This is a genomic window from Paenibacillus sp. Soil787 (assembly GCF_001429545.1).
Taxonomy (GTDB): Bacteria; Bacillota; Bacilli; order Paenibacillales; family NBRC-103111; genus Paenibacillus_E.
Genome location: NZ_LMSP01000045.1, coordinates 1 through 57,671 on the forward strand (window position 1 = coordinate 1; position 57,671 = coordinate 57,671).

49 protein-coding genes, 1 riboswitch and 1 other annotated feature (1 of these 51 running past the window's edge) are annotated in these 57,671 nt (G+C 45.5%); of the genes, 36 read left to right on the forward strand and 13 right to left on the reverse strand.

From position 1 onward, the window contains the following. Positions 1 to 89: 89 nt before the first annotated feature. Together ASG93_RS28680 and ASG93_RS28685 are read left to right on the forward strand one after the other, a co-directional pair. The gene (locus tag ASG93_RS28680; protein WP_056837732.1) at positions 90 to 1,586 is read left to right on the forward strand and encodes an IS1182 family transposase; all 1,497 of its coding nucleotides are present in this window, start codon (positions 90 to 92) and stop codon (positions 1,584 to 1,586) included. Between the two features lie 748 nt (positions 1,587 to 2,334). Beyond that, positions 2,335 to 3,117 carry an SDR family NAD(P)-dependent oxidoreductase gene (locus ASG93_RS28685; protein WP_056837734.1) on the forward strand — a complete coding sequence of 261 codons (783 nt, stop codon included), beginning with the start codon at positions 2,335 to 2,337 and terminating at the stop codon, positions 3,115 to 3,117. Positions 3,118 to 3,557: 440 nt separating this feature from the next. Here the strand turns inward: ASG93_RS28685 and ASG93_RS34605 are convergent, their stop codons facing one another. Both ASG93_RS34605 and ASG93_RS36680 read right to left on the reverse strand, forming a co-directional pair. After that, on the reverse strand, positions 3,558 to 3,665 hold the full coding sequence (locus tag ASG93_RS34605; RefSeq protein ID WP_082615168.1) for a YjcZ family sporulation protein: 108 nt from the start codon (positions 3,663 to 3,665) through the stop codon (positions 3,558 to 3,560). A 157-nt stretch (positions 3,666 to 3,822) separates the two neighbouring features. Next, positions 3,823 to 3,933 (reverse strand): sporulation protein YjcZ, encoded by a 111-nt coding sequence (locus ASG93_RS36680; RefSeq protein WP_156411089.1) that lies wholly within the window; start codon positions 3,931 to 3,933, stop codon positions 3,823 to 3,825. A gap of 227 nt (positions 3,934 to 4,160) precedes the next feature. Between ASG93_RS36680 and ASG93_RS28690 the strand changes: the two genes are divergently transcribed. From ASG93_RS28690 to ald, 6 genes are all read left to right on the forward strand, one after another. Further along, entirely contained in the window at positions 4,161 to 5,507 is a 1,347-nt protein-coding gene (locus tag ASG93_RS28690; RefSeq protein WP_056837735.1) for an ABC transporter substrate-binding protein, read from the forward strand. Between the two features lie 255 nt (positions 5,508 to 5,762). Continuing rightward, positions 5,763 to 6,791 (forward strand): LacI family DNA-binding transcriptional regulator, encoded by a 1,029-nt coding sequence (locus tag ASG93_RS28695; RefSeq protein WP_056837739.1) that lies wholly within the window; start codon positions 5,763 to 5,765, stop codon positions 6,789 to 6,791. Positions 6,792 to 6,798: 7 nt separating this feature from the next. Beyond that, entirely contained in the window at positions 6,799 to 7,920 is a 1,122-nt protein-coding gene (locus tag ASG93_RS28700; RefSeq protein ID WP_056837741.1) for a glycoside hydrolase family 88 protein, read from the forward strand. Then, positions 7,913 to 9,064 carry a DUF2264 domain-containing protein gene (locus tag ASG93_RS28705; RefSeq protein WP_056837743.1) on the forward strand — a complete coding sequence of 384 codons (1,152 nt, stop codon included), beginning with the start codon at positions 7,913 to 7,915 and terminating at the stop codon, positions 9,062 to 9,064. Before ASG93_RS28700 ends, ASG93_RS28705 begins: the two co-directional genes overlap by 8 nt. 184 nt (positions 9,065 to 9,248) lie before the next feature. Next, positions 9,249 to 10,904, forward strand: a complete 1,656-nt coding sequence (locus ASG93_RS28710; protein WP_056837745.1) for a PucR family transcriptional regulator — start codon at positions 9,249 to 9,251, stop codon at positions 10,902 to 10,904. Between the two features lie 122 nt (positions 10,905 to 11,026). Further along, positions 11,027 to 12,142 (forward strand): alanine dehydrogenase, encoded by a 1,116-nt coding sequence (gene ald, locus ASG93_RS28715; RefSeq protein ID WP_056837746.1) that lies wholly within the window; start codon positions 11,027 to 11,029, stop codon positions 12,140 to 12,142. 780 nt (positions 12,143 to 12,922) lie between these two features. Here the strand turns inward: ald and ASG93_RS28720 are convergent. Genes ASG93_RS28720 through ASG93_RS28730 form a run of 3 tightly spaced genes read right to left on the reverse strand, consistent with a single transcriptional unit; the run spans position 12,923 to position 15,484 of the window. Continuing rightward, entirely contained in the window at positions 12,923 to 13,771 is an 849-nt protein-coding gene (locus ASG93_RS28720; protein ID WP_056837749.1) for a MetQ/NlpA family ABC transporter substrate-binding protein, read from the reverse strand. 28 nt (positions 13,772 to 13,799) lie between these two features. Continuing rightward, the gene (locus ASG93_RS28725) at positions 13,800 to 14,462 is read right to left on the reverse strand and encodes a methionine ABC transporter permease (protein WP_414858898.1); all 663 of its coding nucleotides are present in this window, start codon (positions 14,460 to 14,462) and stop codon (positions 13,800 to 13,802) included. Beyond that, the gene (locus ASG93_RS28730) at positions 14,459 to 15,484 is read right to left on the reverse strand and encodes a methionine ABC transporter ATP-binding protein (RefSeq protein WP_056837751.1); all 1,026 of its coding nucleotides are present in this window, start codon (positions 15,482 to 15,484) and stop codon (positions 14,459 to 14,461) included. The genes ASG93_RS28725 and ASG93_RS28730 overlap by 4 nt, the downstream gene beginning before the upstream one ends. Before the next feature lie 241 nt (positions 15,485 to 15,725). On the opposite strand from ASG93_RS28730, the gene ASG93_RS28735 reads away from it, so the two are divergent. Further along, positions 15,726 to 17,390 (forward strand): hypothetical protein, encoded by a 1,665-nt coding sequence (locus ASG93_RS28735; protein ID WP_156411090.1) that lies wholly within the window; start codon positions 15,726 to 15,728, stop codon positions 17,388 to 17,390. A gap of 25 nt (positions 17,391 to 17,415) precedes the next feature. Beyond that, complete coding sequence (locus tag ASG93_RS28740; RefSeq protein WP_056837754.1) at positions 17,416 to 18,375, forward strand: acetylxylan esterase; 960 nt, start codon at positions 17,416 to 17,418, stop codon at positions 18,373 to 18,375. A gap of 131 nt (positions 18,376 to 18,506) precedes the next feature. Here the strand turns inward: ASG93_RS28740 and ASG93_RS28745 are convergent, their stop codons facing one another. After that, a complete protein-coding gene (locus tag ASG93_RS28745) occupies positions 18,507 to 19,391 on the reverse strand; it encodes a helix-turn-helix domain-containing protein (RefSeq protein WP_056837756.1) in 885 nt (294 codons plus the stop codon). A 130-nt stretch (positions 19,392 to 19,521) separates the two neighbouring features. Between ASG93_RS28745 and ASG93_RS28750 the strand changes: the two genes are divergently transcribed. Further along, positions 19,522 to 22,521: a family 78 glycoside hydrolase catalytic domain gene (locus ASG93_RS28750; protein WP_056837758.1), complete on the forward strand. Its 3,000-nt coding sequence runs from the start codon at positions 19,522 to 19,524 to the stop codon at positions 22,519 to 22,521. A gap of 1,115 nt (positions 22,522 to 23,636) precedes the next feature. On the opposite strand, the gene ASG93_RS28755 is transcribed toward ASG93_RS28750, so the two are convergent. Both ASG93_RS28755 and ASG93_RS28760 read right to left on the reverse strand, forming a co-directional pair. Next, complete coding sequence (locus ASG93_RS28755) at positions 23,637 to 24,362, reverse strand: response regulator (protein WP_056837760.1); 726 nt, start codon at positions 24,360 to 24,362, stop codon at positions 23,637 to 23,639. Continuing rightward, positions 24,325 to 25,968, reverse strand: coding sequence for a sensor histidine kinase (locus ASG93_RS28760; RefSeq protein ID WP_056837762.1), 1,644 nt, complete (start codon positions 25,966 to 25,968; stop codon positions 24,325 to 24,327). Before ASG93_RS28760 ends, ASG93_RS28755 begins: the two co-directional genes overlap by 38 nt. A 224-nt stretch (positions 25,969 to 26,192) precedes the next feature. Here ASG93_RS28760 and ASG93_RS28765 point away from each other — a divergent pair, with 224 nt between their 5' ends. The 5 genes from ASG93_RS28765 (at position 26,193) to ASG93_RS28785 (ending at position 29,939) form a co-directional block, all read left to right on the forward strand. Beyond that, complete coding sequence (locus tag ASG93_RS28765; RefSeq protein WP_056837764.1) at positions 26,193 to 27,260, forward strand: Bug family tripartite tricarboxylate transporter substrate binding protein; 1,068 nt, start codon at positions 26,193 to 26,195, stop codon at positions 27,258 to 27,260. A 75-nt stretch (positions 27,261 to 27,335) separates the two neighbouring features. Beyond that, positions 27,336 to 27,794, forward strand: a complete 459-nt coding sequence (locus tag ASG93_RS28770) for a tripartite tricarboxylate transporter TctB family protein (protein WP_056837766.1) — start codon at positions 27,336 to 27,338, stop codon at positions 27,792 to 27,794. A gap of 55 nt (positions 27,795 to 27,849) precedes the next feature. Further along, positions 27,850 to 29,376: a tripartite tricarboxylate transporter permease gene (locus tag ASG93_RS28775; protein ID WP_056837769.1), complete on the forward strand. Its 1,527-nt coding sequence runs from the start codon at positions 27,850 to 27,852 to the stop codon at positions 29,374 to 29,376. A gap of 94 nt (positions 29,377 to 29,470) precedes the next feature. Continuing rightward, a complete protein-coding gene (locus ASG93_RS28780; RefSeq protein ID WP_056837771.1) occupies positions 29,471 to 29,716 on the forward strand; it encodes an HPr family phosphocarrier protein in 246 nt (81 codons plus the stop codon). Positions 29,717 to 29,726: 10 nt separating this feature from the next. After that, positions 29,727 to 29,939, forward strand: a complete 213-nt coding sequence (locus tag ASG93_RS28785) for a hypothetical protein (protein WP_056837774.1) — start codon at positions 29,727 to 29,729, stop codon at positions 29,937 to 29,939. Between the two features lie 510 nt (positions 29,940 to 30,449). Here ASG93_RS28785 and ASG93_RS28790 read toward each other — a convergent pair. After that, entirely contained in the window at positions 30,450 to 30,656 is a 207-nt protein-coding gene (locus tag ASG93_RS28790; protein WP_056837775.1) for a YrzA family protein, read from the reverse strand. Positions 30,657 to 30,840: 184 nt separating this feature from the next. On the opposite strand from ASG93_RS28790, the gene ASG93_RS28795 reads away from it, so the two are divergent. The 10 genes from ASG93_RS28795 (at position 30,841) to ASG93_RS28830 (ending at position 45,094) form a co-directional block, all read left to right on the forward strand. Further along, positions 30,841 to 32,595 (forward strand): ABC transporter ATP-binding protein, encoded by a 1,755-nt coding sequence (locus ASG93_RS28795; RefSeq protein ID WP_056837777.1) that lies wholly within the window; start codon positions 30,841 to 30,843, stop codon positions 32,593 to 32,595. Further along, positions 32,579 to 34,381 (forward strand): ABC transporter ATP-binding protein, encoded by a 1,803-nt coding sequence (locus tag ASG93_RS28800; protein WP_056837778.1) that lies wholly within the window; start codon positions 32,579 to 32,581, stop codon positions 34,379 to 34,381. Before ASG93_RS28795 ends, ASG93_RS28800 begins: the two co-directional genes overlap by 17 nt. A 351-nt stretch (positions 34,382 to 34,732) precedes the next feature. Beyond that, positions 34,733 to 34,818, forward strand: a riboswitch (cyclic di-GMP riboswitch). 92 nt (positions 34,819 to 34,910) lie between these two features. Further along, positions 34,911 to 36,581 (forward strand): pyridoxal phosphate-dependent decarboxylase family protein, encoded by a 1,671-nt coding sequence (locus tag ASG93_RS28805; RefSeq protein WP_056837779.1) that lies wholly within the window; start codon positions 34,911 to 34,913, stop codon positions 36,579 to 36,581. Positions 36,582 to 36,587: 6 nt separating this feature from the next. Further along, positions 36,588 to 38,324: a methyl-accepting chemotaxis protein gene (locus ASG93_RS28810; protein WP_056837780.1), complete on the forward strand. Its 1,737-nt coding sequence runs from the start codon at positions 36,588 to 36,590 to the stop codon at positions 38,322 to 38,324. Positions 38,325 to 38,494: 170 nt separating this feature from the next. Continuing rightward, complete coding sequence (locus tag ASG93_RS28815; RefSeq protein WP_056837781.1) at positions 38,495 to 40,732, forward strand: GDYXXLXY domain-containing protein; 2,238 nt, start codon at positions 38,495 to 38,497, stop codon at positions 40,730 to 40,732. Positions 40,733 to 40,789: 57 nt separating this feature from the next. Then, entirely contained in the window at positions 40,790 to 41,656 is an 867-nt protein-coding gene (locus ASG93_RS28820) for an EamA family transporter (protein WP_056837783.1), read from the forward strand. A gap of 48 nt (positions 41,657 to 41,704) precedes the next feature. Continuing rightward, positions 41,705 to 41,925 (forward strand) — a binding site (T-box leader). Between the two features lie 45 nt (positions 41,926 to 41,970). Beyond that, positions 41,971 to 43,857 (forward strand): arginine--tRNA ligase, encoded by a 1,887-nt coding sequence (locus tag ASG93_RS28825; RefSeq protein WP_056837785.1) that lies wholly within the window; start codon positions 41,971 to 41,973, stop codon positions 43,855 to 43,857. A 115-nt stretch (positions 43,858 to 43,972) separates the two neighbouring features. Then, positions 43,973 to 44,134, forward strand: coding sequence for a hypothetical protein (locus ASG93_RS36010; protein WP_200984544.1), 162 nt, complete (start codon positions 43,973 to 43,975; stop codon positions 44,132 to 44,134). Between the two features lie 60 nt (positions 44,135 to 44,194). Then, complete coding sequence (locus ASG93_RS36015; protein WP_200984545.1) at positions 44,195 to 44,344, forward strand: hypothetical protein; 150 nt, start codon at positions 44,195 to 44,197, stop codon at positions 44,342 to 44,344. Between the two features lie 90 nt (positions 44,345 to 44,434). Beyond that, a complete protein-coding gene (locus ASG93_RS28830; RefSeq protein ID WP_156411091.1) occupies positions 44,435 to 45,094 on the forward strand; it encodes a hypothetical protein in 660 nt (219 codons plus the stop codon). An 82-nt stretch (positions 45,095 to 45,176) separates the two neighbouring features. On the opposite strand, the gene ASG93_RS28835 is transcribed toward ASG93_RS28830, so the two are convergent. The 3 genes from ASG93_RS28835 to panD all read right to left on the reverse strand — a co-directional run bounded on the left by ASG93_RS28835 (position 45,177) and on the right by panD (position 47,692). After that, the gene (locus tag ASG93_RS28835; protein ID WP_056837788.1) at positions 45,177 to 46,382 is read right to left on the reverse strand and encodes a threonine synthase; all 1,206 of its coding nucleotides are present in this window, start codon (positions 46,380 to 46,382) and stop codon (positions 45,177 to 45,179) included. A 142-nt stretch (positions 46,383 to 46,524) separates the two neighbouring features. Further along, positions 46,525 to 47,298, reverse strand: a complete 774-nt coding sequence (locus tag ASG93_RS28840; RefSeq protein ID WP_056837790.1) for a YheC/YheD family protein — start codon at positions 47,296 to 47,298, stop codon at positions 46,525 to 46,527. Then, positions 47,276 to 47,692 (reverse strand): aspartate 1-decarboxylase, encoded by a 417-nt coding sequence (gene panD, locus ASG93_RS28845; RefSeq protein ID WP_056837791.1) that lies wholly within the window; start codon positions 47,690 to 47,692, stop codon positions 47,276 to 47,278. Before panD ends, ASG93_RS28840 begins: the two co-directional genes overlap by 23 nt. Positions 47,693 to 47,804: 112 nt before the next feature. Here panD and ASG93_RS28850 point away from each other — a divergent pair, with 112 nt between their 5' ends. Further along, positions 47,805 to 48,233 (forward strand): ATP-binding cassette domain-containing protein, encoded by a 429-nt coding sequence (locus ASG93_RS28850; RefSeq protein WP_082615169.1) that lies wholly within the window; start codon positions 47,805 to 47,807, stop codon positions 48,231 to 48,233. After that, on the forward strand, positions 48,221 to 48,958 hold the full coding sequence (locus ASG93_RS28855) for an ABC transporter permease (RefSeq protein ID WP_056837795.1): 738 nt from the start codon (positions 48,221 to 48,223) through the stop codon (positions 48,956 to 48,958). The genes ASG93_RS28850 and ASG93_RS28855 overlap by 13 nt, the downstream gene beginning before the upstream one ends. On the opposite strand, the gene ASG93_RS28860 is transcribed toward ASG93_RS28855, so the two are convergent. Continuing rightward, entirely contained in the window at positions 48,942 to 49,709 is a 768-nt protein-coding gene (locus ASG93_RS28860) for a sulfite exporter TauE/SafE family protein (RefSeq protein WP_056837797.1), read from the reverse strand. The genes ASG93_RS28855 and ASG93_RS28860 overlap by 17 nt on opposite strands. A 192-nt stretch (positions 49,710 to 49,901) precedes the next feature. Between ASG93_RS28860 and ASG93_RS28865 the strand changes: the two genes are divergently transcribed. From ASG93_RS28865 to ASG93_RS28900, 8 genes are all read left to right on the forward strand, one after another. Next, positions 49,902 to 51,227, forward strand: a complete 1,326-nt coding sequence (locus ASG93_RS28865) for an MFS transporter (protein WP_056837799.1) — start codon at positions 49,902 to 49,904, stop codon at positions 51,225 to 51,227. After that, complete coding sequence (locus ASG93_RS28870; RefSeq protein WP_056837801.1) at positions 51,224 to 51,874, forward strand: HAD family hydrolase; 651 nt, start codon at positions 51,224 to 51,226, stop codon at positions 51,872 to 51,874. Before ASG93_RS28865 ends, ASG93_RS28870 begins: the two co-directional genes overlap by 4 nt. A 10-nt stretch (positions 51,875 to 51,884) precedes the next feature. After that, positions 51,885 to 52,340: a GNAT family N-acetyltransferase gene (locus ASG93_RS28875; protein WP_235551008.1), complete on the forward strand. Its 456-nt coding sequence runs from the start codon at positions 51,885 to 51,887 to the stop codon at positions 52,338 to 52,340. Positions 52,341 to 52,882: 542 nt separating this feature from the next. Continuing rightward, positions 52,883 to 53,719: an electron transfer flavoprotein subunit beta/FixA family protein gene (locus ASG93_RS28880; RefSeq protein WP_056837803.1), complete on the forward strand. Its 837-nt coding sequence runs from the start codon at positions 52,883 to 52,885 to the stop codon at positions 53,717 to 53,719. Positions 53,720 to 53,779: 60 nt separating this feature from the next. Further along, entirely contained in the window at positions 53,780 to 54,922 is a 1,143-nt protein-coding gene (locus ASG93_RS28885) for an electron transfer flavoprotein subunit alpha/FixB family protein (protein WP_082615171.1), read from the forward strand. Further along, the gene (locus ASG93_RS28890; RefSeq protein ID WP_056837805.1) at positions 54,919 to 56,229 is read left to right on the forward strand and encodes an FAD-dependent oxidoreductase; all 1,311 of its coding nucleotides are present in this window, start codon (positions 54,919 to 54,921) and stop codon (positions 56,227 to 56,229) included. The genes ASG93_RS28885 and ASG93_RS28890 overlap by 4 nt, the downstream gene beginning before the upstream one ends. Beyond that, positions 56,226 to 56,513, forward strand: coding sequence for a ferredoxin family protein (locus ASG93_RS28895; protein WP_036634482.1), 288 nt, complete (start codon positions 56,226 to 56,228; stop codon positions 56,511 to 56,513). Before ASG93_RS28890 ends, ASG93_RS28895 begins: the two co-directional genes overlap by 4 nt. A gap of 148 nt (positions 56,514 to 56,661) precedes the next feature. Then, positions 56,662 to 57,671, forward strand: the start of a protein-coding gene (locus ASG93_RS28900) for an alpha-galactosidase (RefSeq protein ID WP_056837807.1). The gene runs 1,186 nt beyond the window's last position; the window shows 1,010 of its 2,196 coding nt (coding positions 1-1,010); it begins with the start codon at positions 56,662 to 56,664; its stop codon lies beyond the right edge, outside the window.

Consider the following 57,671-nt stretch of genomic DNA (forward strand, 5'->3'; position numbering starts at 1 on the left):
GAGTCTGTCCGACGAAAACAGGAGTTCACCCATGCTGTCACGAAATTTTTAAGTAATGGATAAATGAACGTGTAAAGGAAGTGCGAGGCATGGCAAAATTCAGACCGTATTCCACGGAACAAGGAGAGCTCATTCCGACGTATCTGAGCGAATGGGTACCCGAGGAACACTTGGCGCGCCTAATTAGCGATATCGTCGATCAGTTAGACCTTTCAGTCCTAACGGAGGGTTACTCTAACCGTGGAGAAGAAGCCTATCATCCTGCCATGCTGTTGAAATTGTGGTTCTATGGTTATACGACGGGTGTATTCACGTCACGTAAAATTCGTACAGCCCTCGATGAGAACATTCCGTTTCGCTGGTTGTGCGGTGGAGATCGCCCGGATTTCCGAACGATCAGTGACTTCCGTAAAAACAACGTAGATCGGTTTGCTGAATTATTCAAACAAATTGTTCAAATCGCGATGGATTTGGGTTACATTTCACTCGGGCATGTCAGCATCGATGGGTCTAAGCTGAAAGCGAACGCATCGAAACACAAGGCAATGTCGCGTGAACGCATGAAACAAGAGATTGTACGCCTCGACACCGAAATTCACGAAGCTCTTGAAAAAGCGAAACAGGCCGATGAACAAGACAAAGGCCAGTTATCGCTGTTTCCTGAAACCTTACATACGGCAGTGCGCGATCGACAAGCGCGGTTAGCGAAAATCAGAGCGGCTCTTCAAACGCTGGAGGAACGAAAACCGGAAGCCGAATCGAGAACACCTGAAAAAGACCAAATCAATTTCACGGATGAGGGATCCCGTATCATGGATACCAGGACCAAAGGCGTCCTCCAAGGCTATAACCCACAGATTGCGGTTGATGCTGGGCATCATTTCATTGTAGGATGCACGATGAGCAATAATACCAACGATCACAATCAATTTGAGGGAGTACTGGATTCGATTCAAGAAAACACAGGCAGGATGCCAAAAAAAGCAACTGCGGATAATGGCTATTTCAGCGCCGAAAATATTCGGTCAGCATCAAAAGCGAAAGTCGATGCATATATCGCTCCGTCCAGAGAAGGAAAAGAGCCGGGCAATGCTTACGACAAAAACAACTTCACTTATGTTCCAGAAAGTGATGCCTACATTTGCCCCGCCGGTCACACCTTGATGTTGAAGCAAACGGGCTATGCCACGAATCCTGAAAAAGAAACAACTTGGATTTATAGTACCGATGCATGCTTAACCTGCCCTTTTCAGAAGGATTGCGTGAAAAGCAAAACCGGTAAACGCACAGTCAAGCGTACAGAAAGCGATCCGATCCGTGAGGCCATGCGAACCAAAGTGCAAAGTGACGAAGGTAAAGCAGTCTACAGTAAGCGCAAAACGATCGTTGAACCTGCTTGGGGTGTAATGAAAGAGATCCAAGGATTCCGCCAGTTCCACCTTCGCGGCGTAGATAAAGTAAAAGGTGAATTTATCCTACTATCCTTAAGCTATAATCTTCGCAAGCTCCATTCTATGAAATATCCCAAAGAAGCTACGATATATAAACGGCAGAAGTCTGCCCAAAAACGACAAATCGCAGCGTAAAGAGAAAAATATGAGCGAACATCAGGCTCAAATAGCCTGAAATATCACTCGTCGATATGAAAAATTACTTAATTTGGAAATGACATAAATCTGTCGCCAGGCAGTGACCTGCAAAACTCAATTCGTCGGACAGACTCCTAGCGNTCACGATCTGGAAGATGAGCGAACATCAGGCTCAAATAGCCTGAAATATCACTCGTCGATATGAAAAATTACTTAATTTGGAAATGACATAAATCTGTCGCCAGGCAGTGACCTGCAAAACTCAATTCGTCGGACAGACTCCTAGCGCACAAAAATTGTGCGCAAGGGCGGCAGATCCGTCGCCACCGGGGGCTAGCGCACAAAAATTGTGCGCAAGGACGGCAGATCCGTCCCCACCGGGCGCTAGCGCACAAAAATTGTGCTCAAAGGACGGCATATCCGTCGCCACCGGAATCCGCACAAAAATTGTGCTCAAAGGACGGCAGATCCGTCAGCCGTGCAAGTTAGTGCTCAAGGTAGTGCTTCTTTCAAGAAATCCTAATGTAATTTTGCTTCACATAAAGTAAATCACCCATTATCAGGTCGTGAAGTACACGCCGCTTGCTCCGGAAATTCATTTCAGGAGCAAGTGGCAATTTTGGTAGATAAGAAACGGAGTCGTTTATCCTTGATCCATTGAAATTTGAAAAAATGAGTGGAATAGGAGTATGCTAGAATTATGGAGATACCCAACTAAGAATTATAGGAAAGGAAGCGAGATGCGATGGATTTGGGATTGCAGGGTAAGGTAGCCTTGATTACTGGGGGAAGTAAAGGAATTGGATTGGCAACAGCCATTTCCTTGTCGCGAGAGGGAGCCAAAGTAGCGATACTCGCGCGTGATGAGGAGCAGCTTCGAGAAGCCGCTGTCCATATTGCCAATATGACAGAAGGTGAGGTGCTTACGATTCAAGCGGATGTGACCTCGGAGGCCGACTGTCAACGGGCGGTGGAACAAACCGTTCAGCGATTTGGAAGTTTACATATTCTGGTGAACAATGCAGGTACGTCTGCAGCCCAGCCATTTGAACAGGTTGGCACGGAGCTGTGGAGGCAAGATCTGGAGTTGAAATTATTTGGAGCCATTCATTGCTCCCGTTATGCAATCCCTTACATGCGTCAAGCAGGAGGCGGCTCTATCGTGAACATAACGACTTCCGCAGCCAAAACACCGCCTGCTTCTTCGCTGCCGACTTCGGTCAGTCGTGCCGCAGGTCTTGCATTAACGAATGCAATGAGCAAAGACTTGGCGTCAGCCCAGATTCGTGTGAACACCGTATGCATTGGGAAAATTCGCAGCAGCCAGATTGAGAGAGGTTGGAAGCAAGAGGCGCCAGAGCAGACTTGGGAGGAGTATGCATCGGATCCGAAGCATGACATTCCGCTCGGCCGGATAGGGAACGCGGAGGAAGCAGCTAATGTGATTACCTTCTTATCCTCGGATGCAGCTTCCTATGTGACAGGCACTTCCGTCAATATAGATGGCGGTAAGGGTGCGGCACTTTAATTTGAAAAGTCAAACGAAGGGTTCTAACCCATAAACACTAATTCCTTACTAACAGTAAAAAGGCTGCGCCTCTAGAATTCTTCAGAGGAGCAGCCTTTTTCCAATCAAACTCGACAAATGCTGGCGTCCTGTTGGACGTCATAGGCGTTTATCCAGATTTACTTTTTCATGGGAAACGAGTATGTTACGCTCTTCGCTTCTTTCGTAGATACCAGACCAACATAGAAATTGCGTCACGGATCGAAGCGGTTTGGTGAAAAGCGAGTGTCGTTGTCATAAGCAAGAAACCTCCCTAACCCTGAAAGAATGTCATGCATAAAAAGTATTACGTAAGAAAAGTGTAAAGGTTTTATTTTTTTTTTTTTTATGTATTTGATGATAGAAAGAGACCCACAGCGTGTGCTGTGGGTCTGAATTTTATTTTAAGCGAATACGTCGTATTAGAAGCAAAAAGTCATTGTAATAATAACCAATAAAATAAAGAGAACCAATACTGCTGCTGAACTAGTGCCGTAGCCTGCTGTTGCTGCTGCTGCTGGATATCCCATATTTAGTCACTCCTTTCATTATTTTTTGAGGACTCCTCATTAGCCAATAAATTATTAATTAAAAGACAAGTGGAGAGATTGGGGTGAAGAATGGGTTGAATGGTATCTAATCTATACTTCCTTCAAATGTTGCATCCTATTTAAGGTGTGTGACGAATTAGACTACAAATGCGCTTGTAATTATCACCAATAGAATGAAGAGAACCAAGACTACACCTGTACTTGTACCCAAACCACCGCCATAACAACCTCCTGCAGCATAACCCATTTCATATCGCTCCCTTCTGCATTAAGATAGACTATTGTATTTCAATGGCATATAAAACGTATGGACGAATGCCAGTTAAGGGAGCCCGTTTTGAGATTGGAATCAAGGATCACTGTTTTTTGAACAAAAACCACTATTATCTGCATTAATCTTTCCTTCCTAAAGTTAGATAATAAGCATGTAAGCGTTACCCGAAATTCGATTGACTCATTAGGGGAGGAATAGAGATGAAAAAAGTTTTCACCTTAGCTCTGTCCATATCGATGATGTTCACGGCAGCGGCTTGTTCCACAGGCAACAAAACATCGGCGCCATCAGCAAGCAGCGAACCTGCCAAAGCGGCAACGGCAGCACCGAGCACCGCGCCAAGTAAAGATCCCGTTAAGCTTCGCATTGCTTGGTGGGGAGGGCAAGCTCGTCACGATTACACGTTGAAAGTTATCGAGCTTTATGAGAAACAGCACCCGAATGTCAAAATTGAAGCGGAATACGCACCATTTGACGACTATTGGAAAAAGCTTGCACCTCAGGCTTCGGCAAACCAACTACCTGATGTTATCCAGATGGATATCTCTTACCTCTCTCAATATGGTGGAAAAAATCAGTTGGCTGATCTCACGCCATATACGAAAAATGGCCTTCTCGATGTTTCATCGATCAGCCCTAATGCGCTATCCGGCGGTGAAGTCGGAGGTAAGCTTATGGCGATGAACTTGGGGGTTAATGCGCTAAATACGACGATAGATGTGAATACGTTCAAAAGCCTTGGAATCACAGTCCCAGGAAAAGATTGGACTTGGGAAGATTATGATGCGATTGCAGCCAAAGCTAAAGCAGCCGGCAAACAGATAGGCGGTTTCGGTGTCCGTCATGAAGTGTTTTTTCCGTATTATCTCAGAACGATCGATCAAAAAATGTATAATGCGGATGGAACAGCTCTCGGTTTCTCAGATGACAAGCCACTCGTCGACTACTTCAAGCGATATCAAAAATGGTACGATGCGGGTTATATCCTTTCACTAGACAAAGAGTCACAGAAGAAAGGTGTAGCGGAAGAAGATGAAATCTTGCTGGGCAACGCAATTGCTGGAAACGGTTGGTCCAATCAATTCCTAGCAGTCGCCAACTTAGTCAAAGATCGACCACTTGAATTATTTCCGCTTCCTGGCCGTAACGGTAATAAAGGTCTATTCCTGAAGCCAAGTATGTATTTCTCAATAACGAATAACTCGAAGCAAAAAGAAGAAGCAGCGAAATTCATCAGCTTTTTCGTGAATGATATTGAAGCGAACAAATTGATCAAAGGTGACCGCGGTGTTCCTGTTTCTTCCAAAGTGAAGGATGCGCTGAAGCCGCTCTTATCTCCAAATGAAGTCAAGATCTTTGACTATGTGGCATGGGCTGAACAAAACAGCAGTCAAATGGATCCTCCAAATCCAGTGGGTTCCATCGAAATTGAGAAGCTGTTAAAAGCGACAAGCGAGCAGATCTTGTATAAGAAAACAACGGTTGAAGAAGCGGCAGCCAAATTCCGCAAAGATGCGAATGCCATTTTGGAGAAAAACAAAAAGTAAGGCGGTAAAAGAAGATCGAACTACCTTCGAGAGAGAAGGTGTTCGGTCTATTTTTTTTGGAGTAGATAAGAAAGTATAAGTTTTATTACACTTCGCGTCATCAGTCTTGACAAACGCGCTCGTCCCTGAAGGACGACGGATCGTTTATTCTTGAGAAAGTATTAAATCATTTATTTTATCTCTTGACAGGTTAAACGTTTCAAATTAAGCTAATAGAGGATGTTAAACGTTTAACAAAACGGAGTTGAAACAAGTATGAGCAAGCCCAAACAAGTCACAATTGTAGAAGTGGCAGCAGCAGCAGGAGTATCCATTGCCACAGTCTCCAATGTGCTGAATCGAGGTGGTATTCGTTCGTCCAAAGAGACGATTCGCAAGGTCGAATTGGCTGCTGAGCAATTAGGTTATCGACGAAATACGATGGCAGCGGGGTTAAGCCGCAGTAAAACGTATGAGATCGGTCTGATCTTACCGGGGTTAACGAATTACTATGGACAGCTCGCTGAACGTTTGCAGATTGAAGCACATAATGCGGGTTATCACTTATCTGTGTTTTCCTCTGGGGGGTTCGATCCGGATATTGAGCGGAGAAATCTCGAAGTTTTGCTGCAGCGTAGAGTAGACGGATTGATTTGTCATGGTTTAGCCATGGGCTTCGAATCTACACGGTCAATCGTAAACAGCGGGACGCCATTAGTCCTAATCAATGGCTGGAATTGGCCGGAGGATATTGCGTTAGGCGCAGTGAATTTAGGCTTTGCCGAGGCTTGCAAACAATCCACTAAATTGTTGGTGGATCGTGGTTGTAGAGCGCTTTGTTACGTAGGCAGCAAAGGTTCAAAAGTCATCGACGAACAGCGTCGCAACGGATTCAATGCCGGGGTCCAGCAATATGCAAGCGATGTCAAGAATGAGATCGTGGACACGAAGGATTTGGATATTGAAGCTTTTCTCAAAAGCGTATTGCAGCGCCATGCAATGCCCATAGGTATTGTTGCTTTTGATGACCATGTTGCCTTACGACTCTTATCAGCGGCCAATAAGCTGCGTATTGATATCCCAAACCAGCTTCAGATTATTGGAATTAATAACGATTATATAGCTAAAAACAGTTATCCGGGTATATCAAGCTGGGACATTCCTTATAACTATCAAGCCCAAGCGGCCATTAACAAGCTGCTACATAAATTTGGCAATAGGGCTGAATCCGGTGAGGAACGAGAGATCGAGGTCCCGCTTACTTTTATAGAACGAGAATCAACCAAACCATTGAAAACGGAGTGAATCAATTATGTGGAAACAAGCCATTGAAGATGCTTTGCAAAAAACGAAAGTGAATATCGAACGATTTGGGGATTTATTTCCTCATGTAAGCGAGAATGATGTGTATCATTTGAATCCGAATACGGATTGGACGGATGGCTTTTGGTCGGGTATTTTGTGGTTAGGCTATCAATATAGCGGCGACAAAGCGTTCCAGCAAGCTGCTCAGAAAACGGTTGCAAGCTTTAAACAAAGACTAGAAAACAATGTTGAATTGGACCACCACGATATAGGTTTCTTATATTCTTTGTCCTCTAAAGCACAATGGATCATTGAGAAAGATGATGCTGCGAAACAGCTTACACTGCAAGCTGCCGATGTGCTGATGAAGCGCTGGAGACCGAAGGGTCAATATATTCAAGCTTGGGGTCCAGAAGGGGATAAAGAAAATGGAGGACGCATCATCATTGATTGCATGATGAACCTGCCGCTTTTGTACTGGGCTTACGAGCAAACTGGCGATGCCAAATACAAGGAGGTTGCCGTGATTCATGCAGATTTGAGCCGCCGCTATTTGGTTCGTGGCGATGACTCTTCCTATCATACGTTCTACTTTGATCAAGAGAATGGTGAACCTCTTCATGGTGGGACTGCACAAGGTTATAGCGACGGTTCGACGTGGACTCGTGGCCAAGCTTGGGGAATTTATGGATTCGCGCTTTCCTACCGCTATACGAAAAACCCGCTTTACTTAGAAACATCTAAGCGTTTAGCGCGCTATTTCTTTGATCGCTTGCCGCAGGATGATGTGGTTTATTGGGATTTCAATGCGCCAGTGAATACAGAAACGAAGCGTGACAGCTCAGCTTCAGCGATTGCTTCAGCGGGAGCCATAGAGTTATTGGAACACTTGGCTGCTGATGATGCTGACCGTGCTTATTTGGAAAATGCGATTCAGCGCTCCATGACGGGCCTAGTTAAATCCTACGCAACCATTGGCAAGCCTGATGCTCAAGGCTTCATCGAACGCGGTTCCTATAGTGTTCGCGGTGGAAGTGCTCCGGATGATTACATGATCTGGGGTGACTATTACTATTTAGAAGCTCTCGTACGGATGGAAAAAGGAATCAAAGGCTACTGGTATGAGTAATCAAGCTGCAGCCGGCAATGATCGAGCATATTGGTTGACTACGATGCAACGCATCGCAGATCCTGTTATTAAGGCTTTGGCATCCAAAAGGCTGCACGCAACCATGCCAGTTGAGAATAAAAAAGAAGAACAGCTCCAGTTCTCGCATCTAGAAGCATTTGCGCGGACACTGGTAGGTATGGCACCGTGGTTAGACAATCCAGCTCAAGATGCAGAGGAAGAGAAGCTTCGCGTTCACTACGGTGAGCTGGTCCGAGCTGGTCTGGACGCGGCGACGGATCCGGAGTCGCCTGATTTTTTGAACTTTTCCAAAGGCATGCAGCCCATTGTAGATACGGCATTTCTGGCTAATGCTATCCTAAGAGCCCCTAACACGCTTTGGCATCGTTTGGACAGCCGTGTTCAGGGCAATCTGGTGAAAGCCATGAAGGCAACAAGAACGCGCAAACCGGGCTTCAACAACTGGCTTTTGTTCGCAGCTATGACCGAAACGGCTTTAGGTGTTATGGGCGAGGATTGGGATACCATGCGCGTTGACTTTGCCCTTAAGCAGCATGAGCAGTGGTACCTTGGGGATGGGATGTATGGCGATGGTCCGCACTATCATGCCGATTATTACAACAGCTTCGTCATTCAACCCATGTTGGTTGATATCATTGAGCAGGTTCATGGGTATTACGAAGATTGGGAGCGAATGCGCGAGAATATTTTGATTAGAGCACAGCGTTATGCGGCCGTGCAGGAACGATCGATTTCACCTGAGGGGACGTTTCCTGTTACTGGTCGGTCGCTTGCTTATCGCTTTGGCGCCTTTCAATCACTTGCACACATTTCGCTGCGACGTGAACTGCCGGGTGGTGTTGCGCCAGCTCAAGTAAGATGCGCACTAAGTGCGGTCATTCACAGGCTAATTGAAGCCCCAAATACTTTTGATGAGGCAGGTTGGCTGAAGATTGGACTTTGCGGACACCAGCCTGAGCTTGGCGAAACGTATATCTCCACAGGCAGTCTATACTTATGTTCTGCTGTTTTCCTTCCTTTAGGATTGCCAGCAGATGACGAATTTTGGCTGGGGGCAGATACCCCTTGGACGTCTCGGAAGGTATGGTCAGGGCAAACCGTTGCCATTGATAAAGCGTTATAATCGATTGCCATCATAAAAAGCGTTCTGTTTCCTAATGAAACAGGCGCTTTTTTCGTGTAAACTTAGAGGGTAAGATAGATACATAAGACAATTAGCTTTAAAATAATCTTTATCCACAAGTAGCCACATAGGACGGTTGTGGATAACTTTTATTTATGAGTGGTAAGAAAGTGGAGTGACTCTTTTGAATCAAGACTATCAATTAACGCTGCAGGAAGTGCTGGGACGACCCTCTTTTGAGCATGCTTATATTGCGGCAGGTAAACATGGATTACAGCGTCTTGTACGCTGGGTACATATCATTGAAGTGATACAGTTTGAACAATTACTGCAGGGCGGAGAAATGATCCTTACGACAGGGGCAGCCTTTAAGAGCGATACGGAATTGTTCATGACATATCTAGAGCAGTTGATCAATAAAAACGTATCGTGCCTTTGCATTGAAATGGGACACTATTTGAGTTCAGTTCCACAGGAATGGATACATGCGGCGGAATCCTATGATTTCCCGCTCATTATTTTTCCGCAAGCTGTGCGGTTCATTGACATTACGCAGGATATTCATGCCCATATTATCAATCAACACCATAGAGCACTTCAGGATTTGGAGAAAATATCGCGTGAATTCCATCGAATGACGTTATCTTCACAAGGTGTTTCCCATGTACTGGGTCTGCTGCAAAGCAGTACTAAAGCCCAAGTTATTTATGTACCTCTGAATGGACAGTCGAAGTTTATCCCGCATTTAGGAAGCCGGGAGTCAGGACAGTGGCTGAATTTTCTAGAGAGTCGACTGGTCGAAAGCCCGAACAATGGAAATACAGCGGCTCCTTCTATGATGGAAGTTGAGGGTCAAACCGTAATCGTACAACCCGTTGGGGCTATGGGCAAAACATGGGCGCATATCATCCTGGTGTTCAGCCGAAAGCCGCAGGAATATGAGTACTTAATTCTGGACTCCGCCTCATTGTCTATCGCACAGGATTTGCTGCGTAAACGTTATATCGAAGAGCGGAAATTGTATTCACAAACGCTTTGGGTAGATGATCTTCTGCACCTGCGGATTCGTGACGAAGAGCAAATAAAAGTATTGATTGGGACTGAATTTAAGCGGCTTAATGAGCTTCCCTATCACGTTATCTTGATCGAATTTGAGCATGAACAAGCGGAGGGGGATAACACGGAGGAGGAGGGTGTAGAGTCTTCGGGTATTCATCTTTCACTTGCCGTAAGATCTGTTTTTGAACAGCATTCCTTCCATCCATTGATTACGTTGAAAAATAATAGACTCGTCGTCGTAGCCTTCGATAAAGCAACGAAAAAACGATCGTCAAAAGAACGCCTTCAGCAGGTTTTCCAATCCATTCAATACCTAAAGGCCGAGGATGAGATCCGGTTAACCATTGGTGTTGGACAAAGCAATCGAAGCTTTATGCAAGCTCACTTAAGCTATCAGGAGGCGCTTCAAGCGATTTCGCTCGCTCCAACACTGCAAGGGAAGGTACAGTTTTTTGATGAGCTCGGCGTATTCCAATTATTATTTCACATCCCAGATAAACAGATTTTACAATCCTTCGTGCGGACGTATTTGGGACCGATCATCGATCATGATCAGATGAAAGGCAGCGAGCTCCTGCGAACGCTCAAGGTGTACCTCGACACGGATGGCTCCAAACAAATCGCTGCCCAGCAGCTTTTTATCGTCCGACAATCGCTTTATTACCGCTTGGAAAAAATAGAAGAGCTGCTTGGTGCCGACTACATGCTGCCGGAAAAGCGCTTGGCGCTTCAGGTGGGGGTACGGGCTTACCAGTTGTTGAATCCGGAAATGAAAATGTGAAAAGAAATTGTAAACATTTTTTACAATTTGTCTAATGGAACGTCCATGGATCGGTCTTATACTTGGAGACAAGTAAAGATTGATCCATTTTTTATGGGATCGTCAAGAGAGGCTGATGCTAAATGATTATTGGGGTTCCTAAAGAAATAAAAAATAATGAATTTCGTGTGGGTATGACGCCTAGTTCCGTTCTTTCATACAAAAAAGCAGGGCATGATATTATCGTCGAAACCTTAGCGGGTCAAAGCATTGGATTCACGGATGAAGATTACACAGGGGCAGGTGCAACCATCGTTACCTCAGCAGCTGAAGTATGGTCGGCAGATATGGTCGTTAAAGTGAAAGAACCACTCCCTGAAGAGTATGGTTACTTCCACGAGGGTTTGATTTTATACACGTATTTACACCTTGCACCTGAGGCCGAATTGACACACGCCTTAGCTCGTAATAAAGTAACAGCAATCGCCTATGAGACCATTCAATTGGACAATGGCAGCCTTCCGCTGCTAACGCCAATGAGTGAAGTAGCGGGACGCATGTCCGTTCAGATCGGTGCTCATTTCTTGGAGAAAGCGCATGGCGGCAAAGGCATTCTGCTAGGCGGTGTACCGGGAGTAGAGCCTGGTAAGGTAGCAGTAATTGGTGGGGGGATTGTTGGTGCAAATGCAGCGAAAATGGCTATCGGGCTTGGTGCCGATGTCAGTATTGTTGATTTGAATCCGGATCGCCTGCGTCAATTGGATGATCAGTTCCAAGGTCGCGTGAAGACGATTATGTCCAATCCCTATAACATCGCCGAGGTCGTTCGCCGCGCTGATTTGGTCATTGGGGCTGTCCTTATTCCAGGAGCTCGGGCACCGCGTCTCGTGACCGAAGACATGGTCAAAATGATGAGCCCTGGCAGCGTAATCGTTGACGTAGCGATTGACCAAGGCGGGTCCATCGAGACGATTGACCGCATTACGACGCATGATCAACCGACCTATGTGAAGCATGGAGTCATTCATTACGCGGTGGCTAACATGCCAGGAGCTGTTGCACGTACGTCCACGCTGGCATTGACGAATGTGACAACTCCATATGGCTTGCAAATTGCAAGCAAAGGCTATGCGCGTGCAGCTTTGGACAACAAAGCGATTGCAAAGGGCATCAACGTGGTCGCGGGACATGTTTCTTTCCAAGCTGTTGCAGAGGCACATGGCTACACGTATACCGATATTTACTCGCTGTTAACGTAGACGGTTTAGTGATTGAACTTCCGGGACTTCCGCAACGTAGGCGGGAGTCTTTTTTTATAGAATTAATATGTATTGTACTAAGGGTTTGGGCAGGAATGAACTCTAACAAGAAGGCGTGACTGTGGTTTTGGAGAAACCATGCAATTGTACATGCTTTTTTTCTTTACATAGCTCTTATTCGTAAATTCCTGCAATCGTGCAGGCTTTTTCAGTCTATTTTTAAATTTCAGAGGAAATGCTGAAAATTCCTGCATTTTAGCAGGCTTTTCCACTTCTGAAACTAGATTTAGCAAAATACGTGCACTTTCGCAGTTATTTTAGGCTGTTGCCATATTAGTTCTCCTCGAACATTGGGGAAGCCTTAGGAATTCAGCTGCATTATATGTTTAAACTGTAACATTTGACCGAGAAGCAAGAAGAAAACAAAAAGAAGATACCATAGTTTTCGTAAGGAACGGCTTTCTGATTGATTCAGGGGATTCAACTACTGGTTGGTATTAAGAATATCTCGCGCATTGGACTGGAATGAAGCCGAAAGAACGTGGGATTGCCCCTGTCACGGGTCCCGCTATCCCTACTAGGGTGGAGTCATTGAAGGATCGGCCAACTGGCAGAAGGGGGGATTACCGGCCTTGCTCTTTTGCTCAAATATGTGCTCGGATGGAATCCGGCATGGACGAAGTGATGCGCGGGAAGTGGTTGGGAAAGGGTTCGCTACACATGATTAACAAAAAACAGCCCGCCCCTGCAAAAGGGACGGGCTGTTTTTTGTTAGTTTACTTAGAACGCAGGCACGATCGCACCTTTGTATTTATCTTCAATGAACTTTTTCGTGTCAGCGGAATTCAGTTCCTTAGCAAGCTTTTGCATCGCTTCGGAATCTTTGTTGTCCGGACGGGAAACGACGATGTTCACGTAAGGTGAGTTTTTGTCTTCGATGAACAATGCGTCTTTCGTCGGATTTAGATTCGCTTGAAGTGCGTAGTTCGTATTGATCAGAGCCAAATCAAACTCACCGATCGTACGTGGCAGCATAGCAGGGTCTAATTCTTTGATTTGAAGTTTCTTTTTGTTTTCTACGATATCTTGCACAGTACCTTTAATGCCAACGCCGTCTTTCAGTTTAATCAAACCGTTTTTCTCCATCAGAGCAAGCGCACGGCCGGCATTAGAAGGATCGTTAGGAATAGCGACCGAAGCGCCGTCTTTCAATTCAGCAGCGGATTTCACCTTCTGGGAATAAGCGCCGAACGGTTCGATGTGCACGCCAACTACTTTTACGAGGTTTTGTTTTTTATCTAGGTTATATTGATCCAGGTAAGGCTGATGTTGGAAGAAGTTAGCGTCCAATTGCTTTTCAAACACTTGTACGTTCGGTTGCACATAATCGTTAAACTCAATAACTTCAAGCTTCACGCCTTGTGCTTTCATTTTGTCTTTAAGGCTATTCAAAATTTCGGCATGAGGGACGGAAGATGCACCGATTTTCAGTGTAACTTCTTTGGCAGCAGCCGGAGTAGCAGAGGCAGCAGGTGCCGAGCTTGCAGGCTTTTCAGCGGCTTTCTGTCCGCATGCTGCAAGAGCAAGTACAACGAATACAGCCATTAATGCTAGCGTAAGTTTCTTCATGATGAGATTACCTCCGATATAATGTGTTTTATTTGCGGTTGAATTTAGCGACCATTCGGTCTCCTAGCATTTGCAGGAGCTGAACGAATAGAACGAGAATGACGACGGTCACGATCATGATATCGGTACGGAACCGCATGTAGCCGTAGCGAAGCGAGAGATCGCCAAGCCCGCCGCCGCCGACGACGCCTGACATGGCGGAGTAGGAAAGCAGGGCAACAGCCGTCACGGTGACGGCTGAAATCAGACCCGGGCGCGCTTCCGGCATTAGGACGCGCCAGACGATTTGCCACGGCGTAGCGCCCATCGACTGCGCGGCTTCAATGACGCCGCTGTCGATCTCGCGCAGCGCGGTTTCAACCAGCCGCGCGAGGAACGGCGCGGCTGCAATAACGAGAGGCGGGATTGCGCCCTGTACGCCGATGGTTGTATGCACGATGGCCTTCGTGATCGGAAAAACCGAGATCATCAGAATCACGAAAGGCACAGAGCGCAGGATGTTCACAATCAGCGAGAGCACTCCGTAAAGCGGTAAATTTTGCAGCAGCTGCCCTTTGGAAGTAAGAAATAAAATGATGCCCAGTGCCATGCCGATGATGACAGTGAATAAGAGCGACCACCCCAGCATAACGAGTGTATCGCCAGTTGCTTTCGTAATTTCGGACCAGTTAATGTCCCAGGTCATATTCATGCGTTGAGCACCTCCACATCGATTCCTTCTTGCTCAAGTTTGGCAATCACAGAATCGATTTCTTCTTGGTGTCCGCCTGTTAATTGGGCTACTAATTGACCGTAAGGGACACTTTTCATGGAAGAAATAGTACCCTGGAGGATGGCAAAGGACACATTCGTCGACTTGACAGTTTCGAACAAGATCGGCTCGTATGTTTTGGCACCGATGTAGGTAATCCGGATTACCGTTCCTTGCTTTTCTCCCTGCTTCACTATCGGATCCCGATCTGAACTTTGTGCGAAATCCGAAACTTGTCCAACAAATTCCTTCGTAACCGCATGCTGAGGCTTTAGAAATACGTCAAGCACTTTCCCGGTTTCAACAATCAAGCCTTTCTCCATAACCGCAACGCGGTCACAGATCGCACGAATGACCTGCATTTCATGTGTGATAAGCAGGATCGTAATGCCAAGCTTTCGATTGATATCGAGCAGCAGCGCAAGAATGGCATTCGTTGTCTGAGGATCGAGCGCTGAGGTCGCTTCGTCGCAAAGTAGAATATCCGGATGATTGGCCAAAGCTCTAGCAATTCCGACACGCTGCTTCTGTCCGCCTGAGAGCTGGCTTGGATACTTATGCGCATGTTCCTGCAGACCGACTAAATCGAGCAGCTCCTTAATTCGCGCTTGAATCGCCGCTTGCCCCATCCCGGCCAATTTCAGCGGAAAGGCAATATTTTCGGCAACGGTCGATGAAGAAAGGAGATTGAAATGTTGGAAAATCATCCCGATTTTGCGGCGTTTCGTTTGCAGCTGGCGAGAATCCAACTTTGTCATTTCTTCACCATCAATGTGAATGCTGCCAGAGGATGGTCGCTCCAGTAGATTTACACAACGCAGTAATGTACTCTTCCCTGCACCGGAGTGTCCGATGATGCCGAATATTTCTCCGCGATCGATATGTAAATGGATCTGCTGGATGGCCGGTACACGTCCCGGAATGTCCTCATATACTTTTTGTAAATTTTCGATATGAATCAGGATGAATACCTCCTATTCCATGCAAATATTGGTGATGATATATTTTGACCAACGGTAAATCATTTTATAAGAAATTGCAAGAGGATGCAACATCTAGAATATGGAAAACGAATGTTCACTTTGCATTGACGCTCCAATTAATTACATATAAACTGAGGTTAACCGTTTCAATTCATTAAAATAGCGCTTAAATAACGTGAAAAACGTATTTTTTAAGTTTTAGTTAAGGAGAATGACAAAATTGACAAATTTGCAACAACGCCAAAATGAGATCAAGTCCAGAATTGCTGAAGCGGCATTCAAGCAGCCTATTTTAAACAACGGATTATTATTTCAACACGATATCCGAGATAATTTTTACTATGCTTCTTATTTATTTGCAGCTTCTCAGGAAGAAGCTATCCCTTTTGACGGAGATCGCGTACAAGCTAAGATCATGGCTGAAGGCATCCTGCTTCATGTGTTGGAACTTCAGGACCAGAATGAAGAGAGTGTAACCTATGGACACTTCCCCTTACATCTGAGACCTACTCCACATGAAGCACCGAAAAATACACTTCCTGTTGAATTAATGGGGAGTTTGATGGTTTATTTCTATCAACGCTATTCAGACAATTTTAGTGAATCCTTGCGAAACTTATTTGCTATAGCGCTGCTGCATATTTATAGAAGTAACTTCTATCGTAAGCCATTAGAGCATTACAACCATCATGAAGCGAAATATACAGCAGCTAAGCTTATTTTCGGACAGCTTTATGAGAATACGGCATTGCTTGAGGATGGCTTACAAAGTTTGCGCAGTACGCTGAATCGGGTTACTTCCAAAGGCATGTCGGAGTATGGGGGATTACCTTGGTTCTGGCACTGGATGCAGGCTTTTACGTGCGCTTGGGAGCTTATGAAGGATGTAGAAATCAAAGCTGAATTGGCTCGTCTATTGGACTACCTCTGGGAGGTTCGCTCGACGTACTATCTGGGAGGGGCATGGGTGGGCCCGCATTCACGGATTTGGCCGCATGATATGCCGAAGGACACCAATGTGCTGCATGATTATGTCCAGTTTGGTGATTTCACATTGCCTGATCACATGCCTCGAACGGAATATGCAGGTTTTATTGCCTATGAAGCTTCGGCAGATATTCATCGTTCAGCCTTACAACGTACGGCTCCTGTTGAAATTATTCGCAAAGTTCCCAAACAAGCAGCTCTGGCTGTTAGCGATAACGATGTGCTGCACAGTTATGTATATATCACAGAAAACTTTGCAATAGGCGGAATGTGGGAACGCGTACAGGAGTTTGATAATGAACAACATCGCTGGGATGTCGCCCTTCCGTTAGATGCAGTCCAAGGTGTAAATCATTTGTATTTTTTTCACCCAGGTCAAGGCTATGCTGAAGGAGATTTACGTCATCAAAGTGAATTTTCAGAAGTGCTGTTTCATCAAAATACATTGGTCGCATCCTATCAAATTCCAGAAGGTCAGCCTGAATTTATCATGGGATGTCTGCCTGTAGGAGATTGGGTGGAGGAACCAAACGGACTGTTTGGATTATGTGGTCATGTTTACATGGCTGTTTATGTGCAGCAGTCCTTTCAAAGGGAAGTACGCGAAGATCGATCCGTTGTCACAAGCAAAGGAAGGACGAATTCCGTCGTTGTCGAGTGTATCGACCAGCGAACAGCAGCAGAAACTCTCCAGATAAGGGATATACTGCAATTTGCGAATGTGATGAAGCAGAAGCAACCCGCTTATACCTTGTCCAGCGAGGACGATTTGCAAATCACCTATACGAATTTGAAGGATGAAACGATGGTTTTATGCAGTGGCTTACTTAGTCACAGGAAGATCATCAGACTTGTGAATGGCGAAGCTGTTGATTTCTCTACCTATACGGTAGGTTGAAAATAATAGAAAAGAGGATTTGACCATGCCATTATTTGATTTTCCATTAGACAAGCTAATTACTTATGAAGGACGCAATCCCCGCCCTGAAGATTTCGATTCTTATTGGGAGCGGGCCATTGCTGAAATGAAGGCTGTCGATCCTCAAATCGAACTTCGCCCGAGTGAATTTCAAGTGCCGTACGCCGAATGTTTTGATCTCTATTTTACAGGGGTCAAAGGAGCTCGTATTTATGCCAAATATGTTCGTCCTAAAAACGCAAATAAGCCGCATCCGGCTATCGTTGAATTCCATGGTTACTCTGGAAACTCCGGCGATTGGTCAGGTAAATTACCGTATGCCGCTCTAGGCTTCTCGTTCTTTTCCATGGATTGCCGTGGTCAAGGCGGTTTATCGGAAGATGCAGGCGGTGTAAAGGGGACGACACTTCGCGGGCATATTGTTCGCGGCTTAGATGATCACCCGGATCAATTGTTGTATCGGGATATTTTCTTAGATACGGCTCAACTCGCCGGCATTGCGATGAACATGCCAGAGGTTGATCCCGAGCGTGTAGGCGCATTGGGTGGCTCTCAAGGGGGTGCCTTGACGATCGCATGTGCGGCACTCGAGCCTCGCGTTAAGCGGTTAGCGCCAGTTTATCCATTCCTTAGCGATTATAAGCGCGTATGGGAAATGGATTTGGCGAAGGATGCCTATCAGGAGCTGAAGGACTTCTTCCGCCGTCATGATCCACAGCACAAACGCGAAGATGAAATATTCACGAAGCTGGGCTATATCGACATTCAGAATCTGGCTGATCGTATCCAAGGTGAAGTACTGATGGCCGTTGGTCTTAGCGACACCGTATGCCCGCCTTCCACGCAATTTGCTGCTTATAACAAAATCAAGTCGAAAAAGCAGTTTGAGTTGTACCCGGATTATGGTCATGAAGGTTTACCTGGCTTCAGCGATAAAACCTTGCAATTTATGTTGGGCCTTTAAAATGAAATGCCTCTCACATCTTCGTGATGGAGGGGCATTTTTGGTTAGTAGATAAGAAAGTATAAGTTTTATACTCTTGCTTCGCATCTACCTTGACTAACGCGCTCGTCCCTGAAGGGCGGCGGAATCGTTTATCCTTGTCTATGCTGCTGTCGGAACTGGCTGGGAGTGACACCTGTCATCTTTTTAAACAGATGATTAAAAAATTTCATATCCTGATAGCCGACATTTGCAGCGACATCGCTAATCTTATGATCGTTCGCTCTTAATTGCTGACAACAGGCTTCAATTCGCGCGTGCTGCACGTACTCCATGAAGGACATGCCCGTATGCTTTCTAAGCTGCCGATGAAGCTGACGCTCACTGATTGACAATCTGGCGGCGGCTTCCTTGAGCGAGATTGGGCTGCTGCAATGCCCGCGAATATGGGCGAGTAGACTATCCAAGTCCTGAAGATTAGCTTTGGACACTTCCGGTGTGAAATCCATTTTGGAGCGATACATGTAAACAAGAAGCTGTGCCACACATGTTTGTAAAATTGTCATAAAACCGCTGCGATGGGCGTTATATTCGAAATGCAATCGTTCAAAAAGAGGCTGGAATTCCCCATTGCGTTCTTTAAACGAAAGCCAAGTAGCGTGTTTGGTTGCCTGCATGAATAGGACGTTGAAGTCATCTTTATTGCCACTCAATTGCAAATGAAATAACTGGTTCAACCATTCCTGTGTGAAAATGCAATTGTAAACCACAAGGTTTTTTTTCTGAGCCACAGATGATGGGCGGAACACATGGGAGACTCCAACAGGAATGAAAAAGAGATCTCCTTTGGATACGGGTAACGAGGAATTGTCGATGTAGTGTGCACCGCTGCCCTCAGCTACATAGCTAATTTCAATGAAATCGTGCGTATGCTGCAGCATTTCAAATGATTCGTGAACTCGATTGACGAAAAGCGGAAGTTCCGGAAGGAAAAATTGATCGCCGGGCGTTTCGATAATGCTTCGTTTAATGGTCATTTCGTTTTACTCCTGTTATGTCAATTAAGACCCTAATGAATGTCGGAATTAACCCTGAAAATAAGTTCGCTATCATCATAAAATAAAGGCATTGAAGTAACAATCATTATTTTTGGTGGAGGCAACTGACATGAGACATTTAGAAATCGACTGGCAAGCTCAATGGGTTTGGGGGAATGGTGAAGCAAGTCCGCGAAATGAGTGGCGGTGTTTCAGAAGGACATTCGATGTGGACGCTAAAGGCTGGGGAGCAGCAAAGTTATCTATAACTGCAGATTCACGATATGCTTTATATCTGAATGGAACCAAAGTAGGACGAGGTCCTGTTCGTTCATGGCCTTTTGAGCAGTCCTATGATACTTATGAAATTGGACATTTGCTGCACAAAGGACGGCCTAATGTAATTGGGGTCATGGTGCTGCATTTCGGTGTGTCCAATTTCTACTATTTGCGCGGACGAGGCGGTTTGTTAGTGCAGATGGAGAGTGAGAATGAGGGTCATTCAGTCGTAGAGTTGGTGACGGATAATAGCTGGAAAACTTCACTGCATCTTGGGTATGATAGCCGCTCTGGGCGGATGTCGTGTCAGCAAGGCTTTGCAGAGCGGATGGATGCGAGAGTTTGGCGGGCGGATTGGTATTTGCCAGATTACGATGATTCTGCGTGGGATCAAGTCGCTATTGTTGGGGCTGTTGGTATTGAGCCTTGGAGCAAGCTTGTACCGAGAGATATTCCATTCCTTACAGAGGAAATCTTGTGGCCGGTTCGGATCGAATCCCTCCATCGCGTAAAGCCTGTAGCATGGACGGCATCGATTGATGTCCGCAATCAAATGGTGCCTGAGAGTGTGAATCATGCTAATCCAGTGGGATTTGCCGGGTATATAGCAACGGTAGTGAGAACCGAGAAGGCAGTAAAAGCTGTGTTAGGAATCGTTCAACCCAGCACAGTGAAGGGATGCAGTGTGAATGGAGAGTGGCTGGATCCAGAGCGTTATACAGGTGTATTGCCGGAAAGGCATGTCGAAATAGAGCTGAAGGCGGGTGACAATCTCATCTTGTTGGAAACTACTGGCGTTGATCATGGCCGAACGCTGCAATTGGGCATTGATTGCGATGCTAATTTTGAGGTTGTTTCTCCGTTAGGGGAGACAGGTGGGGAACATGCACCATTTATTTCAATTGGTCCTTTTACATCTTTTGAATGCATTGATCACCAGGAACGTAATGATTCTTTGCACCCATATGATGGATATGGCGCTTCTTCTACGGCGGGAGAACTGAAGGATGAATTGAATGATGAATTTAATGATGAATTAGATGCGGATGCCATTCCTGCTTTTAACACGTATGTGGAGATTCGCAGCATTGCTAGTGCAATGGATTTGAACCGCTTTATTGACTGGATTCGCCCGTTCCCACTGGAATTGGTGAGTAGGGACTCAATCTTTGCACTCAGTGTCTGGAAAAAAGAAGCACAATCACAAGCTGTGCCTTACTCTTTGCAGCAGGCAGTTATCCCTAGTGTGAATCCGGCAATATTGCCGGGATATGAGGGTGCGGATACGGAAATCATTCTTGATTTTGGCCGTGAGTTTTCTGGCTTTATACAGTTTGAAGTAGATGCAGCTGAAGGAACCATACTTGATTTCTATGGCTACGAATACATGCGCGACGGGTGGCGTCAAGATACGTTTGATTTAGATAATACGCTGCGTTACACGTGCTTAGAAGGGCGTCAATCGTATACTTCTTATGTGCGGAGAGGATTCCGCTATTTGATGGTTACGGTAAGGAATGCTGCAAGAGCTGTCAAAATGTACGGTGTACAGGTGCAGCAAAGTAATTATCCTATAGCAGAGATAGGCAAGTTCCAGAGTTCTGACGCGCTTTTGAACGATATATGGCAGATTAGTAAACACACAACCCGACTTTGTATGGAAGATACGTTCGTTGATTGTCCCGCTTATGAGCAAGTTTTCTGGGTTGGGGACAGCCGGAACGAGGCTTTAGTTAATTATTACGTGTTCGGAGCTACGGACATTGTTGAGCGTTGTTTGCGGTTAGTGCCTGGTTCCAGAACACAAACAGCGTTATATGTGGATCAGGTTCCTAGTGGTTGGAGCAGCGTTATTCCGAACTGGACGTTTTTCTGGGCGCTGGCTAGCTGTGAATATTACGAGCATACAGGAGATGAGGTTTTTGCGAAAGACTTATGGCCGCATATTCGTTATACCCTTGAGCATTATGAACAAAAGCTTGATGATCGTGGATTGCTGTTCATAAAAGGCTGGAACTTGCTGGACTGGGCACCGATTGATCAGCCGAATAATGGGGTAGTCACCCACCAGAATATGATTCTGGTCAAAACGCTGCGAAGCGCGGCTGAGTTGGCGAAAGCCGTAGGCGATGTGGGTGAAGCAGCTGAGTATGAAGGGAAAGCGCATCGGCTGAGCCAAGCCATTAACAAGCATTTATGGAGTGAGGAGCACGAGGCATACTTAGATTGTATCCATGCGAATGGCCGCGTTTCGACTGTTTTCAGTATGCAGACGCAGGTTATTGCGTACTTGTGTGGTGTCGCTGAGGGCGAACGTGCAGAGCAGATGAAGGCCTATTTGTTCGCTCCGCCGACGGATTTTGTTCAAATCGGCAGTCCGTTTATGTCATTCTTTTACTATGAGGCTCTCGCAAAATTGGGCAGCATCGGAATTGATCGGATGATTACAGATATGCGGCAGCATTTTGGGCAAATGATTACATATGACGCGACGAGCTGCTGGGAAATGTACCCGAATTTCGCGGAAAATAGAGCGAACCCTGACATGCTGACTCGCAGTCACTGTCATGCGTGGTCGGCGGCGCCTGGCTATTTCTTAGGCGCGCATGTGCTTGGAGTTACGCCCGCCGACAAAGGCTGGCGGAAGGTTGTTGTTGCCCCGCAGCCAGCGGATTTGCAGTGGGCAAGGGGCACTGTTCCGCTGCCGCAGGAAGGACGCATCGATGTCGCTTGGCGACTCGAGGAGGACGGACGCGTGATGCGGCTGCAGGTTTGGGCGCCGCGCAGCGTGGATGTGGAGATCTGCATCCCGGACGGCAAGGACGGGATCGTGGAGCGTCACGAGGTTTGACGTTGTTGACGCCGGCTGGTGTGGCCGGCGCTCAACCGTCCATTTCGTGTCGACTATCCAATATAGCCGCTCCTTCAGCCAAGTAGCCAAATATGCAATGTTCACCCTCCCGTGAGCATATTCTTGATAATTTACACGCCCTCGCACTCAACTTTTTACTGTATACTACAACAAAAGAGCACATCCATCTGTTGGCTCAATCAAAGGCAAGCCGCACCCATAGTTTTTCTATCTGTATCCCACACTCAACCCGCGGGTTAGTGGGATGAGAAAGTGAATTTAGCCCGCTAATTAGCCTAGCTAGCATGGTTTTAGCCTGAGTGGAAGGTGATATGTGAATAATCATTCCGTATATAATTATGTTTTCCGTTTTTGACTTCTGGTTTGTGGGAGAAATGGTGAAGTGGATTATGGAGAAGTGGGGTCAAAAGGAAGGCAAGTTGTACAGCGTACAACAATTTCCTTGATTTCTTTTGAAAAAGCTTAGGAAGTTGCATTTTGTACAACAATTTAGCCTATTTTCATACAATTGAGCAATTATTGGCTAGAATTGTTGCATTTTTAACAACATTTGTGAGAAAAACGTGTATTTACGAGCTTAATGTTGTACAACGTACAACATTATCCGGATGAGACTATTAACTTACGGCTGGGGGCATAACCAGCTTTGCTTCTCCTCTGGCAAACACTCCATTAAAGGGCGGATTAAGTCTTTTTTAGATATACATCATTGAGAGGACCAAAATAATCTTCTCAGAGGAAAGAAAACAGCTAAATCCGGCTGAGAAGACCAAAATGGACGTCACAGATCCAGTAAGAGGAGTATTGAACTGGAATTTGGGCTGAGAGGACCAAAAAAGTCTTCTCAGGGAGGAGAAAACAGATAAATCCAGCTGAGAAGACCCAAATGGACGTCTCAGATCCAGTGAGAGGAGTATTGGACTGGAATTAGGGCTGAGAGGACCAAAAAAGTCCTCTCATAAGTGAAGAAGCAGTTAAATCCAGCTGAGAAGGCCGAAAAGGACGTCACAGATCCTCGATCGAGGTATTAACCTGCGGTTTTCGGATGTTAACGCTAGCTTTTGGCGTTACATCCAAGGGCTTATACTTATGAATCAAGCATTTTTCCTCCGGTACACCCTCTCCGGTCGGCCGACTACACCGTAAGACAGATCGGCGTATAAATCGCCTGAGCTGACTAAGTGCTCGAGGTAGCGGCGGCCAGTGGAGCGGCTGACACCGATTTCTTTGGCGATTTGATCAGCGGTCAAGCCGTCGGATGCGCTCGAAATCGCTTGTACGATTTTTACCAACGTGAGCTTATCAATCCCTTTGGGCAGGAAGGAGGTATCCAAGTTGGTTTCTTTCTTGGAAGTTCCAGACATAAGGCGATCAACATCGCTCTGATTGATCATGCCGCTTTCGTTCATCCGACTCAGTTCACGATGGAAATTCAGATAGCGCATTAGTGTTTCTTGGAGCCGATTAAAGACTAATGGTTTAATGATATAATCAAACGCACCGCTCCGTATAGCGTCACGAATGGCGTCTATTTCTTTGGCAGCTGTGATCATAATGACGTCTGTTTCCCGGTAATGCTGCCGAATAAAGGAAAGCATCTCTAAGCCGTTGGCGCCAGGTAAATAGACATCGAGTAGGACAAGATGCGGAGTCAGAATTTCCAACTGTTCCTTAGCTTGCCCCACATCCGTGGCGATACCGACAACGTGGAATCCATCTACTTTTTCGATGAATCGTCTGTTAATCTCAGCAATCTTGACATCATCTTCAACGATTAACACTTCAACGGTTTGATTCTGGTTTTCCTTCTGGTGTTCCATGGGGCAGACTCCTTTCTTTGAGATCAGGGATCTTGGGAATTGCAACGGTGAAAATGGTGCCGCCTGCGGGGTTTTTATGAAATGTAATGTACCCACTCAACTTTCCGACAGCATGCTGGACCAAAGCGAGACCAATGCCGCGGTGCTCCCCCTCTTTGGTCGAAAAGCCTTTTTCAAATACAGCCATACTTGTTTCCTCAGGAATGCCTACGCCTCGATCCTCGCATTCGATAATTAAATCCTCACCAAGGTCGGTTAGAAATAATTTCACATACGGCTCCGTCTGATCGCCACCAGCAAGTACCGCATCCATAGCATTGTCAACAAGGTTACCAATGATGGTGACGAGCAGATTTCGATCAATCTGAGCCGGGATGTCGCTGAATGAGCTTTCGTGGTCAATTTCGAACGTTATCTTTAATTCCTGCGCATGATTAAATTTGCCAATGAGCAGCCCGCCAATCATGGGATCCGGGATTTCTCGCATAATGAACTGTACCCAATTCTGATGCACATCTGCCTCCCGTGAGATAAGCTCGACAGCTTCTTGATACGATTCGAGTTGGATTAATCCAGATATAACGTACAGCTTGTTCGAAAATTCATGCGTTTGCGCGCGAAGTGCTTCTGCAAAGCGTTTGACTTGAGACAGTTCTTCGGCCAATCGATACAGCTCTGATTTGCTGCGAAAGCTCGAAACTGCACCTGTCACGCCTAGTTTACGCTCAATGATCGGTACTCGATTCACAATAACCTCATGGTCGCCAATGAGCATTTCATGGTCAAATTCGGCTTTACCCGAACGAACGACTTCATACAATCTCGTATTTGGTATAACGTCCTCAATTTGTCTTCCAGTAATTTTTGCCGTGACAGGCAGCTGCAGAAGCTGAAGCGCATAGCGGTTTGCCATCGTTATGACACCCTCACGATTAACGGCAATAATGCCTTCGCGAATGGACTCAAGAATCGCCTTCTTTTCGGTATATAAGGCGCCGATTTCCTTGGGCTCCAAGCCATGAATGGAACGCCGGACGTTATTGGCGATGAGGACAGAGCCGACAAGACCGATGAGGAGAACGATCAAAGAGATCATCTCGATTCGTGTTTGATACGTTGTGGTAATTAATGCAATATCCTCTGTGAGGAAGCCAACCGATACGATACCAATAACTTGGCCATTATCGCCAAATACCGGAGCTTTCCCGCGGAGTGAGGGACCCAGAGACCCAATAGCCTTAGAAATAATGGATTTCCCCTCAAGCACGGGGCCGTTATCTCCTCCAACCATTTCTTTGCCTATTCGTTCAGGCAGGGGATGTGAATAACGGATCCCTTCGCGGTTACCAACAACGATGTATTCCGCATCTATTTTCTCTCGTATGGTTTCCGCAATGGGTTGAATGACGGCCGAGGGATCATTTAATTGAAAGGCATGCCTGATTTCAGGCATACTAGCCACTGTTTCGGCTACCTTCAAGGCACGTGTACCAATCTGATCCTCAAGTGCGGATGTCATCAGGTAATAGAAAATACCGCCTAGACTTAGGATGATAAAGACAAGCAGTGAACAAATAATCAATATCAGCTTGGTTTGTAGCTTCATTCCCGGATAAAGCCCCCCGTTTTTGCTTGTATTGTATCATAAAGCGCTCTCATTTTGAGGGAAAACGTATTGGAGCTGCCGTGAACAATATGAACAAAATGCCCAAAACGACGTTATTATAATTAATCTTGTTAAACTTTTCAATTTTCTATTCAGGTGATATTCTGAAAGCGCTTCAAAGAAAGCGGATACACATATAAAACCAAAAAGTGGAGGGGTTTCTTTTGATAAAAAATGTATTGGCAGCATCTTGGAAAGTAACATCGATCAGTTTATTAGCAATCTCCTTGGCAGCATGCGGTAATGGGGCAGCCAAACCAACAGATGCAGCGGCTGACAAGACCAAAGAAACAACAGCACCAGCACAAGCGGCATCCAAATATCCGGAGAAAGCGTTAAGCATCGTTGCACCATCCGGCGCAGGCGGCGGTTGGGATATGACAGCTCGTACGATTGCTAAAGTGTTGACGGAAACGAAAGCACTTGATAAGCCAGTTTCGGTAGAAAATAAACCAGGCGGAGGCGGAGCAGTCTTCTTAGCAGAATATGCGACAAAAGATGTGAAGGATAATTACAAATTGTTCGTAAGCTCACCGCCGATTCTAATTAACCATCTGAAAAAAGAAGGTAACACGCCTTATGGTTATGCTGATACAACACCGCTTGCTCAATTGACGAAGGATTATGGCGCGGTTGCGGTTGCGGCAAACTCGAAATATAAAGATTTGAAATCACTTTTGGATGATATGAAAGCGGATCCTACGAAACTGACGGTTGCTGGCGGTTCTGCACCTGGCTCCATGGATCATCTGGTTTCCATTCTTCCTGCCTTTAAATACGGTATCGACCCGAAAAAGGTGAAATACGTATCCTATGATGGCGGCGGGGAAGCTGTAACAGCTTTGCTCGGCGGTAATGCGGATGTGCTTGGTACCGATGCATCTTCCTTGGACCAATACGTGAAAGCTGGCAAGATCAGAATACTGGCGGTGGCATCACCAGGGCGGCTTGGTGGCAGCATGAAAGATGTTCCAACGATGAAAGAACAAGGTGTTGACGCTGAATTCTTAATCTGGCGCGGCTTCTTCGGACCTAAGAATATGGATGCTGGGGCGAAAAAGTTCTGGGAAGATACGATCAAGAAAATGGTTGAATCCGATACATGGAAAAAAGAAATGACTGCGAACAATTGGGAATCAGACTATAAAAAAGCGGATGATTTCAAAACTTTCCTAGGTCAGCAAGAAACGCAATTGAAAGATATGTTGACAGCTTTGGGTATGCAGAAATAAGAGAGCCTTAGGATGCTGGGGAGAAGCGAATTTGACTTCTTCCCATGCACGAAGGGCGGGAGGTTGAAAAGGCAGATGAATACTATGTTTGACCGTTATGCAGGCATCGTTTTTTTCGCTATCGGCACCACATTTGTGACTGGCAGCAGAAGCATTTCAACAAGTGCTTACGGCAGTAATGTAGGCGCGAACATATTCCCAATGATGCTGGGAGCTTTCTTAGCATTAATGAGCATTCGTCTCATTTATGATACGTTCCGCAAGCAGCAAGCGAAAAGACATAAAGAAAATTTGGACTACAAAAGATTTGGCATCATTTTCGTTGCAGCAGTCCTTTATGCGTTATTTCTTGAAGATGTCGGATTCGTCATCTCCACATTTCTCTTTTTAATGATTGGTTTCCAAACGATGCAAAAAGGTAGAGTTTGGGTTTCGCTTCTGATCTCAGCTGCATTCTCCTATGGGGTGTATACGCTGTATGTGAATGGATTGGATGGGTCACTTCCTGGATTCCCGACTTGGTTAGGCTTCTAAGATATCGCTTACGCAGTGGGTTTGCTAGAAAGCAAGCTCTAAGGAGGTTATTGAAATGGGCACGATTGATTATGTGCTTCATGGCTTGGGTACTGCAATGCAGTGGCACAATGTCGTGTTTGTTTTTCTAGGCGTATTAATTGGTACAGTGGTAGGTGTCCTACCCGGGATTGGACCTATGAGCGGCGTAGCTCTGTTAATCCCGATTACAGCGACTATGACCGCAGGATTAGGTCCTGAAGAAGCCGCGACGAGTTCCATTATTCTGCTCGCTGGTGTCTATTATGGAGCGATGTACGGAGGTTCGACGACTTCTATCCTGCTGAATACACCGGGAGAATCTTCTTCCGTAGTAACAACCCTAGATGGTTATCAAATGGCTAAACAAGGCAGAGCCGGAGCGGCACTTGCAATTTCGGCGATTGGTTCCTTTGCGGCCGGCATTATCTCCCTAATAGGCCTAATCTTCCTAGCTAGGCCCTTGTCGGCTGTTGCCATCAAGTTTGGTCCAGCCGAATATTTCTCGCTCATGGTTCTCGGCTTACTCGCAATCAGCGGTCTAGCTGGCAAATCCATGGTCAAAGCCTTAATGATGACAGCATTCGGTCTGCTGCTTGCAACGATCGGGATTGATAATGTATCCGGCGTCGAACGATTTACATTTAATATCCCTGAGCTTTATCAGGGCTTGGAATTCCTTACCGTGGCTGTCGGTACTTTCGCTGTCGGCGAAGTGTTCAAGACCATTCTGCAGCGAGAAGGAAACGATGGCGAATTGGCTAAAATCAATCGAATCCTACCGACTAAGCAGGATTTGAAAGATAGCGCGGCGCCTATCGCTCGGGGCTCAGTGCTTGGATTTTTCATCGGGCTTCTGCCTGGTGCCGGTGCCATTCTTGCTTCCTTTTTCGCTTACATTGTAGAAAAGAAAATCAGTAAACATCCCGAGAAATTCGGGAAGGGCGCTATTGAGGGTGTAGCCTCTCCGGAAGCTGCGAATAATGCGGCGTCAGGCGGCGCCATGATCCCTCTTTTGACACTCGGCATCCCTTCATCCGGTACGACTGCTATTCTGATGGGTGCTTTCATTATGTACAATGTGCAGCCGGGTCCTTTGCTATTCCAAGATCATCCGCAGCTTGCATGGGGCGTTATTGCCAGTATGTTTGTGGGCAACCTGATGCTGCTTATTCTGAATATGCCGCTCGTCAAAGTGTTTGCCAAAGTTATTGAGACACCAACGAAATATTTGATTCCATTAATTATCGTATTTTCCGTATTCGGTGTATACGCAGTTCAATATTCGACGTTTGATTTGCTCTTAATTATGGGCTGCGGTCTTGTCGGGTACTTCTTATCGAAAAACGATTACCCGTTAGCGCCACTGGTACTTGGTCTTATTCTTGGGCCGATGCTGGAAAATAACATGCGCAGAGCATTGACCATTTCGAATGGAGATTTCATGATTTTCCTTCAAAAACCTGTTTCCCTCGCTTTCTTGATCATTGGCTTCTTATGGTTGACGATCCCTTTAATCCTGAAGATGAGAGGCAAAAATGTTCTTGTAAACGAAGAAGCATAAGCTGGACGAAACCCCCTATGAAGCCGGGTGGGGCAGCAATAAGAACCGGAGTGGCTCGGAGAATGCCGCGCGAATTCAGGTCGGGGGGATCCATATGAGTGGTTTGGGGACAAGAGCGATTGTTGAAATCAATCAATTGGCTAATCAATTCAAATCGAGCATTGTTATCAAAGTGGGCAAGCGTTACATCGACGTTAAAAGTATTCTTGGTCTAAGCATTACTCTCTTCAGCAACGAAGTGTACCACTTAGAAATACATGGGCCAGACGAAGCTGAGGCTAAGCATACAATGGAGGAGCTATTTATTAAACATGGTCTTCCGCTAACGGAGTTTGAATAGGAGAGAAGGGTTGTCACTAGAGGGCAGCACCAAGAGTAACGCTAAGAGTAACGAAGAGCAACACGAAGAGCAACACGAAGAGCAACACGAAGAACAACACCAAAAGCAAAACCAAGAGCAACACCCAAGAGCAACACCAAGAGCAACACCAAGAGCAACACCAAACGAGCAATCACAAAATCTGAGCAAAAAGCCTTCAACACTACTTTTAAAGTGGTGTTGAAGGCTTTTTTATCGCGATATTACTGTACACAGTAGGGGAGAGGGTCACAAGTTGTACATCGTACAATAATTTCCTTGATTTCTTCTTGATATACGGACGATGCTGTATGTTGTGCAACAATTTAGCCTTCATTCCTGCTATTGAGGATTCACTTACCTAATGTTGTAGGAAATACAACTTCACAAGTTTCAAAAGGAACTACGATGCGTTATTTAACAAAAAAACCACCTTTTTGAGCGTAAAGGGAATATGGATGCGTTATTTTGCCATTTACGGCTGAAATACGGCATTAAAACGGAAATAAGTGATTGACGTTCCGTTTCGATAGCCTAATAGCGACTTTCTAGCGCAATAACGCATCGACGTTCCCTTTCATGAAGCTTCGGGATGATTGAAAGGCTGCGCATGAAGGTTGTTCAAGCCGCATGGGCTTTTTGACATTCCGCCATACAGTGTACAACGTGCGCCCAGAGCCCGATGGACCAAAGGCAGTTGCTTTGGTTATTTAATTTATTTCACCTTGAAATGCACAACCGCACTATACAGCATTTTACCAGCATTCGGATCGAACACGATGTGATGCTGAATCGCGAACACGTCCAGCAATAAAGCTTTGTTGTTATCGATTTGCTCGTTGATTTGGCGTTCCAGCGTCTTCATATCATGAGCTTGAAAAAACTCGATTTTATTATCTATGCGATCCAAAATAAAGTCCATGATCTTACTCCTCTCTAGGCTAAGTTGCAAACTTAAGACAACTTCTCTTATTATAACGTCAATATCTGATATAGGAAGTACATAGGAATAGGCGTATACTGTAAGGGAATACACGACCGTATGTTGCAATGAATCGGGAATACCTCATTAGCTAGACAAACTTGTAGTAGGAAGTGATGTCGTTTTGAAGTCTACACGGTTATTGGTTGATTTCTTCAAAGAGAAATGGCCGTTGTACGTTGTAGCCGCATTGTCCATTTCTTTAGGAAACATTGTTCAATCGTATTACCCCAAACTTCTGGGAATGTTTACAGATCAGCTGCAGCGAGAAAGTTTGAATAAAACGCTTATTATTGACTATAGTCTAAAGCTGCTGATGATCGGCGTTACATTCGGTGTTTTAACAGCCATTGGACAGTATATGATCATGCGTAATGGAAGACGCTTCGAGTTTGTTTCAAGAAACCGCTTGTTTAACCATTTCACACAGTTGGGCGCAACATTTTACTCAAAGAACGGCGTTGGTAAGCTGCTGAGCTACGTGATGAATGACGTGACTGTCATTCGAGAATCGATATCCATGGGGATTAACCAGGTGGTAAACTCCGCGATTTTGATCACGGCTGTCATTCTTATGATGCTGTTCAGTTCGATCCCGCTCTATTTAATTCTCATCTGCATATTGCCCTTATTGCTTATTCCTGTTCTAACTGTTCGATTTCAGCCTATTATTAAAAAGCATTCCTTACAGGTACAAGAAGCATTAGGCAAAATGACAGAGTCGGCCGAGGAGCAATTCGGAGGTATCCGAGTAGCCAAGAAATTTGCGGTGGAACCGATCATGGTTCGTAGGTTTAGCGATACCGTAGATCGGATTCGTGACAACCAATTGAGGCTTGTTCGGCTTTCTTCCTTATTTGAAGCACTTATTCCGTTTCTGGGCGCAATATCGCTGATCATCGCGATTGCTTTTGGGGGCTATTTGACCATTCAAGGGCGGATTACGATTGGTAATTTCGTTGAATTAACGCTATATATACGGATGATGGTAAACCCTTTACAGCAAATTGGCCGCGTCATTAATGCCATGCAGCGCTCTCGAGCTTCGCTTGAAAGAATGAATGAGCTGCTCGATTTGAAGTCCGAAATTGTGCAAAAGGAGCTTGCGCAAATATCCGATCTCGATCATGAGGGAATTCGGATTGAACACTTATCCTTTGCCTATCCAGATGACGAAGAGGAAGTGCTTCATGACATAACGTTAACGATTGAACCTGGCAAATCCATTGGCATTATCGGGAAAACAGGCAGCGGCAAATCGACCTTGGTGAAGCTGATGCTTAGGATATATGATCCACCGGAGGGGACGGTATGGATCGGGGATACAGATATTCGCGATGTGACATTAGAAAGCCTGCGTAATCAAATCGCTTACGTGCCACAAGAGGGGTTCTTGTTTAGCACGACCATCCGGGATAACATCGCCTTTTATAAAAGAGAATCACCCTTAGAACAGGTTGAGCGTGCTGCCAAGAAAGCGCAAATCCTCTCCAGCATTACGTCATTTCCGGAAAAGTTTGAGACGAAGCTCGGTGAACGCGGTGTCACCTTATCGGGTGGGCAGCGTCAACGAACGAGCTTAGCCAGAGGGATCATTAAGGATTCTCCTTTGATGATTCTAGACGATAGTGTAAGTGCTGTAGACTCTGTGACGGAGAGGCATATTATCGATACGATCCGCAAAGAAAGATCGAACAAAACGACCATTTGGATCGCTCATCGGATCTCCGCTCTGAAGCATACGGATGAAATTATTGTGCTTCATGAAGGCAGGATTGTTCAGCGCGGCACACACGAAGAGCTAATTACGCAAGAAGGCTTGTACGCCGAGCTTCATGCGATTCAAGAGGGAGGCAGCGACGATGCCCAAACGGAGTAACAAAAGCAATGAGGAGCAGCAGAAGACGCGATCTTCCTTTCGTTCTTTATCCGCTTATGCCAAACCGCACAGATTCACCTTTGCAGCTGTTTTATTCTGCGCGTTACTTGGGATAGCTGCCGATTTACTTCAGCCGTATCTGGTTAAGATCGCGATTGATGATAATTTGATGATCGGGAAAAATGACTATCGCTCATTGCTGCTCATTTGCTTGTTCTTTGCAGGTCTATCTATCAGCAGTTTATTTTTCAGTTATTTGCAGAACAATTTATTACAGTTTGCCGGGCAAAGCATCGTCGCCAAAATACGCAAGGATTTGTTCGAGCACATCTTTAAGCAGTCGATGTCTTATTATGACCGGACGCCAAGCGGCAGCCTGATTACGCATGTTTCTAGCGACACGGAAACGCTGAATCAGTTTTTTACGCAGGTTCTGCTTAGTCTGGTACGCGATGGCATGACGCTCGTATTCATCATCGTACTGATGTATCATCTGGACCCCCAGCTAACGCTGTACAGCATGATCGTGATCCCTATCATTGTGCTAATAGCGGTTAGTTTTCGCAGATATATGCGCAAAACCTATCAGCTCTCAAGGACGCAGCTGTCTCAAATGGTTGCTTTTGCCGCTGAGAATTTATCCGGGATGCATCTCATTCAAGCTTTTCATCAAGAGAAGGAACAGATGAATCGCTTCATGGAGAAGAATCTTGGGTATTTTCGTGCTAATTTGAGAGAAGTTCGTACTAATGTTTTGTTCAATCGCTCCTTTGATATTTTGGGGAATTTATCGGTAGCCTTTATCACTTGGATTGGCGGTATGGCCGTTTTTGATAAAACGATTGAATTCGGTGTATTATATGCTTTTATTACGTATATTCGGCAGTTTTTTCAACCGATTAATAACATTACGCAGCAGTGGAATACTCTACAATCTACGACGGTGTCTGTCAATCGAATTTGGAATATCTTCTCTATTCAACCGGAAGTAAAGGATAAGGAAGGCGTGTCGCCGCTCTCGTTGTCAGATGTGTTAGGGGACATTCATTTCAATCATGTGCATTTTGGTTATTTGAAAGATACAACAGTTATCGAGGATTTAGAGCTCCATATTGAGCCGGGCGAAATGATCGGTATTGTTGGGACGACGGGCGCAGGTAAAAGCTCGCTGATTAGTCTGCTTTGCCGCTTTTATGATGTGCAGGAGGGAAGTATCCGCATTGACGGCACGGATCTTCGGGATATCCCGCAGTCTGATCTACACCGTATGGTTGGACTTGTACAGCAGGAGCCGTACTTATACGCAGGCAGCATTATGGACAATGTTCGGATGTTCGATGAAAGCATAACGCGTGAGGAAGTCATTGAGGCATGCCGTATGGTTGGGGCAGATAATCTCATTTCACGAATGAAGGATGGTTATGAGACACGCATATCCGAGAGAGGAAGCGGGCTTTCCGCAGGAGAGAGACAGCTGATCTCGTTCGCGCGAATTATCGTATTCCAGCCGAAAGTATTGATTCTTGATGAAGCAACAGCGAATTTGGATTCCCAAACGGAGCAGTTGATTCAATCCGCGCTACAGGTCGTTGCTGAGGGAAGAACGACTCTTGTCATCGCGCATCGCATCTCGACCATAATGCATGCTAACCGCATCATTGTGATGAGTCAGGGGCAAATTGTTGAAGAAGGGAACCACGCTCAATTACTTGCTCTCCGTGGCTATTACGAGCAGTTATATCTGCATTCACAAGGGAATATGGATGCGGCACAAATCATTTCTTAGCATGAATGCGCAGCAATTGAGGGTTGAAATAAGCTTTGTCGGACTTCTTGTTAGGAGTCGCGACGAAGCTTTTTTTGTATATGCGTGATAATAGTCCTAGAAAGATGCCGAAAGTATCAATCGTTTTATTGCATAATTTAACTGGTATAACTGTCTTGAAAAGAGAAAACTGAACCTATTTTACCATTGGTTTGAATGATGTTAAAAAAAGCAATTTAGTTACAATATATAAACTTAACAAACAATATTGGAAAATTGTGTTGTTTTATTTAGTTTACTATACTATACTAATGTATAAAATTGTAAAGTTTCGCTGTCGATTATTGTCGAAGATGGGATTTTTCACCTACAACTTTATAATGGCAAACCTATTGAAAAATAGGGACGCAAAGCTAGAGGGACTACATCCAACAAGGATATGTCAGCCAGTTGCATTGTAGCAATTGGTGGAATAGGGCATTTATGCCTGTGTTTCTCCTTTTTTTTGTGAACATTTCTTCAAGCAATTCTATCGATAGGAGAGAAATTAATGAGAGAGAAAAGACTAACGAATGTACAACAATTATTCCCCAGTGAGGACGGAAACCAACAAACGCGTCAACTGGTTTTGCGGCTCATTGAACAATTAGTAACAGGAGTGGATGATCTCAAAAACCCGGATGGCGTCAATCTTAAAGGCGAGAAAAATCGAACAGGTACTTTCTATAACAATCTTATTCGAGATAGCTCCATCCCTAATGGCAGTGTCCCCTTAGAAGAAGTGAATACAGAGTTATTGAAATTGCTGCATGATCATCCGTATCATACGAAAAATTTCTTAACGAATATTTTACCGATGGCCAGCATCCCGGGAATTATGGGCATGATTGCGGCGTTCTTGGTTAATGGCAACAATTTATGGGATGTATACGGCCCAGCCGGCGCTGAAGCGGAAGTTAGGGTAATCAGCATGATGTCCAAATTAATCGGCTATGATGCGCTGAAAAGCGGCGGGTATACGACGTGGGGCGGACAAGGAGCTGTATTCTCAGGACTTCGGATAGCGACCGCCAAATTCGTTCCGGACGCCTTGCAAAAAGGCGTTCCCGACAACTTGTATGCTTTTTGTTCCGAAACTGCTCACTACAGCCTGTTCAAATCTATGGAGGCATCAGGTATTGGGAGCGATAGATTAATTAGAGTTCGCACGAAATCTGATAGCTCCATGGATGTGAATGATCTGCGAGTGAAAATGGAAGAAGTGATCTTACGAGGCGGAATCCCGATTTACATAGTAGCTACGACAGGAACAACGGATGCCATGGGGATTGACGATTTGGAACAAATTTATGCTGTGTCTGACAAGCTAGCCGTTCATCATGGGTTGCATAGACCGCATATCCATGCAGACTCTGCTTTAGGTGGATTCTTTGCTTTCTTTAATGACTATGATTTCGCCGCCAATCCACTCGAATTTAAAAAAGATGTCGCTCAGGCTTTACTTTCTATCCAACGCAAGATGAAGCATTTACATTTGGCCGACTCGCTATGCTTCGACTTTCAAAAGCTAGGGCAAACCCCTTATGTGACAAGCCTATTCCTAGTCAAGGATGCCGCCGATTTAAGACTCATGGATCTGCATCCGGATGAAACTCCCTATGTCGGACATCGGGGATATGGACAGTATCATACCGGTTATACGTTGGAGTGCTCGCGCATGGCTAGCTCCATCAGTATATACAGCGCTTTGCTTGCATTCGGCATTCAAGGTTATCAGCAATTACTTGCCCAGTTCGTTGAGGTTAATCTTGCTTTCCGGGAAGCGCTGCGTCAAGAAATCCCTCAAGCTGAAATCGTTAATAACGACAACCCTGGCATCATTACATTATTTCGTATATATCCGGAAGGCAGCCCACATTTTCAGGAAGAAATTTCGGGCAAATGCACACTTAAGGAAATTGAACGGAATAATAAATTTAATGAGCGTTTGTTCGAAATGTTAGGGAATCATCGCGACCGTATATTTTTTGGCGATACCAAAAAGCATTTGCTTGTTCAAACGAAGGATGATCGTTCAGTTGCTCTATACGCGACAAAGATTTTTGTCATCTCCCCTTATACGGAGGCCAAACATGTACATGACATCGTTCAATATTTGAAGGAAACTGTAGCGCAAGTCTACGAGAAATATTCCGAAACATCGATTTTAAGCGGGAGGTAATTGAAAGTGGCAAAGCATGCTCCAACAAAAATAGTAAACTGGTTCAGAGGGCAAATCGCAGTAAAGATGACGAGCAGTATTCTGCTGCTGTTAATATTTGTATGCGCGTCCTTCTCCGTCTCTGGCTATTTGGCCAGCAAAAGTTTAACAACGAAGCTTGAAGATCAATTCGTTCTAAGATTAACGACAAACATTGAAAATGTTTCGAAATATCTGACCTCTATCCCCGAACATGCGGATGAAATTACAGGTAAAGATAAACCGGCCTATGCCAAAATTAAACAGCAATTTGAACAATTTAAGAAGCAAGATTCTCTTGAGAATGTTTATGTCCTGCAGAAAGTTCAAAATAAAGATCAAATCGTCATTTTAACCGGAGTTGACGAAGATTTCGGAACCGAGTATCCTTTTACGCCAGAGATGAATGCTGCGATTAAAGAAAATAAACTAACGATCAGCGAGATTTACAAGGATGAATTTGGTATACATAAATCGGTATTTGTCCCACTCAAAAACGCTAAAGGCGAGAACGTCGGCATTGTCGGTATTGATTTAGATGCCTCAATCGTTACTAAAACGAAGCAAGAATTGTTATGGACAACCTTTACGATTACCTTAATCGTTATTGTTTTAGGCGGTCTGATAGGCTATTTCATAAGTCGAAGTGTGACGCGACCGGTCATTCAACTGATGCGAGTAACAGAGAAGGTTGCTGCCGGTGATTTGTCTGCACAAGTCGCTATCCAGCGAGTAGATGAGATTGGTAAATTGGCAAATGCTTTTAACGAGATGCGTCAGAATTTAGATTCCCTGATCCGTCAAATATTTTCTTCCTCCAACCTCATTACCAATACCAGCGCGCAATTGTATCAGTCTGCGGACGAATCAAGCTCAAGTGCTGGGCAGGTTGCCGTTTCTATGAACAGTATGAACGAAGGGGTAGCTGAAGTTGTTTCTTCCATTACTGAGAGTACTTCATCAATCGTTGAGATCAATACGGAATTATCAGAAGTAACATCTGAAGTTAAAGAGATGCAGGAAATAGCCCATAAGGTAGGCGCACAATCGGCAGACGGCCAGCAGCTTGTTGAGAAGACATTACATCAGATGAATGTGATTCAGAAAGAGATGAAGCATTCCCAAGAAGCCGCGCAGCAGCTAGGCAACCGTTCGAAGGAAATCGGGGAAATTATCCATATCATCACTGAAATTGCCCAGCAAACGAACCTGCTGGCTCTGAATGCATCCATTGAAGCAGCACGGGTTGGCGAACAGGGGAAAGGCTTTGCTGTTGTAGCTGGTGAAGTGAAGAAGCTGGCGGAACAATCTACGAAAGCCGCAAGCTCGATCACCGAGCTCGTTTCCAGTACCCAAAATGACAGCCTGCTTGTTATGGAAAGCATTGTACAGGGGAATCAAGCTGTCGAACAAGGTCAAAGCTGGATTAACGATACGTATGAAAATTTTAAAGTTATTTTTAACGGGATTTCCGTTTTCACTAATCGGACGGACCACTTGATCGAGACTTTAGAGAAAGCGGAAAGGTCCTTTGAGACGATTTCTAACGCCATGCAGAAAATCTCAGGAATTACCGAGGAACAATCTGCAGGCTACGAGGAAGTGGCGGCAGCGGCTCAAGAGCAAAGTGCTTCCATTCAGGAGATTACTTCGGCTATTCGCCAACTATCTGATATGGCTGTTGTTCTGCAAGGCTCTGTTCAAAATTTTAAGATTACAGATTGAATTTAATGGCTTCCTTCATTAGATTACTTGCCAGCCCTAGGGCTGGCTTTTTTTACTTGGAAAAATCGTAATCATCCATAGGCTAATGATCTGGTACTAGGAATAGATAGTACTTCTCAAACTGAACATCTCTAGTACAATTAGAAGTAAGCGAGAGGAGGAATATCATCATGAAATCCAAATTTGTTACGATTCAATTAGGCTATGTATTAGGAGCAAGTGCTCTGCTAACCGCCATTGTATATTTTTTTGCTACGAATTGGGATAAATTAAACCGCTGGGAGAAATTCATTCCTGTCTTTGTGCTCATTATGGGCTTTTACGGCTTATCCGTATGGCTCTCCCGTCAAAATGGCAGGCAGTTTCTAAGTAAACTAAGCCTGTTTGCGAGTTGTATATCCTTCGGGGTAGGTGTAGGACTCATTGGGCAAATCTACAATTCTCATGCTGACAGTTACAGCTTGTTCGCCATATGGTTCATTCCGGCGTTTTTACTTGCCCTATTAACCAGATGGCAGCCCTACTATGTGCTGGCCTACATTTTAGGACATCTCGCTTACGGGATTTATTTCTTTGGACGTTGGGGAGGGAGTTCAGATGCAGAAATCACCCAAATCGCCATCTGGCTTGGAATCGCCATTGCGAATGGCATCTTGAATGTTCTGACAGAGAAGGGTCGTTTGCACTCGCCATTTCTCAAATGGATCTCTTTTCAAGTTGGAATAGCGGTTTTAGTTGTGGCTTCAAATTCACAACTGTACGAAAAGTACGGTGTCTTTATGAACTTGCCTCTCATCCTTGTACTTGGGGGAGCCGTTTACTATACACACAAGACGAGGAACAAAGCTTATCTATTGTTTGCCGGTCTGTGGGTTTCGATCACGGCGACAGTCAAATATATCGAGCTTATTATCCGGCATTATAACGAGTTCTTTTTCATCGCCAGTTTATTGTTTATTATCGTGTTCATCTTTGCGAATGTGAAGTTCATGAACTTTATTCGTTCTTGGAATCCTTCTTCCAATCAGTTGGAACCGGAAAATCGCTCAGATATAGAAGCTTCTGATCAAGCGAAACCGGATGGAGACTTTACCAAATGGGTCGTCCGTGTCCTCACGGTTTCGGTCATCATGATTGGTTCGCTTCTGGGGAGCTTGACGATCATTGGGATTGTCACCATTGTATTAGGCTTTAATAAGCCGGAGAATGTGCTAATAGGCTTTGGTATTGTCACTGTCATTGCGATGATCATTGCGAAAAAACTAAATTCTTTAGTGCGTTATACGATTCTCATAGTTGGATTGATGCTTGGCGCAGGAGCGGCTGTTTCTACGGAGAATATTCCTATTCTATTCGTCTTCCTGGCGCTTACGGTTGCAGCTTTTATCTACATTGCTGGGTTGGTACATCGTATATTCTTTTTACTTGCAGCTGTCATTATTGCTTCCTTCGTACTTTTCAATTGGATCGATAGCGGTATTATTGTTCTTACCATGCTTACCGGCTTATTATTCGTTATGTTTGCCAGTGGTCAGGTCATAGCAAATGTTGGAGTCAGACGGCCAATTCTTTACAGCAGTTTTCCTTCTTTTCTGCTAACTTTATTTATCCTCACCTTTATGGCAGAGTCAGCATGGTATTATATCGTCAATATGCTGTTCTTTATCGTCGTTGTTCTCGCCATGGTCATGAGTAAACAATTGCACATCAAATGGATTTACGCTTGGTCGATGGGCTTCTGGATTGCTTTCCTGGTATACAAATACTACGATCTGGCCTGGAAGCTTCTGCATAAATCGATTAGCTTCGCTGCCATTGGGATTTTGGTTCTTGCCTTTACGGTTTGGTATGAAAAAAGACATCGTTTGGAAGTGATTGAACCAATTGAGGCTAACTCTAATTATGCAATGAACCGCTGGATTATTGCTCTGCTCGTTCTGCTGCAAGTTATGGCCATGTCCTTACAAATTGGTAAAAGTGAGTGGCTGCTCGCTCACGGACAGCTGATTAAGCTGCAGCTAAAACCGCTTGATCCACGTTCTCTCATTCAGGGTGATTATGTGCGTTTACGCTATACGATATCTGAGCCACCTCTATTTGAAGATAAAAATCATGATCTAGATTCTAAGGGGAAAATTACAGTCGTTCTCGCTCCGAACGAGGCTACAGGTGCTTATGAATACCGCCGCGTGTATATCAAAGGGGAAATTCTTGCTCCTGGAGAGGTTCGCTTGAATGGAAACAAAATTGGCTATGAGGGTATTGAATACGGGATCGAGACTTATTTCATTCCGGAAGGAACAGGCCGTGTCTATGAGCGGGATGCCAAATTTGCGGAAGAAAAAGTTTCTGCTGGCGGCGATGCGATTCTTGTGCGCTTATTGCTACAACCAAGTATTGTTCAATAAAGATTAATGTGGTAAAATTACCCGATCTTTGCTTAAAAGAAAGGGGTATCTGTTCTTATGTGGCTCATATTTTCAGTACTTGCGGCTGTCAGCTTCGGGCTGCGGGGCATTCTATATCATTGGACCAGCCAGCAATCGCTGAATCGGAATGTGCTGCTCTGCGGCACATTTTTTATGGGGGCGCTCGTCAGCATTGGCTGCGCCCTTATTTCCAATCAAGAATGGACGCTGTCTGCTCTGATTGGTGTTCAGATGGGATTGTTCTCCTTTGGAGCCAATGCCAGTATGTTCAAAGGCTTTGCGGTTGGCAAAGCTTCGTTAGTTGCCATCCTCACCGGTTTACCATCGGTCGTTGTGGTTTTCGTCGCATTTCTGCTTTGGAATGAACGACTCAATTTATGGCAATTCTTTGCCTTCCTTGTGATCGTTGTTGGTATATTATTCGTTCGTTACTCGAATGATATCACCTTAAAGAATCTGCAAGGAGCCGGCTGGGGAGTGCTTGCTTTGTTTCTTTTTGCCGGGAATGATTTGTCCAGCAAGTGGACAACTATCGTTTCTGCGCCACTTTTTCCAACGCTATTTTTTATGTTTGCAACGGGGACTTGCTGTTTTGGATTATGGTGGTTGAAGGACAGGGCCAAGGATAAAGGAAAGGAAGCTGCACCTGCCAGTTGGACAGAACGTAGAACCTTCCTGTTTGGGATGGTCGTCGGGATTACAAATGTCATTGGTATGATCTTCATTATTCATGCGTTCGATCAGGGGAAAACGGGGTTAGTTTCCGCGGTCGTTGCACTTAATGTATTGATCGTCTTATTGTATACACGGTTTGTTTTGAGGGACAAATTCTCGAAAATGGAGCAATCCGGCTTAGCGTTAGCATTCATTGGCATTATGATGATGAAATTAGTTGCATCTTGACAACACAGTATTATTGCTGTAATATTCAGTAAATTCTTAATTTCATAAGCAACATTGGTGAACAGGACAGTAATTCTTGTCGGACAGTCGCAGCGAGCCGGAGCAGGTGGGAACCGGTACGAATGTCAAGAGTGAAGCGGGCCTGGGAAATGGTCTTCCGAAAGTACGACGTAGGGAGATCCGGCATAAGCCGTTATCGTTGGAGTGGTTAAACCAGTGGTTTAACACTTAGAGTGGTACCGCGGGAATGAACAGCTCTCGTCTCTTATTTGAAGAGACGGGGGCTTTTTTGTATTTCTAAGGAGGAATGTTCCATGATTCAGCAGCTTTTAACGAAAGAAATCGAGCTTCATGTAGATGCCTTAATTCAAGAGTCCGGTATAGAGCGTCCTGCAACTCTGAAAATCTTGACGGAGCACCCGGCTCATTATGAGCACGGTGATTACAGCACGAATGCAGCTATGCTTTTAGCAAAAATAGTTCGTAAAGCTCCTTTGCAAATCGCGCAAGAGCTTCAACAACGGATAGAAAAGAGCGGCTCTGTTCAGGGCTTATTTGCTAAAGCAGCTGCGGTGCCGCCGGGGTTTCTGAACTTTTATATAAATTGGGACACCTGGTCTTCTGGTCATTATGGTGCTGCAAAAGAGCTTGTTGATGAAAGAAACAAATCAAAAATTTTGATCGAACATACGTCAATCAACCCTAATAAAGCTGCTCATGTTGGCCATTTGAGAAATTCCTGTATTGGCGATTCGTTGTCACGCATGCTCTCGCAAGCAGGGTACCAGGTAGAGGTGCATAACTATATTGATGATCTGGGGAATCAACTGGCGGATACAGTTGTGGGCATTCTTCATACACAAACTGAAGAGACTTTTAATCGTTTTGGCGACTTTTGTTGGGAGACCTACGCGAAGGTTAATCAGGCTTACAAAGTGCAACCGGAGCTTGTAGAGCAGCGTTCTACAGTACTACATGCGCTAGAAAGCGGGCATTCCAATCTTGCTTGGATGGGTGCATTGGTAGCGGAAAGGATCGTTCGCGAGCAGTTGGAAGAAATGAAGCAATTCGGGATTCACTATGATGTGCTGGTTTGGGAAAGCAGTATTGTGAGAGCTGGATTCTGGGATTCAACCTTCGGACTGCTTACGCAAACAGATATGTTTCATAAGGTGACAGATGGGAAATTGGCAGGCTGCTGGGTGCTGAAGAATCTAGAAGAAGGGGCTTCTACAGCTGGGGAAAGCGCGGATTATCAAGGGGATAAAGTGCTCGTTCGTTCCAATGGTATTTTAACGTATACAGCGAAGGATATTGCCTATCATCTATGGAAATTCGGTGTGCTGCCGAATGATTTTGTATATAAAAAATGGGAGGACGGACTGTGGTCCACGGCTTCCCAAGGCAGGAAGAAATCGATCGGGCAAGCGGATATCGTCATTAATGTCATTGACTATCGTCAGCAATACCCGCAGGAGATGGTGAAGCTGGCCCTTGAAGTGCTGGGCTATGAGCAGCAGGCGAGTCAGCTTAAGCACGTGAGCTACGGAGTTGTTTCCTTGAGTCCAGATACTGCGGCAGGACTGGGAATTGACATTTCGGATGGCAAAACTTCCTATGCGATGTCTGGGCGCCAAGGGATAGGGATTAAAGTCGCGGACCTGCTTGATCACATGGAGAGAGTCATTAACGCTAAACGCTCAAAAAAAGCGGGAATTTCCAGCAGATCGATAGCTGCAGCTGCGATCCGTTATTATTTACTGAAATATCAGCTGCAAACGGAAGTTGTTTTTGACTTGGAGCATGCGACGGAAATAACAGGGAACACGGGCGTATACTTGCTTTATGCCTACACAAGAGCAAAGAGTATTTTGGACAAAGCGAAGAGGGATGCTCGTCTACTTAGAGTGGAGGCTAAGTTCGATGGGACTTATTTGGAAGATCAGGAATATCACCTATTGAGACACATCGCCTATTGGCCCGAAACACTGGAAACGGCCACTAAGCAGTTGGCGCCTAGCATACTTTGCCATTATGCCTTCGAGCTAGCTTCGCTTTTTAATCATTTTTACAGTGTTTGTCCGGTCTTAAAAGGAAGTGAAGAGCGCATGTCCCATCGACTTTGGATCACGCAAACGTATAAAGACACCATGCATCAAGCATTGGAAATACTGGGTATGCCGACGCCCAAACGATTGTAACGGGAAAAACGATCGAATGCACCCTATGTACTCGCCGAGACAACCTGTCACACTTGCGCATATTCTACAGCAATTGCAGCTGTTGAACATTAACGTAAGAGAGAGGAGCTCGTCTATGCTTAAATCGCATGTGAAAACGTATAGATATCGCGTCGGCAAAAAGCATGTAATTGTCATTAATATCTACCAAACGGCAAAAGCGACAGCTAAGCAAGGTAATGTCCTTGCAAGTAATGCTTTAAATATTCAAATTTTCAAGAAACTGAAAAAGCGCTGAACGAACTCCCCTGTAAGCAGCATAATAGCGAATACGGTTTGGGGGAGGGGGTGATTCAATATGCGGCGCAAATCAATCAAAAAGACGAGCTTTAGCAATGGAAAAACGAAGGTAAGAGTCGGACAATCCGCTAGTGCAACGATCGGTCAAGGAGGCAATGCCATTTCGATTAATGCTTCGGAAGTCGGGGTTGTTCGCATTCGTCCTTAAAAATGCAACATAAGCTTTCTGATCTTGATCAAATGCGGTACAATAGGAATATTCGTGCCAATTTGAATGATTCAGGAGGCTTTAACCACAATGACAGAAAAAGATATCGATACTCAAGCTCCCGTAGATAACGAACAAGAACAAGAACAAGAACAAGAACAAGAACAAGATCAAGAACGCGAACAGGCCCAAATCATTATGACTTGGTTTCAGCACATTCAAGAAGTAATGAAAGAACAATTTCCCGAATATGAAGTAGATGGGCAAATCGGTAATAATCCGACTTACGGTCCAATGTTTGCTTTCACACTAAAAAATGATGAAAAGTCCACATCTTGCGGATTTTTCTTGAATGAAATTATGAGAAACTTCCAAACGAATCCGAATGCGGGGCTATGGTTATCCTCCTTCTTCGTAGACTTGCTGAGAAGCCCAGAAAATCATCCGCTGCCGAATCCTCCTCAATCGGAAGACGAAGCCAAAGAGCTGTTGGATAAACATATTGTTCCTTATTGCGCGTCTACCGTGCGAGAAGAATTCCCTGACCAAAAGATCTATGTGGACTTAGAGCTTCATGAGGAGCATGGTCCAGTCCTAGAGGCAGGCTTCGTAGCTGTTGAAAATGGCAATAATACGTGTGCGCTTCCGCTGCAATATTTAATGACGTTATATTTATTGAATCGTGACCCAGCAGAGCCTCTAATTCAAGCGATGTATCGCTTGTATGAAGAAAATAATCTAGGTCAATAAGGTTGAGAAGTGAACAGCCAGGAGGGTTTCCTCCTGGCTGTTTGGTTTGGTTTTAAGGGCTTATAGAGGAATAGTTTACTTCCTACAAACGGAGATACTCCTCATAGCTTCTAATAATCGGAAGTGCAGAGATAGAACCGAACTTCACATATTTCATCGCGTGCGACGTATTAAATAGCACGACGGAATCACTCGGACGCAGCCATCCACTGTCGCAGAGGGCGAGCAGACCTGCCCAAGTTGCCGAGCCTTCGGGGGACGAAGAGATGCCGAGCGAGCCTAGGGTGAGAGTGGCCTCGGCAATTTGGCTTTTGGAGACGGCGATGGCTGTGCCGCCGCTCTGTTTCACAATCGACAGGATGAACGCCAAGTCTGGCGGATTCGGTACTCGCATACCTGTCGGACTTGCTTCTACTCCGGCAGCTTGTGCACTTCCAGCATGACTGCATGCTAGGCCATCTACAATTGGTTGGCATCCCTTTTCCTGTACGCAGACGAATCTTGGCATGGGACCGTCAATCCAGCGGAGCGCTTTGAGCTCCTGGTATGCTTTCCACATGCCAATAATACCGGAGCCGCCGCCGGTAGGATAGATGATGACGTCGGGGAACGTCCAACCAAGTTGTTCGGCGAGCTCAAGTCCCATTGTTTTCTTGCCTTCTACACGTCCGGGCTCCTTCAGTGTGCCAACGTTAACCCAGCCCTGATCTTGTTTGCCAGCTTCAATGATTGCTGCTGCATCATGTATATATCCATCGACAAGGAAGGTGGCTGCTCCATATAACGGACATTCGTCCACAATTAATGGCGGGCAATCCATGGGAATAAAGACGGAAGCCTCAATCCCGGCACGTCCTGCATAGGCGGCTAATGCGCCCGCGGCATTTCCGTTAGATGGAACGGCCGCTTTCGTCACCCCCGCTTCCTTGAGCAAGGAAACAGCGACGGAGAAGCCTCTCGACTTAAAGCTCCCCGTAGGGTTCTGCTCTTCTCTCTTAATCCATAAATGTTTAATAGGCAGTTTCTGCTCCCATTCCTGCATACGCAGCAGTGGCGTCCAGCCTTCGCCTAAGGTGATGATACAATCAGGGTTACTCACTGGAAGCAATTCTTTATATCTCCACATTGATGGGTAGCGTGTTTGTAAAGCTTCCTTCGTTACCGTTCTAGCAATGTGCTCCAAGTCGTAATCGACCAGTAAAGTGCCACCGCAGTCGCATTTCATTTCTTGATAGCGGAAAGGGAGCCTTGCAGAACATCGTGAGCAATAAAGCCCCAATCGGTTCATCTCCGGGCCTCCTCAAAGTTTTCAACAGGAAAACTAAACTAGTTTTAATTTGAGTGTTGCTGCCGCAAACTCTTATTTAGACTATTAACAAGAGGAGAGGAAGGAAACGGCTTGTGTCTTTTGATTTATTTTATTTTCTAACTTATTTTTTTGCTTCATTTTTTAGTTTGGTTTTGTGAAATGACTTCATCTTGTGGAAAATCGATTTATCTTTCAGTTTCAAAAATAGCTCAAGCATAGGAATAAAATTAACCTCAATAATCCAAACATTTCCATCTTTGTCCAAAGCCATATCAATCCCCATCGTCCGCACCCAAGGGTAATAAGGGCTTAATTGCTGAGCTGCTTGTAGAGCAACTTTATCGAGCTCCGAGAGGAGGTCAGCAGCCTGCATCTTTTTGAGCACCGAGTATTCAAGAGCTTGCTCCACCGATACGACTTTACCGCTGCTCAGGCGAATATTCGTTACAATAAAGCCCTTCCCGGCCACTTTGGCCAGTTTACCCGTCACTTCCCAAGGAGAGTTGAGTCGGCGCTGCACCATCACTCTGAGATCAAAAGGGCGATCATTCATTGTGGCAAGTGGAATTCGCTGCTGAATGATATTGTTCTTGCTCGCTTGCTTTTTAATATAGGCGTTTAATTGGCTATGTTGGGTGAAATTTTTCTTCGCAGCGCCATCCTGTACCTCATATATGGAAGAATCCATCTTTTTGATCCGAATAACACCATTGCCCCCATAGCTCCCAGTCGGCTTAATGATGACCTCACCGTATTTTTTAATCAAACGCCAGAAAGAGCTCTCTCGCAGCCATGCTGTTTCTGGAAGATACACTCTCAGTTTAGACGATTTCCGCAGCAGCTTATATTTGGTCCATTTACTTGTGTTTAGTTTAGTTAAATTTATTATCGTCATTGGATTTCGCTTCTTGTTTGAGAATAACTAGATCATGTTCTTCAACCCTGAGCAGCTGATTGTGTTTATCAACGAAAACCACTTGAGGTTTGAGGCTGTTAATTTCGGTTTCATTCATAAGTCCCATACTAAGAATAATAACGAGGTCGCCAGGAGCAAAAAGGTGGGCAGGGGGACCATTCAAACCGATCTTGCCGCAGCCTTCCGGCGCAGGTATCGCGTATGTTTTCCACCGGGTGGCGTTACGCAGACTTGTAACTTGAACCATTTCATAGGGTAAAATATTCGCTTTGCGCATCAATAAACCGTCTATGGTAATGCTTCCCACGTAATCCAAATCGGCTTCCGTTACCGTCGCACGGTGGATCTTCCCTTTACACATAAGTCGCTGCATATGCAGTAGCTCCTTTATCATCACATTGGGTATTCATCACAAAGTATGCCTAAGGCCGGTCCCCTGGTGTAGGCTAAAGCCTATTTCCAATTAATAATGGGTAAATGCTGCGTTGAATTATGGCTGTGATATACTAGGCCCCTCCGGCCAAGGGAAGAGTACACTGCTTCGGATTTTGTCCACCTTGGAAAGCATGGATGGCGGAAGCTTATCCTTGCATGGACGACTTGTTACGAGTTGGGGACCAAGTGAATGGCGGAAGAAAGTCTGTTATGTCCCCCAACAGCCGATTATGCTGCCTACTACGGTCGCAGACAAACTGGCTTTGGTGAGTAAACTACATCAGCGTAGCTTCGATAAACCACTAGCGCAAAACTTGATGGAGCAGGTTGGCCTCGGTGACCTGAATTGGTCTCAGAAGACGGCTGATTTATCTGGGGGACAGAAACAGAGGGTTCAAGAATCTGTACCGGAAGACTCGTTGGAATGGACCGATTCATCCTTAATCGAAGGGGGGATGGATTCGTATTGTCTGCACTAGCGCTAGGCTTTACATTGACCTTTGTCATGATTACGGTGGCCTTATCGAAATGGCAGAAGCTTGGGCTTGAGAAGGACATTGCTGTGGGAACCATTCGTGGAGCCTTGCAGCTGTTGTTCATTGGGTATGTGCTTCATTTTGTGTTTCAGACGGAGTATTGGGGACTTATCTTTATTATCATTGCGATTATGATTGTGGTTGCTACACACAATGCGGGCAAACGCGGAGAAGGGTTAAAGGGGATATATTGGAGAATAGCGGCTGCAATTGCTATAACGGAAACGTTAACAATGTTACTCATGCTTGGTTTACATATTATCAAGCCAACGAGCCAATTCATTATCCCGATTAGCGGGATGACAATTGGTAGTTCAATGATTGTTTGTGGCTTATTTTTGAATCATATGAACCGTGAGGTGCAATCGTCGCGAGGAGAAATTGAAGCGCTGCTTGCACTCGGATCTTCGGTTAGACAGGCCATTCAGCAAGCACTGCAGCGCTCCGTGAAGGCCAGCATGATTCCGACGATTGACGGAATGAAAACAGTTGGACTCGTTCAGCTCCCTGGAATGATGACGGGAATGATTATCGCAGGCGCAAATCCTGTGGAGGCGAGCGGATATTTCCCGGGGAACCGCACAAAACGACATGATATGAGAGCAGCAAGAAGCGTCCGAGTTAGTTTACTCGGACGCTTCTTGCTGCGCTTCATCCTATTAATTTAAGGCCGCTAATTAATACCAGACTTGCAATAATCGTACGCAGAATATTGGTCGGTGCCTTGGCGGATAGCATACTGCCGATAACGACGCCGGGAATGGAACCGATAAGAAGATTGAGGACGAGTGTATAATTCACATTTCCCATACTTGCGTGCAGAATGCCTGCTGTCGTCGCAAGGAAGAAAGCATGAGCGATGTCAGTGCCTACGAGCTGAGCAGGGTTCATACGGAAAAAGTAAAGCATCGCAATAGCATACAGAGAGCCAGATCCAATGGACGTAAGTCCAACAACAAAACCCAGTACAGCGCCAATTGTAATGGTTAGTCCTTGTTTCTCCTTCAAAGATTGGAGCTGCCAGCGATTTTCTTTGATCTTGTGGCCGAAGAAAACTTTAAACAAGGTAGCAAACGCTACCAGAATCAAGACATAACCAAGAGCATGCTTAATAATGATTTCCTGATTATGAAAGAACGAATTGAATAGTTTCAGGAAAATAACGGCTGCGATTACACCTGGAATACTCCCCATAGCCAGCATTTTGACCAGCTTGAAATCAATCGTTTTCTGCCGCCAATGCTGAATCGTGCCAAAAAGCTTTGTGATCGAATTATAAAGCAGATCTGTTCCCACAGCAATTGAAGGATTAATTCCAATCAGGATCAAAATAGGGGTGAGCAGCGAAGCTCCGCCAACACCAGTTAATCCAACCATAAAACCAACGAATACACCCATAAATAATACACTTAAAGTCATGTTGTCATGTCCCCAATCGAATTTCCCACTAACCTTATTGGATTAATTTTATTACATAGAAAAGCATTATGTAAAGGGGAAATTTTAATTTACTTTTTTAACATCATCATACTCTGAACATGCTATTCATCCATTCTGGAATCAGTTACAATATATGGATGTGAAAAAGTCAGCATGTAGGAGGGGATATCCATGAGAAATCGAACAACGGTTATGGTGAGTATTGTTTTGGCGGTATTGGTGTCGTCTATCGATACCACAATTGCGAATACCACCATGCCGATTATTGTGAAAGAAATTGGTGGCAATGACTTGTACGCGTGGGCATTTACCTCTTATATGGTTCTTTCAACTGTATTAGCACCATTAGCAGGCAGATTATCTGACCTGTTTGGGCGTAAACGGATCTTCGCAGCGGGTATACTACTGTTTCTTTTCGGATCTGTGCTTTGCGGCTTATCTCAGAACATGCTGCAGTTGATCTTGTTCAGAGCGATACAAGGGATTGGTGCAGGGGTGATGATGCCTTTTCCTGCCATCATTGCGGGAGATATTTATCCAGTGGAGCAGCGCGGTAAAGTTCAAGCGTATTTCACAGGGATGTGGGGCTTATCTGCCATATTAGCACCTTTACTGGGTACATTCTTCGTGGCCTACCTGAGCTGGCGGTGGATTTTTTTCGTGAATATACCGGTATGTATCGTTGCACTTCTTGCCTTGCAGCCGTATAAGGAAGAGTATCAACCAAAGAAAGCAGTGGTCGATTATGGCGGAGCTATTTTGTTTGCCTGCGGCATATCCTTTTTGCTGCTTACTACAGCAGTTGAGCATTATAGTTACATGTATGGCGCGCTAGGGGGTATATTTATGATTGCTTTCTTTTTATATGAGAGGAATCATCCTGCGCCGATCGTTCCCTTAAATCTGCTGCGCAATCGCCCGGTGGCCATTATGATTGCAAGCTCTTTTCTCAGCTGCGCGGCTCTCTTTGGGGCTTCCAGCTTCATACCTCTCTTCTTACAAAATCAAGGCTACTCGTTGTTTGTCAGCGGTATTGCACTTCTGAGCACATCCATTGGGTGGATGGCTGTTGCTGTACCTGGTGGAAAATGGGTGCTTCGTTATGGATATAAACGGCTTCTAGTCATAGGTAATATGATACTTGTCATTACAGCCGCCTTCTTTTATTTCATTTACGAGGGTACTCCTTTTTGGTACACGTTTAGCGCACTAACAATGCTTGGTCTTGCCTATGGTTTAATCTTCACCATTACTACAATCGGTTCACAGCAGCTTGTAGAAGCGCACCAGAAGGGGATTTCCACCTCGCTGCAGCTCTTTGCACGGAATATTGGGACAGCGGTCAGCGTAACGATTATGGGGGCAATCCTTACTAAATCAATCGTCTTTTATACGGGGATTCATGGCATGTTCGTGTTTGGACTTGTGGCAAGCTTACTTTCATTGGCCATGCCGTTTGCTATTCGTTCTGCGTCCAATCTGAGTGAGGTTCAATGATGAAATCAAGCCAAGTTCGAGGCATTATTTTTGATATGGATAATACACTGCTGAGGTCTAGCATTAATTTCCAAATAATGAAAGAGCAAGTGGCGGACTACCTTATTGAGCATGATCTATTGCCGGTTGGTTTTGCGATTCAAGAGCATACCACATCTACCATGATTGCGTATGTGAAAGCGAAAGGGATGCCTGAAGAGTCTTATACCGAAGTGATGAAAATGGTCGTTCAGCACGAATTAATCGGCATGGAGGGCGCTGGACTGGAGCCCGATGTTTCCGAGCTTCTGGATGTTTTAATGAAGAGCTATGTCCTGGTTATTGTGACAAACAATTCATACAAGGCAGCGGTTCATGCGCTGGAAACGACTGGAATTCATCCATATTTTGATTTGATTATCGGAAGAGAGCAGATGGAAGCCATGAAACCATCTCCTTCCGGATACTTAGCTGCTAAGCAGCATTTTCCACAAATTCTTGAGAGCGAATGGATATCGATTGGAGATTCGTGGATAGATGGCAGAGCATCCATAGATGCTGGGATCCCCTTTATCAGCTATGGGCCTAACGGGCACTTGATGAAGGAGAAGGGGATTACCCCTATAGCGAATATTGACAGCTTGCTTAAGTTGTTAGATTATGTGTAGATAATGATTAATGAAAGTAGTGAATACGATGTTAGTTAATGTGAAATCTCGACTAAACGAAAATGAAGTACAAGAACTGCTTAGTTACAGTGTTTTTTCCGATCCTGAGGCGCTGCAGCCTGTTCTTGAGCGTTATGAAAATGATACTAATCTTTGGTTATTTGGGTATGAATCCGAAGGTATCATGGTGGGCATCATCGGCTTTGAACTCAGTGATAATCAGGAGATGACGATCACTCATCTTGCCGTTGAACCGGAAAGCAGAGGGGTAGGCTTTGGACGAGGGATTATCCTTGAAATTATTGAAGATATGCATCCCATTCGAATCATGGCAGAAACCGATGAAGAAAGTGTCCAATTTTATAGAAATATTGGGTTCGTCATTCGAAGCTTAGGGGAGAAATATCCCGGTGTAGAGCGTTTCGTGTGTACATATGAGGTAGAAGAAGCGGAAGAAGGGGATTAAGAAATCGCTGAGACTTCTTGAAACGGAACTACGATTCGTTATTTTGGGAAAAAGACGTTAAAAATTGAAATCGCGGAACGTGAGTTCGTTATTTATTCCAAATTGTACAATTCGGCAGCAAAAAAACGAAATAACGGATCGTCGTTCCGCCTGCTCATGAAATCGAGCATAATTCGTCCAAATAGCGGATCGTCGTTCCCTCAAACTAAATAAATGTATCTCTTTCAAAAGAGGATCTGAGTCGTCGACCGTAGACTCAGGTCCTTTTTGTGTTGCGCCCAGAATGAGCGTTCAGTGCTAGACACCCTCCCATACTTGATACTGGCTATTTCGGCAAAGACTATTTTTGAGTGATGGTCTAAAGTAAGTGTCATGTTAGAAAGCTTTTCGCATATATTGTGGTAGATTATTAACTTTTAAAAAAAGAGTGAAAGCGATTTCGATTCGTCATTTTAAGTGACAAAATTCACAATGCTGACAAGCCCAGATCCGTTTTTGTCGAATTTGCAAGCAAGTTTCCTAAGAAATTGGAGGGTGCAGAGATGCTGCATATTGTCGTTTGTATCAAGCAGGTACCTGACTCGAGAGAAATTCGCATTGACCCCAAAAATAATACGTTAATTCGCCAAGGTGTCCCAAGTATCGTGAACTTCTATGATATGCATGGGCTGGAAGAGGCGCTCCGAATTAAGGATGAACAAGGTGCGAGGATTACAGTAGTAACAATGGGACCTCCACCTGCGGAGAAAGGCTTAAAGGAATGCATCTCCCTTGGTGCAGACGATGCTGTATTGGTGACCGATCGCGGCTTCGCGGGTGCGGACACGCTGGCGACATCGTACGTTGTAGCCCGAACCATCCGTAAAATCGCTGAAACGTGGGGACCGGTGGATATCGTTTTTTGCGGCAAACAAACGCTGGACGGCGACACGGGGCAAGTTGGGCCTGGCGTCGCATGCCGATTGGATTTGGAACAGCTTACTTATGTAAACAAAGTCGCCAGTGTGGATGAAAAGCGGCGGAAAGTGCGTGTCCATCGGCTCTTGGAAGATGGCATTGAAGTCGTTGAGACAAGCATGCCGGTGCTGATCACGGCGCTGAAGGAACTGAATAAGGTGAGACGAGCATCGCTGCCTGGCATGATTCGGGCTGCGAGTTATAAGCCGACGGTTTGGACGACAGCCGATTTTCCAGATCTAGAAAAAGCGAAAATAGGGCTAAAAGGCTCACCAACGATCGTAGCCAAAACTTGGGTGCCGGAGGTAAAAGCGGTTAAAACGCAGATGATCGCGTTTGATTCGCCGGAAGCAGCGGCTGCTCAGTTAGCTGATCAACTCATGACGAAGGAGATGCAGACGTTGCTAGACTGGTCTTCGTGAAAGTAAGCATGTGTACGACCTAAACTCAGAATCACCGTTACGGGAATGGAGGAAATCACGATGTCAAATGAACAATCACTGGACCAGCCTGAAGTGTCGATGCCCGATTGGTCGGCTTATCGGGGGGTACTGATCGTTGTAGAGCAGCGAGATGGAGCTGCGAAGAAGGTTTCCTGGCAGCTGCTGGGCGAAGGCAAGAAGCTGGCCGCGAAGCTTGACGCGCCGCTCATGGCGCTAGTCATAGGTGAGGATGTGGGCCATCTCGCCGATGAAGCCGTGCATTACGGCGCGGACAGGGTGTTCCTATGCGAAGCGCCCGAGCTTCGCACGTACAGAACTCGGCCATACAGCCGAGTGTGCTTGAAGCTGATCGAGGAAGCGAAGCCCGAGATCGTGCTGTTCGGCGCGACAGCGACGGGCCGCGACTTGGCAGGTGCGATAGCGACGCACCTGCCGACGGGGCTGACGGCCGACACGACGCAGCTCGACGTGGAGCCGCCGCCGTCGAGGCTGCTGCTAGCCAGCCGGCCGGCTTTTTCCGAGAAGATGATGGCCACCATCCTCTGTAAACAGTACCGGCCGCAGATGGCGACGGCGCGGGCCGGGGTGTTTCAGGCGCTCCCGAAGGACGCGTCGCGCCAAGGCGAAATCATTCGCATCGAGGCGACGATGCGAGAGGAAGAGATTGCCGCGCAGGTGCTGGACTTCCTGCGCGAAACAGGAAAGCTCAATCTCGAGGATGCCGAGATTATCGTGGCTGGGGGCCGCGGGCTGGGCGGGCCCGATGCTTTCGGGCTGCTCGCCGAGCTAGCGGATGCGCTCGGCGGCGTCGTTGGCGCATCGCGTGCCGCGGTCGATGCGGGCTGGATCGGGCATGAGCACCAGGTTGGTCAAACCGGTGCCACCGTACGGCCGAAGCTTTACTTCGCCATCGGCATTTCCGGTGCGGTTCAGCATACCGTGGGTATGAGCCATGCGGATGTCGTTGTGGCGATAAACAAAGACGATAAGGCGCCAATCTTCCAATTTGCTCATTACGGCATTGTAGGCGATATGTTCAAAATTGTTCCTGCCATTACGAATGAGATAAGGAAGCGTCGAACTTTATTTGGCATTCAACTAGCAAATACCGAAAGCTCCTTGCCGACCGACGATTCGAAGACAGGGGTTAAAGTAGCCCTTGAGAGGAGTGAAGCCAAATGAACGAGAAATTTGACGCGATCGTTGTCGGCGGTGGTCCGGCGGGCGCAGCAGCGGCTTTGACGATGGCACGTGCAGGATTATCTGTTGTATTGTTGGAGAGGGGCGAGTTCCCCGGAGCCAAAAACATTTTCGGAGGCGTCCTATACCGTAAGCAAATCGAAGAGCTTGTTCCTGAATTTTGGAAAGAAAAAAACTTTCCCATGGAGCGTTACATTGTGGAGCAGCGCATCTGGATGATGGGCAAAGAATCCATGGTCACCTTCGGGCACCGCAATGAAGCTTACAAGGAGCCTTACAATTGCTTTACTGGACTGCGGGTTAAATTCGATCAGTGGTTCGCGGACAAAGCCGTTGCAGCTGGAGCCATCCCTATTTACGAAACTGTTGCGCTCGATGTGATACGCGAAGGTGAAAGGATCGTCGGTGTACGTACCGATCGAGATGACGGTGATTTGTACGCCGATGTAGTTGTCATTGCCGATGGCGTGAACTCCTTGCTCGGGAAGGCGATGGGCATTCACAAAGAATGGATGCCGGACGAAGTTTCGCTCGCTGTAAAAGAAGTCATTGCACTTCCTAGGGAGAAAATCGAAGACCGATTCGGACTCGAAGGTGACGAAGGCGTTACGATTGAGTTTATGGGCGAGACCTCGCTAGGCATGGCAGGCATGGGTTTTCTATATACGAATAAAGAAACCATTTCACTAGGCGTTGGCGTTATGGTTAATCATTTGCGGGACAAAAAAGTGAAGCCTTATGCGGTCCTCGATGCCGTTAAGCAGCACCCGATGATTCGGAAATTGATTCAAGGGGGAGAAACGAAGGAGTACTCCGGGCACTTGATTCCCGAGGGTGGCTTTCACTCCATCCCGCCTTTGTCGGGAGATGGCTGGTGTGTCTGTGGGGATGCCGCGCAGTTAATCAACTTTGTTCATCGTGAAGGCACGAATTTAGCCATGACCTCTGGTCGACTGGCCGGCGAGGCGATAGTCGAGGCCAAAGCGCAAAGCGACTTTTCCGCTGCATCACTCAAAGCCTACGACCAGAAAATTCGCGAATCTTTTGTCCATAAAGACTTACAGAAATACAAAGGCATGCATCAATTCCTCAAAGAGCAGGACCCAGAGTTATTGTTCGACAAGCTGCCCAGAGCGCTGAATGAAGCGGCTTACAACATGTTCCTCGTGGATGGGATTACCAAAGCAGATAAGCAAAAAATGGCCATGAAGCTTATCAAAAATGCCGCAGGCGGTACAGTAAACCTGATGAAGTTAGGCTACAAGGGATGGAGGGCGATGAACGGATGAGCCAAAGTGACATTTCAGATAAGCTATTTACCATTCGTTATAAATGCGATGATAAGTCGCACCTTGTCATCAAGGATACGCAGACCTGTTTAAATTGTGTAACGAAGGATTGCAATTATTTCTGTCCCTCGGACGTCTATGAATGGGAAAAGAAACTCAAAATTACCACCGTTGCATTTGAAAATTGTATCGAATGCGGGACCTGCCGAATCGCATGTCCATCCTACAACATTGATTGGGTCTACCCCAAAGGCGGTTATGGTATGACTTATAAATTTGGCTAAAACGAAATATACGAAAAGGAGCTAAGGCTATTTCGAGCCTTTGCTCCTTTTTTAATGCAATCAAAAACTACATTCCTCCATATGTAGGTGCTAATCCTCCATAGTTTTGTTCACGAAGGGGTATGATAATAGAAGGAGGAGGGATATTATGCGAATTACATTTGAACCAACACAAGGACTATTCCATTTACAAAACAAGCACATGAGCTATGTTATTCAACTAATCAAATCCGCTTACCCAGCCCATGTGTACTGGGGACGCCCTATCCGATCAGGTCAATTGGCTTCGATCCTACAATTTCAGGAGAGATGTTCGTTTTCACCCAATCCTGTTCCCGAAGATCGCAGCATTTCTTTCGATACATTGCCTCAGGAATATCCGGCATACGGTACAAGTGATTATCGGGAGCCAGCTTATCAAGTTGCTCTTCCTGATGGATCAACCATTACTGAGCTCATCTATGACAAGCACCGAATCTACCAAGGAAAACCGGTGCTCGAAGGGCTTCCTGCCACATATGTAGAGCAAGATAATGAAGCGGAAACATTGGAGCTTGAGCTCGTTGATTCTATCATTGGTTTGCGCGTCATTCTTACGTATACAATATTTGAGCAGCACGCAGCGATGACTAGATCGGTGCGTTTCGTAAATGAAGGTTCTGGTGATCTAAAGCTGCTTCGAGCGCTTAGTTTGAGCCTTGATTATCAGCATAGCGATTTTGATCTTCTGCAGCTTTCAGGTAGTTGGGTTAGAGAACGACATATCGAGAGAAGACCTTTAGCACCTGGAAAATTGACTGTAGAAAGTCGCCGCGGATCAAGTAGTCATCAGCACAATCCTTTCGTAGCACTGCTTTCCAAGGATGCAAATGAGGATCATGGCGATGTTTATGGTTTCAGCCTTGTTTATAGTGGCAATTTCGCTGCCCATGCAGAAGTTGAGCCGTATGGCTCAGCACGTTTATCCATGGGGATTAATCCATTTGATTTTGGCTGGCTGCTTGAGCCGGGACAACATTTTCAAACACCTGAAGCCGTAATGGTTTACTCAAATGCTGGTCTAGGGGATATGTCAAGAACGTATCATAAGCTTTACCGCACTCGGCTTTGCCGCGGTGAATTCCGTGATCGGACAAGACCTGTGCTCGTGAATAACTG

Coding starts and splice junctions, on each gene's coding strand:
- ASG93_RS28830 (WP_156411091.1), top strand. CDS start 44,435: ATGACAGAAAAAGATATCGATACTCAAGCTCCCGTAGATAACGAACAA.
- ASG93_RS28800 (WP_056837778.1), top strand. CDS start 32,579: ATGCCCAAACGGAGTAACAAAAGCAATGAGGAGCAGCAGAAGACGCGA.
- ASG93_RS28865 (WP_056837799.1), top strand. CDS start 49,902: ATGAGAAATCGAACAACGGTTATGGTGAGTATTGTTTTGGCGGTATTG.
- ASG93_RS28725 (WP_414858898.1), bottom strand. CDS start 14,462: ATGAATATGACCTGGGACATTAACTGGTCCGAAATTACGAAAGCAACT.
- ASG93_RS28825 (WP_056837785.1), top strand. CDS start 41,971: ATGATTCAGCAGCTTTTAACGAAAGAAATCGAGCTTCATGTAGATGCC.
- ASG93_RS28705 (WP_056837743.1), top strand. CDS start 7,913: ATGAGTAATCAAGCTGCAGCCGGCAATGATCGAGCATATTGGTTGACT.
- ASG93_RS28815 (WP_056837781.1), top strand. CDS start 38,495: ATGAAATCCAAATTTGTTACGATTCAATTAGGCTATGTATTAGGAGCA.
- ASG93_RS28870 (WP_056837801.1), top strand. CDS start 51,224: ATGATGAAATCAAGCCAAGTTCGAGGCATTATTTTTGATATGGATAAT.
- ASG93_RS28790 (WP_056837775.1), bottom strand. CDS start 30,656: ATGGACTTTATTTTGGATCGCATAGATAATAAAATCGAGTTTTTTCAA.
- ASG93_RS28690 (WP_056837735.1), top strand. CDS start 4,161: ATGAAAAAAGTTTTCACCTTAGCTCTGTCCATATCGATGATGTTCACG.
- ASG93_RS28755 (WP_056837760.1), bottom strand. CDS start 24,362: ATGGAACACCAGAAGGAAAACCAGAATCAAACCGTTGAAGTGTTAATC.
- ASG93_RS28885 (WP_082615171.1), top strand. CDS start 53,780: ATGTCAAATGAACAATCACTGGACCAGCCTGAAGTGTCGATGCCCGAT.
- ASG93_RS28805 (WP_056837779.1), top strand. CDS start 34,911: ATGAGAGAGAAAAGACTAACGAATGTACAACAATTATTCCCCAGTGAG.
- ASG93_RS28685 (WP_056837734.1), top strand. CDS start 2,335: ATGGATTTGGGATTGCAGGGTAAGGTAGCCTTGATTACTGGGGGAAGT.
- ASG93_RS28695 (WP_056837739.1), top strand. CDS start 5,763: ATGAGCAAGCCCAAACAAGTCACAATTGTAGAAGTGGCAGCAGCAGCA.
- ASG93_RS28840 (WP_056837790.1), bottom strand. CDS start 47,298: ATGACGATAATAAATTTAACTAAACTAAACACAAGTAAATGGACCAAA.
- ASG93_RS28745 (WP_056837756.1), bottom strand. CDS start 19,391: ATGACCATTAAACGAAGCATTATCGAAACGCCCGGCGATCAATTTTTC.
- ASG93_RS28875 (WP_235551008.1), top strand. CDS start 51,885: ATGAAAGTAGTGAATACGATGTTAGTTAATGTGAAATCTCGACTAAAC.
- ASG93_RS34605 (WP_082615168.1), bottom strand. CDS start 3,665: ATGGGATATCCAGCAGCAGCAGCAACAGCAGGCTACGGCACTAGTTCA.
- ASG93_RS28895 (WP_036634482.1), top strand. CDS start 56,226: ATGAGCCAAAGTGACATTTCAGATAAGCTATTTACCATTCGTTATAAA.
- panD (WP_056837791.1), bottom strand. CDS start 47,692: ATGCAGCGACTTATGTGTAAAGGGAAGATCCACCGTGCGACGGTAACG.
- ald (WP_056837746.1), top strand. CDS start 11,027: ATGATTATTGGGGTTCCTAAAGAAATAAAAAATAATGAATTTCGTGTG.
- ASG93_RS28760 (WP_056837762.1), bottom strand. CDS start 25,968: ATGAAGCTACAAACCAAGCTGATATTGATTATTTGTTCACTGCTTGTC.
- ASG93_RS36680 (WP_156411089.1), bottom strand. CDS start 3,933: ATGGGTTATGCTGCAGGAGGTTGTTATGGCGGTGGTTTGGGTACAAGT.
- ASG93_RS28820 (WP_056837783.1), top strand. CDS start 40,790: ATGTGGCTCATATTTTCAGTACTTGCGGCTGTCAGCTTCGGGCTGCGG.
- ASG93_RS28720 (WP_056837749.1), bottom strand. CDS start 13,771: ATGAAGAAACTTACGCTAGCATTAATGGCTGTATTCGTTGTACTTGCT.
- ASG93_RS28770 (WP_056837766.1), top strand. CDS start 27,336: ATGAATACTATGTTTGACCGTTATGCAGGCATCGTTTTTTTCGCTATC.
- ASG93_RS28740 (WP_056837754.1), top strand. CDS start 17,416: ATGCCATTATTTGATTTTCCATTAGACAAGCTAATTACTTATGAAGGA.
- ASG93_RS28700 (WP_056837741.1), top strand. CDS start 6,799: ATGTGGAAACAAGCCATTGAAGATGCTTTGCAAAAAACGAAAGTGAAT.
- ASG93_RS28890 (WP_056837805.1), top strand. CDS start 54,919: ATGAACGAGAAATTTGACGCGATCGTTGTCGGCGGTGGTCCGGCGGGC.
- ASG93_RS28780 (WP_056837771.1), top strand. CDS start 29,471: ATGAGTGGTTTGGGGACAAGAGCGATTGTTGAAATCAATCAATTGGCT.
- ASG93_RS28880 (WP_056837803.1), top strand. CDS start 52,883: ATGCTGCATATTGTCGTTTGTATCAAGCAGGTACCTGACTCGAGAGAA.
- ASG93_RS36010 (WP_200984544.1), top strand. CDS start 43,973: ATGCTTAAATCGCATGTGAAAACGTATAGATATCGCGTCGGCAAAAAG.
- ASG93_RS36015 (WP_200984545.1), top strand. CDS start 44,195: ATGCGGCGCAAATCAATCAAAAAGACGAGCTTTAGCAATGGAAAAACG.
- ASG93_RS28775 (WP_056837769.1), top strand. CDS start 27,850: ATGGGCACGATTGATTATGTGCTTCATGGCTTGGGTACTGCAATGCAG.
- ASG93_RS28835 (WP_056837788.1), bottom strand. CDS start 46,382: ATGAACCGATTGGGGCTTTATTGCTCACGATGTTCTGCAAGGCTCCCT.
- ASG93_RS28680 (WP_056837732.1), top strand. CDS start 90: ATGGCAAAATTCAGACCGTATTCCACGGAACAAGGAGAGCTCATTCCG.
- ASG93_RS28750 (WP_056837758.1), top strand. CDS start 19,522: ATGAGACATTTAGAAATCGACTGGCAAGCTCAATGGGTTTGGGGGAAT.
- ASG93_RS28860 (WP_056837797.1), bottom strand. CDS start 49,709: ATGACTTTAAGTGTATTATTTATGGGTGTATTCGTTGGTTTTATGGTT.